Genomic DNA, 56,768 nt, shown 5'->3' with positions numbered 1-56,768 from the left:
ATTCCTGAACAGCCCAACCACTGAACTGGCGGAGACTTCATGAGCCCGGAATGGCAGGCCGTCTGGCTGACCCTGAAACTGGCAGGCATCACCACCGCACTGCTGCTGGTGATTGGCACGCCCATCGCCTGGTGGCTGGCCCGCACCGGGCACTGGCTGCGCCAGCCGGTTTCGGCCGTGGTTGCACTGCCACTGGTGCTGCCACCCACGGTGCTGGGTTTTTACCTGCTGATCGTTATGGGCCCGGATGGTGCCCTGGGTCGCCTGATGGAGAACCTCGGGCTGGGCCTCCTGCCTTTTACCTTCGAAGGCTTGGTGCTGGCGTCGGTTATCTATTCCCTGCCCTTTACCGTCCAGCCCCTGCAAACTGCTTTCCTGACCATCAACCAGAGCCTGCTGGAGACCGCCGCCACCTTGCGGGCTTCACCCCGGGATCGCTTTTTCTCGGTTGTGATTCCGCTGGCGCGACCGGGCTTTCTGACCGCCGCGGTGCTGACCTTTGCCCACACTGTGGGTGAATTCGGGGTGGTGCTGATGATTGGCGGCAACATTCCGGGAGAAACCAAAGTACTGTCGGTCGCCATCTTCGACCATGTGGAAGCCCTTGAGTACACCCAGGCCCACTGGCTGTCCGCCGGCATGGTGGCGTTTTCCTTTGTGGTGCTGGTCAGCCTGTACGCCCTGAATGGCCGCTACCAGCCGGGAGTGGTGAAATGACCGGTACCGTCAACGCCTGCCTCCGGTGCCAGCTGGGGGACTTCACACTGGATGTAGACCTGACCCTGCCCGGCTCCGGGATAACCGCGATCTTCGGCCACTCCGGGTGCGGCAAGACCACCCTGCTGCGCTGCATCGCCGGCCTGCAGCCTGCCGAGGGTCACCTGAGCGTGCTGGGCGAACCCTGGCAGGCCGGAAAACTCAGCCGGCCCGTGCACCACCGGCCCCTGGCCTATGTGTTCCAGGAAACCAACCTGTTTCCCCACCTGTCGGTGCGTAAAAACCTGCTGTACGGATACCGGCGGGTGCCCAAAGCCCACCGGAAAATTGAACCTGAACAGGTGCACCAGTGGCTCGGCCTGTCGCCCCTGCTGGAGCGGATGCCGGCCGGGTTATCCGGCGGGGAGCGCCAGCGGGTGGCCATCGGCCGGGCCCTGCTCACCAGCCCCCGACTGCTGCTGATGGACGAGCCCCTGACGGCCCTGGACCAGCAGAGCAAACAGGACATCCTGCCGTACCTGGAACGGCTGCGGGACAGCCTGGAGCTGCCGGTGCTCTACGTATCCCACTCCACCGCCGAGGTGGCCCGGCTGGCAGATCATATCGTGATGATGGATCAGGGCCGGGTGGTTGCCCAGGGCCCGCTGCAGGAAACCCTGGCCCGCACCGATCACCCGTTCCGGCTGGAAGAAAATGCAGGGGTTATTCTGGAAGGCAAGATTATCGAGGTGGATACCCGCTGGCACCTGTGCCGGCTGGCGTTCGATGGCGGCGAACTCTGGCTGCGCCACCATGATCACCTGAGTGAGGGAATGACCGTGCGGGTACAGATACTGGCCCGGGATATCAGCCTTGCCCTGCAGGAACATCCGGACCAGAGTACCCAGAACCTGTTGCCGGCATGTATCGACCAGATTGATACCGAGGTGACCCCCGGCACCAGCCTGGTACGCCTGGGAGCCGGGCCGACCGCTTTCCTGGCCCGCCTGACCACCCGCTCCCTGCACCAGCTGCAACTGGAGCAGGGCCAGCAGGTTTGGATGCAGATTAAATCCGTCGCCCTGATGGACTGACCTTAGCGGGTGCCGAACACCACCATGGTCTTGCCTTTCACCCGCACCAGGCCCTGATCTTCCAGGGTTTTCAGTACCCGGCCCACCATTTCCCGGGAACAGCCGACAATGCGGCCGATTTCCTGGCGGGTGATCTTGATCTGCATGCCGTCCGGGTGGGTCATGGCATCCGGCTCCTTGCACAGGTCCAGCAGGGTACGGGCCACCCGACCAGTTACGTCCAGGAAGGCCAGGTCACCCACTTTACGAGTGGTCTGGCGCAGGCGCGTTGCCATCTGCTCACCGATGAAATACAGCACCCGCGGATCCTGCTGGGCGATTTCCCGGAACTTGGTGTAGCTGATTTCCGCCACTTCACACTCGGTCTTGGCCTTGACCCAGGCACTGCGGGAATCCATGTTATCGAACAGACCCATTTCGCCGAAAAAGTCCCCGGCGTTCAGGTAGGCCATGATCATCTCCCGGCCATCGTCGTCTTCAATGATAACGGTCACCGAACCTTTGACGATGTAGAACAGGGAGTCACTTTTGTCGCCTGCATAAATGATGGTGCTTTTGGCGGGATAGCGCCGGCGATGGCATTGGGAAAGAAAATAATCGAGATGTTTGGTCTTCTGCTCAACCGGCTTGACGATAGTAGCCATAATGCGAGACGTGCCTCCTCAGAGTCTGGCAGTGCTTATCTTTTTATATCCCCGCTTTTCCCTGCAGGTTAGGGTTTTTACTGATGTGCCCGGCAACTTATAACAAGAAGGCCGGTTGCGGGCAACTGTGCTAGCATTCCCGGCCATACCCGAATAGCCGATGGAGACACCGATGAAAGCTACCGTTGACTGGACCGGCAATGCCAGCTTCAAAGCTACCAGTGGCACTGGCCACACCGTACAACTGGACGGACCACCCGACCACGGCGGCCAGGACCTGGGCCCCCGCCCCATGGAAATGCTGCTGATGGGCGTGGGCGGCTGTTCGTCGTTTGATGTCATGAGCATCCTGAAAAAGAGCCGCCAGGACGTCACCGCCTGCCACGCCGAGCTCGAGGCCGAGCGGGCCGATGCCGTGCCTTCCGTGTTCACCAGGATTCACCTGCACTTTGTGGTAACCGGCCACAACCTGAAAGAAAAGCAGGTAGAACGGGCAGTTAGCCTGTCGGCAGAAAAGTACTGTTCGGCATCGATTATGCTGGGTAAGGCAGGCGTGGAAATCAGCCACAGTTACGAGATCCACGAGGCGGAATAACCGGCTGGAAAAAGTCATTGCAACGACTATCCAATGACACATACGGTATGCATAATACGCAACTTTCTTAAAGGTCTGCGCAAAAGGTGATCAACTATTATGGAAACCAAACTCCAGCTACACGGTTTCAACAACCTGACCAAGTCCCTGAGCTTCAATATCTACGATATCTGTTACGCGCAGACCGAAGAACAGCGTGAAGCCTATATTGATTACATCGACGAGATGTACAACGCCGAGCGCCTGACCCAGATCCTTTCAGACGTGGTCAAGATCATCGGCGCCAATATCCTCAACATTGCCCGCCAGGACTACGAGCCCCATGGCGCGTCTGTCACCATGCTGATTGCCGAGCACGAAGTGACCGACAGTGAAGCCAATAACGAGGAATCGCCGGGCCCGCTGCCAGACACCATTGTTGCGCACCTGGACAAGAGCCACGTAACCGTTCACACCTACCCGGAAAGCCATCCCCACGACGGCGTAAGCACCTTCCGGGCGGATATCGACGTATCCACCTGCGGCCTGATTTCACCGCTGAAGGTACTGAACTACCTGATCCACAGCTTCGATTCCGATGTCGTGACCGTGGACTACCGGGTGCGGGGTTTCACCCGAGATGTAGACGGCACCAAGCACTACATCGACCACGACATCAACTCGATCCAGAACTACCTGACCGAAGACACCCAGAACGCCTATCAGATGATCGACGTGAACGTGTACCAGGAAAACCTGTTCCACACCAAGATGATGCTGAAGGACTTCAACCTGGATAACTATGTATTTGGCGTGAATGCCAGCGAACTGGACCCGGCCGAAGCCCAGTCCATCGAAGACCGCCTGCGCCGCGAAATGCTGGAGATTTTCTACTCCCGAAACGTGGAGTAATCCGGCCCTGCCGGTGGCCCGGACGGGCCGCCGGCCGCTCCTTCAGTTTTTTTGATCCCTCCCGCCAGAATTCTGCGTTTTCATCCTGCCCGTCGCCCCGGTTTAATGGAACCATTGCTAACCGAGAGGACGACACCATGACGCATCGCGCCCTGAAACAGATTATCCCCGCACTGGAGACCTCCGATGGTGCCGGGGTAAAAATCAAACGCTCCCTGGGCCAGCGCCAGAGCATCCGCATGGATCCCTTCCTGATGCTCGACGAGTTCGGCTCTGACCAGCCCCAGGATTACATTGCCGGCTTTCCTGCCCACCCACACCGGGGTTTCGAGACGGTCACCTACATGATCGAAGGCCACATGTTGCACGAAGACCACCTGGGTAACCGGGGCAACCTGCGCAACGGCGGCGTGCAGTGGATGACCGCCGGCCGGGGCATTGTGCACTCGGAAATGCCACAGCAGGAATCCGGCCTGATGCGCGGTTTCCAGCTGTGGCTGAACCTGCCGGCGGCGGAAAAAATGAAACCGGCCGGCTACCGGGATATCCAGCCCGAAGACATTCCGGCCTTCAGTCAGGGCGGCGCCACCGTCAAGCTGATTGCCGGCGAGATGACCCTCAGTGGTGGCCAGGTATCCGGTGCGGTCACTGGCGGCAGTACCGATGCTATCTACGCTGACATTCACCTGGAGCCCGGCAGCCAGCTGTCATTGCCGGTACCGGCCAGCCACAACGCCATGCTGTACCTGTACGAAGGCGATGCCGAACTGATCACGGGGGACGAGCGCACCCGGCTGCAGCCATCGGCAGCCAGTGTACTGGATGACGGTGACGAGCTGATGCTGGAGGGCGGCACACAGCCGGCCCGTTTGCTACTGATAGCCGGCAAACCGATCGGCGAGCCGATCGTGCAATACGGCCCGTTTGTGATGAATACGCGGGAAGAAATCGAACAGACCCTGAGGGATTACCAGAGCGGCCATCTGACCGCTTGAGCTTCAGGCGAAGGCCTTGCCGGCCATCAGCTTCTGCACCATGGGCCGGACGATCAGGTCCATGGCCAGGGGCATCTTGGTACCGGGAATCACCAGGGTGTCGTGGCGGGACAAAGTGCTGTGGGGAATCACCTGCAGCAGCCAGGCAAAGTCGACATCGGTGGCTTCCCGGAAGTGGATCACCACCATGCTCTCATCTTCGGTAGGCACATCCCGGGCAATAAACGGGTTGGAGGTATCCACCAGCGGGATGCGCTGGAAGTTGATGTGGGTATGGGAAAACTGCGGCACGATGTCGTGCACATAGTCGTCCATACGGTTGATGATGGTTTTGACCACCGCATCCGGGCTGTAACCCCGCCGGTTGGTATCCCGGTGAATCTTCTGGATCCATTCCAGGTTGACGATGGGCACCACGCCGATCAACAGATCCACATACTGGGCAATGTTGTAGTTTTCGCTGACCACCCCGCCATGCAAACCTTCGTAGAACAGTAAATCGGTATCCGCCGGCAATGACTGCCAGGGGGTGAAGGTTCCGGGCTTGAAACCGGCAGCAATCAGCTCCCGGTCTTCATCGTGGACATAGTGGCGATAACGGCCGTTGCCGGTATGGCTGTAGTCGTACAGCAAGGCTTCCAGGCGGTCGATGTGGTTGGCCGCCAGGGCAAAGTGGTTGCGCTCGCCGAACTGCCCCTTGGCGGCCAGCCGGGCCATCTGCTCGCGGGTATATCGGTGAAAGCTGTCGCCGCTGACCATGGCCGCGCTGATGTCTTCACTGGCAAACAACCGGCTGAAGATCTGGCCGGTTGTACTGGTGCCCGCTCCGGAGGACCCGGTAACGGCTATAACAGGATGGCGTTTGGACATAAACGGCAAAGCTCCCGGATCAGGTCAGGCTGTCGAGCAGCCGCGGCTTCTCGATCACAAAGCCCTGAGCATAGTCCACACCCAGCTGTCGCAACAGGTCCAGCACGTCCCGGGACTCCACCTGCGAGGCAATCACCTCCCGCTCCATGTAGTGGGCCATGTCGACCATGGACTTCACCATGGTCTGGTCAGTCTCGCTGGCCACCAGCTGGCTGGTGAAGGCGCTGTCGATCTTGATCAGATCCACCGGCAGCGAACGCATGAACTGGAACGAGCTGGGGCCACTACCGAAGTCACCCAGGCAGAACCGGCAACCCAGCTCCTTCATTTCCGCCATGAAGTCGGCCACCGCCTGCAGGTCATTGATGGCCGAAGCTTCTGTCAGTTCGAACCAGAGCCGTTCAATGGGCGCATCCTGCTTGCTGAGCTTTTCGTAGATAAATTCCAGCAGCGACTGGTCATTCAGGGAGTGACCGGACAGGTTGATACAGATACCACCCACCGCGCCGGGGTCCGGCGCCTCTTCCCGCAACCAGTCCAGCATGTGGCCCACCACCCAGCGGTCCACCACCTGCATCCGGTCATAGCGCTCGGCCATGCGGATGAAGTCCCGGCCAGTAATCAGCTGCCCGCTGTCGTCGTACATGCTGATCAGCACTTCGTACTGGGACGGCATCCTGGCTTTGCCATGCAGCGGGATAATCTTCTGGCAGCGCAGCAACATGCGCTCGTCGCCCGGGTCCCGCAGGTTCGCCAGCCGGGCAGCAATCTGTTCCTGGCGGTCCTGGTCGGCCTTGTCCGGCGCATACTCGGCAATGGTGCCCTCGCCTTTCTTGCGGGCGGCGGTCAGCGCCTGCTCGGAGGCCCGCAACCAGCGCTCGCCATTGACCAGCACCGGCAGGTCCGGCACCAGCCCCACGTTCGCCGACAACGCATACTGGTTGCCGCCGAATTCGAACACATCGGTTTCGATGGCGCTGATCAGCGCCTTGGCAATGCTGTTGCCCTTGTCCGCCGGCACCAGCATGGCAAATTCGTTACCCGCCAGGCACGCCACCGGCCGGCCACCCTCCGCCTGCCGGCACAGGATATCCGCCAGGCGTTTCAGCACTTCATCACCGGCCTGGTAGCCGGCCGTGTCGTTCAATAGCCGGAAACCCCGAAGATCCAGGTACAGCAAGGCCAGGTTTTCTTCCCGTCCCGCCAGTTGCTGGTCGAGCATACGCTCGAATTCCCGGCGGTTCAGCAGGCCGGTCAACTGGTCATGGCTGGATGCCCAGGACAACTGGTCGTACACATCCTTGACCATGCGGTCGATACTTTCATCCACCAGCGGCCGATCGTACTCGGCATCCGGCACAATCACGCCACGGCGCATCTGGCGAGCCAGGTCTTCCAGGCCCAGCTCCACCACTCTCATGCCCTGATGGTTCACAAAGACAAAGCGGCCGAAGCCCCGGGCAACCCACACCAGCCTGATATGCTGGGGCTGTTCCGGCTGGCTCAGGTCCTTCAGCCATTGCCCGCCCTGCAACTGCTGGGCGCGGGTAATCCAGCGCTGGAGGTTGCGCCGCTCCAGTTCGCTCAGGCCGTCCTGGCCCTGTGCTGACGCATCCTGCTCCGGCTCGGCCTCGGGCACATCCACCATTTCAGGCGGCTGCTCCGGCGACCGCACCAGGAACCGTTTGAGTTCTTCCCGAATCCGGGACGAGGGCATATGGTTACCGGAAATAGACGCCAGGCCATCCTGGATCAGCCGCAGCAGTTCCGGCAGGTTGATCTCCATCTGCGGGTCTTCACCGAAAGCCTGCAGGGAGTCGATCACCTCCAGGTAATCAGCCCACGCCTGGCTATCCGGGCCCTGGCGAATCCAGGTCAGCGACAGCAGGTCACGCCAGCCGCCTTCCAGCAGGGTCATCAATGCCCTGGGCACCCGGCAGCCGGCAATCTTGCGGTTGACCGCTTCAGTGACCGCCGCCCGGGACTCGGATACTTTCTGGGCACCCTCTGCCGCCGCCGTCACCCGTTCAACATTGCGGCGATAAATCTGGTTCTGGCGTTCGATCAGCCCGTCCAGCTCGGCAAGCGTTTGCTCGAACATCGCCGGGTCCTGCTCGAACTCGGTGGCAATACGGTGCACCAGCTCATCAACCCGGCGCTGCACCACCGGGTTGATCCGGCCGCCCCGGATACCCAGCTGGGCCAGCCGGTTCATCACTTCCCGAACCGGGCTGCCGTGGTCCTCGAAAAACGCAGGATCACGCATCACCACCTTCAGTACCGGCACTTCCAGCCGGCGCATGATGGCCTGGGCGTGTTCACTGAGTTTCGGGCTGGACAACACACTCTGGAAAAAGCGGTCAACCACATCGAGGGTTTCCTGCTGTTCCTCGTTCAGGCCGGCGTCTTCGCCATTTTCACGGACCTTGCCCAGCACCCGCTCTTTCAGGGATGCGGTATCGTCTTCGTCACCGACAACCTGTAGCTGCAGTTCCTGCAGATCACGGTACAGCTCACCCGGCGACAGCGGCCGGGCATCGGCGGGGAACATCCCGGTTGCCGGCTCCCCGGCGGCCGCCCGGCTGGCCTGGAGGGTACTCAACAGGTTGCGAACCGTGGCGAACGCCGTCCGGGCCGACTGGGAATAACCACGGAAGTCACCGGTTGGCCGGTTAGCGGGGTCGCTGTTCTGGTCCGCAGTATTTTGCTGATCGTCCACAGCCGGTTTCGGCTCCTCGGCCGGCTTCGGCTCCGGCGGCGTCTTGGTTGGCCGGGGATCGGGCTGTTCACTGAGGTAGCGGGACAGGTCGAGATCCGGCAACACACCATGGCGAATCAGTATGTTGTTCAGTTCCCGGTACATGGGCCCGAGTTCCTTCAGCACCGTCAGCTCGAAAACCTTCAGGCAAATTTTTTCCACATCCCGGGACAGGTTGAGCTGCCCCAGGGCGTTATGGAACGCCTCGCTGACCAGGGCCGGCCCCAGCGGATTATGGTGGCCGGTGCGGTTGGCCACCTGCAGGTGATCCAGGCGCAGCTTCAGCTGCAGCAAGTCACCGCGATAGCGGGTGTCGGCCCGGGTCACCATCACCCGTACCGCCAGCCATTCCTCGAATTCGTTCTTGTCGACTACCGACAGCGCCGCGCCGGGCGCGCCCTTGGGTTCAGGCTTCAGGGGTGACTGCAGGCTGGCCGCCATCTGGTGCCAGATGACCCGCTGGCGGCTGTGGATCTGCCCGGCCGCTTCCAGGTATTCGTTGGCCTGCCGGTCATGGGAAGCCTTCTTGGCAGCAGCCTGCAGTCCCTCACCCATCTGAACGATGCAGGCATCCATCAGGGGTTCGATGTAGTGGGTAATTGCCCGGGCGGCCTGGTGCAGGACAAACTGGACCCGGTCAGAAGGCGCCTTGAGGGAGGAGCGATCCTGTTCCCGGCTGGCGCCGCACAGCTTGAGCATGGCGTTGACCGCCTCGGGGTCCGACCGGGTAAAACTGACGCCCATGGCCCCTTCCGTACGGCGGGTGGGTGTCACATGCAGCTCGTAACGGCGGTTACCTTCCAACCCGCGAAAACGCACCACCAGCTCTTGCGGCGCATCACCCGAGAACGCCCGTTCGATCTTGCCGGAGGTTTCGGCAGAATAACGAATGTACATGCCCTCGGCACAGAAATCGGCAATCTGGCACGGCAACGGATTACCGGTCCCGATATCAAGCTGGGCTGCGAGTTTGATGGGCTGTCGGGTACTGCTGCGACGTTCTTTGGGTTCCATGGACATCCTGGCCGGTTACCGGTTCGACGGCGATGGCTGGCAATGCATTTGCTCAGTGACCGTGCGAGTGTTTCATCATAACATTCCATGTCATGAAACAGCTTATTCAGATCAATCTTCTTTTACTACTTCTGGCTGGTGTATCCGGGTGTTCGACTTTCGACTACTACAGCCAGGCCATCGGCGGCCACCTGTCGCTGATGATGCGGGGCGAGCCGGTAGAGCGCCTGCAAAAGCAGCCGGATACACCACCGGAATTGCGGCAGAAACTCGAGCTTGCCGAAGCTGCCCGCCGCTTCGCCCGCAACCGGCTCGACCTGCCCGTGGGCGATGCGTTTACCGGGTTCGTGGAACTGGACAGGCCCTGGGTGGTGGTCAACCTGGTGGCGGTGCCCGAGTTCTCCCTGGAACCCCACCGCTGGTGCTATCCGGTGCTCGGCTGCCAGGCTTACCGAGGCTACTTCAAACTCGAACAGGCACGCAAGGAAGAGGCCCGGTTCCGCCAGCAGGGCTACGACACCTTTATTGGCGGGGTGACGGCCTACTCAACACTGGGCTGGTTTGATGACCCGCTGCACACCGGCTTTACTCGCCTGTCGGATGACCGAATGGTAGCGCTGATGTTCCACGAACTGGCCCACCAGGTGGTCTACATGGCCGAAGATACCGCCTTCAACGAGAGCTTTGCGACCGCCGTGGAACTGGAAGGGCTGCGCCTGTGGCTGGAGCAGCAGAACAGTGCGGAAGATTTTGACCTGGCCTTGCTGCGGCAGGAACACCGAAACCAAACCCTGGCCCTGGTTGAGGCCACTACGGCAGAGCTGGAGCAGCTGTACAACCGGCAGGACAGGCTGACACCGGAACAACTGCGTGAACACAAGGCAGGACACCTGGAGCAACTGGCGCAAGCCTACGCCCGGCTGGCCGATGACTACCCGGAGCCCGGCCCTTTCGGGGCGCCGCCGGTGCAGCTGAACAACGCCAACCTGACGTTGTTCCGACAGTACAACCAGCATGTGCCGGCATTCCGGCAACTGTTACGGGAGCTGGACTACAACTTCGCGGCATTCTACCGGCAGGTGGAACAGCTGTCCGGCCAGCCGGAACCGAAACGCAGGGCCCGGCTGGCGGAGTTGTCACATCGGTTTGACGAACACCTTTGAGTTGCGCTGGGTGTTGTAGGCCGCCAGCTTGGGCCCCGGCAGGTTCTGCACAGCCGTCGGCTCGAAGCCCCGCTCCCGGAACCAGTGTTCGGTCTGGGTGGTGAGCACAAACAGTTTGCGGATGCCCTGGCTGCGGGCCAATTTTTCCACCATGGCCAGGATGTCGTCACCCCGGCCTGCCCGTCGATAGGACGGGTCAACGGCGAAGCATGAAAGCTCGCCTGCGCCTTCATCCGGGTAGTTATACAAAGCGGCGCAACCCACAATGGTGCCGTCCCGTTCTGCCACCACAAACCGGTCGATTTCGGTTTCCAGCATTTCCCGGGAGCGGCGCACCAGTACGCCCTGCTCTTCCAGTGGCTGGATCAGCTCTAGTATCCCGCCGATGTCTTCCACCCGGGCCTGGCGAATCTGCTCGTAGTTGTCACCGCTCACCAGGGTGCCGGAGCCGTCCCGGGTGAACAGTTCTTCCAGCAAGGCGCCGTCTTCGGCGTAGCTGATAATGTGGGCCCGGCGCACCCCTTTAACACAGGCATCACAGGCAGCTTTCAGCAGCGCGGCATCGTGGCCGGTCACGGTATTGTCGTTCAGCCGCTCGGAAGCCTGGCGCGCAGACAACTCACGGATCAGCGAGCCGTCCTCATCCAGCAGGCCTTCATCATCAATAAAGACAATCAGCTTTTCCGCCTGCAGCGCGGCCGCCACCTGGCTGCCAACATCCTCGTAGGACAGGTTGAAGGCGTCGCCGGTGGGTGAATAGCCCATGGGTGGCAGCAACACTATGTGGCCCAGTTCCAGCAACTGCTCGATACCCCGGCTGTCGACCCGGCGCACCCGGCCGGTGTAGCCGTAATCAATACCATCCAGCACCCCGACCGGCTTGGCAGTCAGATAATTGCCGCTGCTGACACGGATCCGGGCGTTGTGCATGGGCGAGTTCACCAGCCCCATGGACAACTGGCTTTCAACGTAGGCGCGCAAGCCGCCAATGGCTTCCATCACCAGCGGCAGGTGGTCGTCGGGAGTGACCCGAAGCCCGCGGGAGAAGGTGGATTCCAGGCCGGCATCATCCAGCCGCGACTGGATCTGCGGGCGACCACCAAAGGCCACCACCAGTCGCACACCCAGGCTGCTGAGCAGGGCGATGTCGTGGATGATATTAATAAAATTGCGGTGTTCTATGGCATCGCCGGGCATGGTCAGCACCACCGTGCGCCCGCGATGGGCGTTGATGTACGGCGATGAATGCCGGAACCCGTGCAGCCATTCGTTTGATTTCAAACCGGTCTCCCTGTTCATCCGATACAGAACTGCCTGATCAAGCCCCGAAGAATATCCACCGTGGGCTGTAATTGCGACAGTTCCAGGTACTCGTCTGGTTGGTGCGCCTGGTCAATGGAGCCGGGGCCCATCACCAGGGTTTCCAGGCCCAGCTTCTGCAGCCAGGGCGCTTCGGTGGCGAAGGCGACAGCATGGGCGGTGTGCCCGGTGAGCTTTTCGCAGGCCTGCACCAGTGCCGCATCGGCCGGCGTCTCGAACGGTGGCACACCATCGAACAACGGCTCGAAACTGAGGGCCAGCTGGCGCCGCTCCGCCAGCGGCTGGATGCGGTTCAGGATAGCCTGGCGCAGGTTATCCATGTCCATGCCCGGTAATGGCCGCAGGTCAAAGTGCAGCTCGCAGCGGGCACAGATACGGTTCGGGTTGTCGCCACCGTGGATACAGCCAAGGTTAAGGGTGGGCACCTGCACCTTGAAAGCCGGGTTTCGGTACTTCTCCTGCCACTGGCCGCGCAGGGCCAGCAGTTCGGTCATGGCCTCGTGCATACCCTCCAGGGCATTGCGGCCTAAATCCGGGTTCGAGGAATGGCCGGACTGCCCCTCGAAGGTCAACCGCTCCATCATGATGCCTTTGTGCATACGCACCGGGCGCAGGCTGGTGGGCTCGCCAATCACGGCATAGCGGGCCCTGGGCTTGCCCGCCTCGGCCAACGCCCGGGCCCCGTTCATGGAGCTTTCTTCGTCAGCGGTGGCAAGGATAATCAGGGGCTGCTTCAGGGGCTGGTCGATAAAGGCTTTCGCCGCCTCGATGGCGAGCGGGAAAAACCCTTTCATATCGCAGGTACCCAGGCCATACCAGCGATCGTCTTTTTCGGTCAGGGTGAAGGGATCGCTGTGCCAGCGTTTGTCGTCAAAGGGCACGGTATCTGTGTGGCCGGACAGCACCAGGCCGCCGGGGCCGCTGCCCAGGGTAGCCACCAGGTTATATTTTCCGGGCATGCCCGGCACATCCAGGATCTCGATGGCAAAGCCCAGCGCTTCCAGCCATTCCGCCAGGGTGCGAACCACCGCCTCGTTGCTGTGGTCCCAGTCCGGCGACGCACTGCTGATCGATGGCTGGGAAATCAATCGGGCCAGCATCTCCCGGATGCCCGGCACGCTGGCTTTACTGTCTGTGTGCACCATCCTCGCCTCCCGGCTTGTTGGCGTCAGTCTGCCCGGCCGCGCCGCCAGACTTCGAATTGGCTGATGGCGCGAATCAGTATCGGATAGGATACTTCGCCGCCGCCCACCGAACGGGTGATGTCCATTTCCCTTTCCCGGACAATGTCGAGCCGGCCTTCCACCTGGTTACCGTTCGACAGAGTTATACGAACCTGCCGGCCGATCCAGCCCGCAGCGTTTTCGGAATCTTCTTCATACCACCCCTGCTTGCCCGGCTCTTCCTGGACAGCCACCGGCTCCATGGCTTCAGCCGGCAGAGGCGGCTCAACCACTTCAATGGTGGTCAGGTAGACATCCGGAACCGTGGCGCCATTGTAGGTCACCGGCCAGGTGGCCTCCGGGTTGTCTTCGGTGCGAACCGGGATATCCGGTGTACCGGTGGTGGCCGCAACCGGGAATACCAGCTCGCCGCCTTCAGTCAGCCACTGACGATACAGTGCAACGAGTTGGTCACTGGCCTGGTATCCCCGGGCCCGAAGCCCGGCATCCAGTGCAGTTGCCGCCTTGCCTGCCCATTCGTTCACCGTGAGCCCTGTTTCCCGGCCACAGTAGGCTGACAAACGGCGCATCAGGCCACCATCCCGCAAGGTAACGCTGGCATTATCCTGTGCACCGGCCAGGGTCAGCTCCGAATCCAGCAGTTGTAAGCGAGCACCGGGCCAGTGCACTTCCAGGCTGCCGGTATCCACCGTATTCAGTTCCGCGTGCAGGCCTTCGCTGTCCTGAATCAGCAACAGGTCACCGCGGATGGCGTCGATACCCATGCGGGTCAGGTCGCCGCTGCCCAACTGCTGGCGCGGATCCGGCGCACAGGACAGCACAACCAGCGGTGCCGGTGCATCCTCGGCTTCAGCGCCGGCGGTTACCCAGTTGCGGAACATCACCGGTTCCAGAACCATGCTGGCCTGCTCTACCTTCAGCTGCCAGTCAGATGGCAGCGGCTCCGGGTACATCAGTGCCGTCAGCAGGCTCACCGGTGAGCCGGTGTCCAGCTCCACCAGGCCCAGCTCCAGTGGCTGGGTCAGCCGGAAGTCCTGCCAGCCCGCTTGTTTCAGCAGTAACCGGCCATCCAGTGCCGAGCTGATGTTGCCTCGCTGCAATACACCGATCTCCGAGAGTGCCGTGCGCGCCTCCGCCAGCCGCTGATCCGCCAGCCACCAGGCACCGGCCTTGAAGCCGACAAACACCACCAGGGCCAGGATGATCAGAAAGGACAGCAGGCGCTTCATGCCACGGTTACTCCCGGTTATCGGCTTCAGTTACGGGAAATCAGGGTACCGACACCTTCGTCGGTAAAGATTTCCAGCAGACAGGCATGGGCCACCCGGCCATCAATGATGTGGGAGGTACGCACGCCGTTTTCCACCGCACTCAGGGCGCAACGGATTTTCGGCAGCATGCCGCCGTGGATGGTGCCGTCTTCGATCAGGTCGTTGACCTGCTGCGCAGTCAGGCCGGTCAGCACCTTGTCGTCCTTGCTCTTCAGGCCGGAGACGTTGGTCAGCAGGATCAGCTTCTCCGCCTTCATGGCCTCGGCCACCTTGCCGGCCACCAGGTCTGCGTTGATGTTGTAGGAAGCACCGTCCGGGCCGACACCGATGGGCGCAATCACCGGAATCACGTTGCTGCGGGTGAGCATGTCGATCACATCCACATTCACGCTGGCCACTTCGCCGACATGGCCGATATCAATGATTTCCGGGCGTTCCAGCTCCGGAGAACGATCTACCACTTCCAGCTTGCGGGCACGGATCAGGTTGGCGTCTTTTCCGGTCAGCCCCACGGCGGTGCCGCCCTGGGCGTTGATCAGGGAAACGATTTCCTTGTTGACCTGGCCGCCGAGCACCATCTCTACCACGTCCATGGTCTCGGAGTCGGTCACCCGCATGCCGTTCACAAAGCGGGACTGGATGTTCAGCCGCTCCAGCAGTTCACCGATCTGGGGGCCACCACCGTGCACCACGATGGGATTGATACCAACCAGCTTCATCAACACCACGTCGCGGGCGAAGCTGCTCTTCAGGTCTTCGTTTTCCATGGCGTTGCCGCCGTATTTGATCACAACCGTCTTGCCGGTAAACCGTTGGATATAGGGCAGGCCCCGGCTGAGTACCGAGGCCACCTGCATTGCTGTTTCACGATCCAGCGCCATGGTGATGTGTTAATCCTTACTGTCAGAGAATGGTTTGAATCAGAATTCGGCCACCAGGTCCGGTGCCGCCTTCTGCAATTGTTCCCGGAACACGGACTTGATCCGCTCCAGGGCGTCTTCGTTTTCGGCCTCGAACCTCAGCACCAGCACCGGCGTGGTGTTGGATGCCCGGCACAGGCCCCAGCCATCGGTGTAGTCTACCCGCAGGCCGTCAATGGTACTGACGTTGCCGTCGCCGAAATCAGCCTGCTGCTCCAGGCGTTCGATAATGGCAAACTTGTCGCTCTCGGTAACCTGTACATTCAGCTCAGGGGTGCTGATGTCCTCCGGGAAGTCCTCGAACACCTCATCGCTGTGACGATCTTCAATCCCCAGGATTTCCAGCAAGCGGGCGGCGGTATACAGGCCGTCATCAAAGCCGTACCAGCGCTCGGCAAAGAAGATGTGCCCGCTCAGTTCGCCCGCCAGCAAGGCACCGGTTTCCTGCATCTTGGCTTTCATCAGGGAGTGGCCGCTCTTCCACATAATGGGCCGGCCACCGGCTTCGGAAATCACCCCAGCCAGGCGACGGCTGCATTTGACGTCATACAGCACATCGGCACCCGGATTGCGGGACACCACATCCCGGGCGAACAGCATCAGCAGGCGATCGGGCCAGATAATCTTGCCACTGTTGGTCACCACGCCAAGCCGGTCGCCATCGCCGTCAAAGGCCAGGCCGATATCCGCGCCGGTCTCCTGCACCTTCGCGATCAGGTCCTGCAGGTTCTCGGGCTTGCCCGGATCCGGATGGTGGTTGGGGAAGTCACCGTCAACGTCACAATGCAGCGGTGTCACTTCGCAACCCAGTTCTTCCAGCAACATGGGGCCAAGCTCGCCGGCAATTCCATTGCCGGCATCCACAACCACCTTGAGGGGTGCGGCCACGGCAATATCACCGATGATCCGGTCCAGGTAGGCCCGGCGCACGTCTTCCCGGGACAACTCACCCTGGCCGGCACTGAAGTCGGCATTCTGGATGCGGTCATACAGCTTCTGGATAGCATCGCCGGACAGGGTTTCGCCCCCCAGCATAATCTTCAGGCCGTTGTAGTTGGCCGGATTGTGGCTGCCGGTCACCATCACACCAGAGCCGGTTTCCAGGTGGTGGGCGGCAAAGTACAGCACCGGCGTGGGCACTGCGCCCACCTCGATCACGTTACAACCGGTGGAGAGCACACCCCGTGCCAGCGCATCGGCCAGGCCCGGGCTGGAATGCCGGCCGTCGTAACCGATACACAAAGACGTAACGCCCCGGTCGGTCGCCTCAGAGCCGATGGCCCGGCCAATAACCTCGACAACGTCCTCGGTCAGGTTATCGCCAACAATGCCGCGGATATCATAGGCCCGGAAAATTTCCGGCCGCACATCCACCTGCGAGGTCTCAGCCAGAACCGGTTCGTCCTCGTCAAACAGTTCGTCGTCGAACATCGGGGCATCGCCGAAGCCCAGGACGTCTTCATCGCCATCCATCATATCCACATCGGGAATGTCGTCCTGGAACATGGGAGCGGCGCTATCGGAGGCAAGTGCACTGGCCCGGGCGGGCTTGCCGTTGCCATTCTCGCCGGCCTTGTTTACCCGGCTGTCTACCGCCAGCGACAACCGGTGCAGCACTTCGCCGGCTGAGGCCACCGTATCCCAATGCAACGCCGGCAGGCGCAGCCGTTCACCGACAAAGGCCTTATGGGCCCACTGGATCAGCGCAGACATATCTTCACGGATACTGCGCTGGGCTGCCGCCAGCAGCATCCACACCAGCAGCGCTGCCAGCAGGGCCGGAATACCGATCAGCAGTGCCAGTGCCATGGGGCTGACCACCGGTTCCGGCGCCGAGGCTGCCTGGTACACCACGGACCAGTCCGGGTTGGTCAATGTACGGGTTTCTGAGGGCCCGTTTCCGTTACCGGCGCTGGCGACGGTGCCGGAACTGCCGGAAATGGTCTGGACCAAGGCCAGCTGACCGCCCAGCCGGCCATTGGAGACCGTCAGCATCGGTTGCAGAATGTCAGCATCAAAGACAGCCAGTACGGTTCCGACGACCGCATTGCTCACCGGATTCCGGACCGGCGCAGCAAACTGGATATACCAGACACCATCCCGGGGGAAGGCGTCTGGCTGAAGCGGCAAACCTTTTTCGGCCCGCCGGGCCAGCTCAGCACCGGCAAACCCCAGCAAGGAGCCGTTATCGCCAGCCCGCGGGATATCACCATGGAGGAAAACAAACACCGCGCTGGCACCGGGCAAGGCATTTTGGAGCTGACCGGCCAACACCTCGGCACTAATGTCTCCAGCCAGACCCCGGAGTACATGGGGCTGGTTGGCGATGGCCTGAACCTGTTCCTGCTGGGCGGTAAAATACCGGTTCAGGCGCTGCTGGGCGCTGTCGGCTTCCACCTGACGCGATGCTTCATGGCGCTTTTCCGCAGCCGGCATCACCGACAGGAAATACACGGCGAGCACAGCGACTACACCCGCCAGTAACACTGCCAGTGCTTGCTGCAACGCAACCGACCCCAGGCGACGCTCCCTTTTGGCCACCGGCTCCTGTGACTTGCTACTTTGCTCTACTGGGCTCTGTTCCGGCGTCTGGTCCTGGGCGGACTCTTTGCTCTTCTTTTTACCGAATTTCATAGTGCATCCCGCAGTTATTTTTGAGTCCCGATGCTGCCTTGCTCTGCGAAGTATAGCTGGCAGCCGTGCTGACGGCTCTCAGCCTTTAGGGTGTGGTCAGTGGCTCCCGGTAGAGCCAAATCCGCCGGCACCCCGTTCGCTGGCATGGAACTCCGACACCACTTCAAATTCCGCCTGAACCACCGGAACCAGCACCAGCTGGGCAATGCGCTCGCCCACTTCAATGGTGAACGGGGTCTGCCCCCGGTTCCAGCAGGACACCATCAGCTCGCCCTGGTAGTCCGAATCGATCAGCCCCACCAGGTTACCCAGCACAATACCGTGCTTGTGGCCCAGGCCACTGCGAGGCAGGATCATGGCCGCCAGCGCCGGGTCTTCGATATAAATCGACAGGCCGGTGGGGATCAGGTGGGTTTCCCCGGGCGCCACCGTCAGCGGCTGCTGGACACAGGCCCTGAGGTCGAGGCCGGCAGAACCGTCGGTTGCGTATGAGGGAAACGGGATCCCGGTTCCGATACGGTCGTCCAGAATCCGGACCTGTAAATTCTTCTTGGTCATGCGTTTTCAATCCTGTCACTGTGGCTGGCAATGAGCGTAACCAGTCGCTCTGCGATGGCCTGTTTGCTGTCCGGGCCGATGGACTCCTGCCCTTCCGGCCAGAAAACCGTAACGGCGTTCTGGTCGCTGTTAAAGCCCAGCCCCGGCGCAGAGACATCATTGGCCACAATCATGTTCAGTTTCTTGCGCTGCATTTTGTCGGTAGCGTAGCGGGCGACGTCTGTGGTTTCCGCCGCAAAGCCCACGGTAAAGGGCGCATCAGGCCTGGCCGCGATGGTGGCCAGGGTATCCGGATTGCGCACCAGCGCCAGGCTCATGGCTTCGCTGGTTTTCTTGATCTTGTCGCCGGCGCAGTTTTCCGGCCGGTAGTCCGCCACGGCGGCGGTGGCGATAAAAACATCGCAGCCTTCGGTGACCGCCCGTTCGGACGCCCGCAGCATATCCTCTGCCGTCACTACCGGGCGCACTTCCACGCCCTCCGGGGCCGGCAGGTTTACCGGGCCACTGACCAGCAACACCCGGGCACCGGCGGCAGCGGCGGCACGGGCAATGGCGTAGCCCATCTTGCCGGAGCTGTGATTGGAGATGTAGCGCACCGGGTCAATGGGCTCCCGGGTTGGCCCCGCAGTGATCACCAGCCGTCGACCGGCAAGCACTCCCGTAGCCGGGGGTTCCGGCGATGCCATAACCAGCCGAGCCAGGGCTTCCGGCTCCAGCATCCGGCCCGGGCCGGTATCGCCACAGGCCTGCTCACCCTGATCTGGCCCCCACAGGGTAATCTGTGGATCTTCTGTGAGCAGCTGCACGTTGCGTTGGGTGCGGAAATTTTTCCACATGGCCTGGTTCATCGCCGGCGCAACCGCGATCGGCGCCTCGGTAGCACAGCACACAGTGGTCAGCAGGTCGTCTGCCATGCCCTGAGCCAGCCGGGCCAGGAAATCGGCAGACGCTGGCGCGACCACCACCTGGTCGGCCCACTTAGCCAGTTCGATATGCCCCATGCCAGCTTCCGCCTCCGGGTCCAGCAGGGACGTACGAACCGGCTCGCCGCTGAGGGCCTGGAAGGTCAGTGGCGTTATGAACGCCTCGGCACCACGGGTCATCACAACCCGCACTTCCAGCCCGGCTTTTTTCAGCAACCGGACCAGTTCGGCACTCTTGTAGGCGGCAATGCCGCCGGTGATTCCCAGCAGAATTCGCTTGGCAGCCATGGGGGCTCCGTAATCCCGTAAAATGAAAGGGTTATAAGATAGCACGCCACGGGCCGGCAGGCAGCCTGCGCGGCCACCCCGTTCGTTTACCAAATGTTACCTTTTCAGGTAACCTTTGTAATTCTGAGAACCCGGTGCAGGACGCATCGCCCGTATCAAACCAAAGCAAGGAAGCCCGGATGACCGATTCCAGCTGGCCCACCGACGAGCGGCCCAGAGAACGCCTGCTCGCCCATGGCGCCCAATCCCTGTCTGACGCCGAATTACTGGCCATTTTTCTGCGCACCGGCACGACCGGCATGCCAGTGATGGCGCTGGCACGACACCTGATTGACGAATTCTCCGGCCTGCGGGGGCTGATGACCGCCTCCCGCCGGCAGTTTCTGCAAGTGAAAGGCCTGGGTACCGCCAAGTACGCCCAGGTGCAGGCCGCCATGGAAATGGCCCGGCGGGTCATGGACGAACCCCTGCGCCAGGGGGATCCGCTGCGCTCACCGGCAGACACCCGGCGCTTTCTCACCAGCCGGCTGGGCACCTATCCCCACGAAGTGTTCGCCGGACTGTTCCTGGACAACCGCCACCGGGTCATCCAGTACCGGGAGCTGTTCCGGGGCACCATCGACGGCGCAGCCGTGTATCCGAGGGAAGTGGTGCGCCAGGCCCTCGAAGACAACGCCGCAGCCGTCATTTTCGCCCACAACCATCCCAGTGGCGTGGCCGAGCCCAGCCAGGCCGACATTTCCCTGACCCGCAGATTGAAGGAAGCGCTGGGATTGGTGGATATCAGGGTTCTTGACCATATGGTTATCGGCCACGGTGAGGTAATATCGCTGGCTGAACGAGGGTTGATGTAACCGCTGCAGGGTCGCCACCGGAAAACTGGACAATTTCCCAACAATTTTTTGCGTTGGCTGGCCAGTTCTGGTATAAAAGCGTCCCTTTCTGGCGGCGTCTGGCGAGCAGCGTTCAGTTTAGAGGCGCGAACCGGTAGCAGTTATGGCTCCGGAGCAACCAGAGACGCATTAAATAACGAATTCGTATAGATAGACCATTGCTCAGGTCGGAGGCAAGTATGTCCAGAGTTTGTCAGGTTACCGGTAAGCGTCCGGTTACCGGTAACAATGTATCCCACGCGATGAACCACACTCGTCGTCGTTTTCTGCCGAATCTGCAGAACCACCGTTTCTGGGTTGAGTCCGAGAAGCGTTTCGTGAAGCTGCGCGTATCCACCAAGGGCATGCGCATCATCGACAAAAAAGGCATTGACGCTGTGCTGGCCGATCTTCGTGCCCGCGGCGAGAAAGTTTAAGGAGCCGCATCATGCGCGAGAAAATCAAGCTGGTTTCATCAGCAGGTACTGGTCACTTCTACACGACCAAAAAGAACAAGCGTAACACCCCGGAAAAAATCGAGATCAAAAAGTACGATCCGGTTGTCCGCAAGCACGTTGCGTATAAGGAAGCCAAGATCAAGTAATTGATCCTGCCTCCACGAAAAACCCGGCCATGGCCGGGTTTTTTTGTGCCTGAATCTGGACCAGGATCAGAAGGTTTGCAGGTATCCCTTGGGCAGGGCGACGTCCATGGCGATCGGCAGGTGGTCCGACACCGGATAGCTCACCACCTCCGAACGGCGGATCTCCAGCGACGGGCTCACCAGGATATGATCCAGCGCCTTTTCCGGCCGCCAGCTGGGAAAGCTGTGGGCGGTATCCGGCAACGGAATCAGGTCGGTTTCTTTCAGGGGGGTCCTGGTCAGCAGCTGTTCTGCATGGGCATTCATATCCCCCATCAGCACCACATGCCGGTAGTCGGCAATCAGCTCCCGGATATACCCCAGCTGGCGCTGCTGAGCCGACTTACTCAGGGACAGGTGCATCAGCACCAGCACCAGGGGATCATCCTCTGCCCCGTAACGGGCAATGATGGCTCCCCGGCCCGGAATCACTCCCGGCAACTTGTGCTCGGTCACGTCCAGCGGCCGGAACCGGCTCAGCAGGCCATTACTGTGCTGGGCAATCTGCCCCAGATTACGGTTCAGCTGCTGATACCAGTACGGAATGCCTGCCGCCTCGGCCAGGTATTGCACCTGGTTTATATAACCGCTGCGAAGACTGCCACCATCGCACTCCTGCAAGGCCACCACATCGTACTGGCTGAGCAGGGTTGCGATTCGATCAAGGTTCTCGATGCGCCGGCGGTTAGGCAGGAAGTGTTGCCAACTGCGGGTGAGGTAGTGGTGATATGACGAGGTATTGATGCCCACCTGGATATTAAAGGTGAGCAAACGGATATGGCGGTGGGCCTCAAACTCGGGCACATGCTCGCTGCCCGAGCAGGCACCCCGGGGGCTTTCTTGCGATTTCAGAATCCCGTTCAGCTGATTGCGGATCCGTTTATACATGCGCGCAAATCCCCGGACTGCTCCAGAAAACGGCCAGCTTCAGCACTGGCACGCGGCCACCGTATTACTCGGCTCCTGCCCGCTCCTGCTCGGCCAGGTATTCGACTACCTGAAGAACATTCTCGTGGCTGCCAGCCATGGAGGCACTGACCACATACTTGCCATTTACCAGCATAGTCGGTGTTCCGGTGATGCGTGCACCCCGGATCTTGGACTGCGCCTGTTGCACCCGGGCACGTACGCCGAAGCTGTTGTAGGTGTCGACAAATTCCTGGGCGTCCACCCCGTAGTCAGCCACGAAATCCGCCAGCGCCTCTGCAGAATTCAGCGGGCGACGCTCTCCGGCCAGCGCATTGAACAGGGCGTCGTGCACCTTGTCGAGTTCACCCATGGCTTCAAGGGCGTAGAAAGCGTAGGCATGGGGCTCCCAGCTTTGTCCCAGGGCCGCCGGCAGGCGAACGTAGTTTACATACTCCGGCGCCTTCTCTTCCCAGGCTTCCGCAAGGGGCTTGAAGTTGTAACAGTGGGGACAGCCATACCAGAACACCTCGGCCACCTCGACACCGCTGTCTGAGGCGGTACGAACCGGGTTATCCAGCGTGCGGTAATGTTTGCCCTCCTGCCAGGACTGGGCATTTGCCACGCCTGAAACAAGCAGGGCAGCTGCAAGAAATACAACAGAGCCAAAGCTTCTGATCATCGAAAATCTCCGAGCCATGATTTTGAGTTATCGGGAATTATGACCCAGCATACGGAAAAAGTTCCACCGCAGGCCACGGGCAAATCGTTACAGAAAGGTAAACAGCAAAAACCCCGCCGAAGCGGGGTTTCTGACGCAGCGTTACCAGGAACGATCAGTTCAGGCCGGAAACGTAGTTGGCAACTGCCTCGATTTCCGCGTCGGTCAGCTTGGAGGCCACATCCATCATGATGGCTGCGTTGGCACCGCCAGCGCGCTCACCGGAACGGTAGGCATTCAGCTGCTTGGCAACGTACTCGGCAGTCTGGCCACTCAGTGCCGGATAGCCCGCAGGCTCGTTACCGGTACCACGAGGGTTGTGACAACCGGAACAGGCCGGAACACCGGAAGCCATGTTGCCGCCACGGTACAGGGCCTGGCCCTGTTCCACCAGCTCCGGATCAGCCTGGCCAACCACCATGTCCTGCTCGTTGAAATAGGCTGCCAGGTCCTGGAGATCCTGGTCAGACATGGCGTCCAGCAGGCCTGTCATTTCAGGAATCGGACGGTCGCCGTTCTTGATATCTACCAGCTGCAGGTATGTGTAACGCTCGCCGATACCGGACAGCTTCGGATACACAGCCATTACTGGCTTGGCTCCGCCCTGTCCGTGGCAGCCGGCACATACCGCTGCATTCTGTTCACCCGCTGCCGGATCTCCTGCCCCGTGAGCCATTGCTGTCAGGCCAACTCCGAGAACAACTCCTGCGATCAGTCTTTTCATGCTCGCTCCGCTTCTCTCATCTTTGCATCTTGAAAGTATTCTTCGTTGTGCAACCGGCAAGCACTGACAAAACAGGCTCATAACCGGGGCTAAAGCGGTAACGCGAGGCGTCCCGCCCTGAATTGGTGTAGCATTATACATTAATCGCCGATAACTGAAATCCAAAGGAACGCCAACCGTCGTGGACTCTGACCTGACTCAAAAAAGCCTCTCATTCAACAGCGCCCGATTTCTGATCAGTGCGTCACGGCTGGATGAATGCCCACCGGATTTCGGCGCTGAAGTGGCCTTTGCCGGCCGTTCAAATGCCGGCAAATCCAGCGCCCTGAACGCCATCACCGCCAACGGCAAGCTGGCCCGCACCAGTAAAACGCCGGGGCGCACCCGGCTGATCAACTTTTTCACCCTGAATCGCGAAAACATGCGCCTGGTAGATCTGCCCGGCTACGGCTACGCCAAGGTTTCCCGCGACATGAAAGACGACTGGCAGAAACACCTGGGCCACTACCTGAACGAGCGTCGCTGCCTGCGCGGCCTGGTGTTGGTGATGGATATCCGCCACCCGCTGACCGACTTCGACCAGATGATGGTGGACTGGTGCGAACACAATAACCTGCCCCTGATGATCCTGGCCACCAAGGCCGACAAGCTGAAATTCGGGCAAGCCAAGACTGCCATGCTGGGCATCGCCGGCAAACTCAAGCCTTTTAGCTGCGTACAGCACCTGATCATGTTCTCGGCCACCTCGAAGCGGGGCGTCGACGAATGCCGCGAGGCCCTGACCGACTGGCTGGAAGCGCCTGAAGCGGAAGAGACAGAAGAATAAGCAGAAGAAAAAGAAAAAACCGGCCTGCAAAGGCGCAGGCCGGCGAAACGTCAGGGTTTGCGACGTGCTAAACCTGAGAACTCACTCAGGAGACGCAGAAAAGTCCGATTTCCCACGTCACTACCTGTGACACCGCACTCTTCCAAAAGTTCAAAGTCTGCTCAAAAAATAACCGGCAGCTACAATCAGGCCGGCGCCGCCTCCGGTAAAACCGGGCGATACTTCTCCCGCAACACCATCACCCGCTCACGGTATTCAGGCGTCAGGTACGGTATTTCCAGCGTCAGCACCTGGTAAATGCCCTGCTTCAGCTCGGTCAGAGTCAGGCTGGCCGACTCCTCGCTGGCGTGGGCCGTTTTCAGGAATGCCATCCAGTTAGTGATTACCAGCCAGACATTCAGTGACATGGCCGAACGCAGCTCTTCGGGCTGAGGCTCGATAATGCCCGCTTCCGCCAGCTTGCCGAAAATCCGGTTAATGGCGGCCAGGCAGCGGTTGGTAAATTCCCGGTAGTCCCGGCGCAGGCGCGGGTCGCTGTCGAGCAGGTATTCAAGGTCCCGGTGGAAGAAGCGGTAACTCCAGAGTCCGTCAAAGACCGACTCCAGGTAAAAGGTCAGGTCTTCCAGCGTAATGGCCCGGTCTTCGGGGATATCCAGGTAGTAATCCACCAGATTTTCATATTCCTGGAAGATCTCGTAAATGATGTCGGACTTGTTCCGGAAGTGGTAATACAGGTTGCCCGGAGAAATGGCCAGGTGCGCGGCAATATGGTTGGTGGTGATATTGCGCTCACCCCGCTCGTTGAACAGCTCCAGACTGGAAAGCAGAATTTTGTCTCTGGTTTTCATTCGCCCGCCGGTGTTTGTTGTTATCTGTCTCGCAGATGGCCCGATGGGCTATCCACCGCTTCTTGACTGCCTAGAGTATATACTCTAATAATAGCCGCAAGTGCAAATCCACCGGATTGCAGCCACCGATAACAACAAGCTGTACAGGCAGGCCTGACGGCAAGGGGAGAGAAAATGGGAGCCACCGTTGTTCAGCTCACCGAGAGCAAGAAACAGATCCAGCACACCCACCGGGTTTTCGAAGAGCAGAAAAAAGCCTTCCGCGCCAACCCGATGCCATCCCTAACCGAGCGCAAGGAAAACCTGAAACGCCTGAAGCGCGCCCTGCTGAGCAACCAGGACCGGCTCACCGATGCCATCGACCGGGACTTCAGCTGCCGCTCGAAGGATGAATCCCTGATTGCCGAAGTCATGCCGTCCATTCAGGGCATCAACTACACCCTGAAGAACCTGGGCGACTGGATGAAGCCCTCCAAACGCCATGTCTCGGTACTGTTCCAGCCGGCCAGCAACAAGGTGCACTACCAGCCCAAGGGCGTAGTGGGCGTGATCGTGCCCTGGAACTACCCCCTGTACCTGGCGGTAGGCCCGCTGGTGGCCTCGCTGGCTGCGGGCAACCGCACCATGATCAAAATGTCCGAGTACACGCCGCACACCTCGGCCCTGTTCAAGGAAATCATCGAATCCATGTTCCCGGAGGAAATGGTCTCGGTGATCACCGGCGAGGCCGACGTCGCCGCAGACTTTTCCCAGCGCCCGTTTGATCACCTCTTATTTACCGGCTCTACATCGGTAGGCAAGCTGGTGATGCGGGCCGCGGCCGAAAACCTGACTCCGGTGACCCTGGAACTGGGCGGCAAATCGCCCGCCATTGTGTCACCGGATGTCCCCATGGAAGACGCCGCCCAGCGTATTGCCTTCGGCAAGGCCTTCAACGCCGGCCAGACCTGCGTGGCACCGGACTACGTGCTGTGCCCGGCCGACCGGGTGCAGGCCTTCGTGGATGAATTCCGCGCCCGATTCGCCGAAATGTACCCCAGCCTGCGGGACAACGACGACTACACCGCCATCATCAACGAGCGCCAGTACGACCGCTTGCAGGGTTACCTTGAAGATGCCCGGGCCAAGGGCGCCGAACTGGTGGAAATCAACCCCGCCAACGAAGACATGAAGGAAGGCACCCGCAAGATCCCGCTGACCCTGGTACTGAAAACCACGCCGGACATGAAAGTGATGCAGGACGAGATCTTCGGCCCGATCCTGCCGGTGATCAGCTACAGCGGCCTGGACGAAGCCATCCACTACATCAACGAACGGCCGCGTCCGCTGGCCCTGTACTTCTTCGGCTACGACAAAATCCAGCAGCAGCACGTGGTGGACAACACCCACTCCGGTGGCATGTGCATCAACGATGCCCTGATGCACGTAGCGCAGGACGACCTGCCCTTCGGCGGTATCGGCGACTCCGGCATGGGCCACTACCACGGCCGCGAAGGCTTCCTGACCTTCTCGCACCACCGGGCCATCTTCACCAAGCAGAAGTTCAACAGCGGCAAATACGTGTATGCACCCCACGGCACCGCTGCCCATCGCATGGTCTACAAATTCTTTATCCGGTGAGCCCCATGAACCGACGCAGTTTCCTGAAAACCGGGGTAGGCGGCGCCGTCTTCCTCGGCACCGTCAGCCTTACCGCCGGCCTGTCCGGCTGCGCCACCGCTCCGGCCGGGCGGGTCAGTGCGGTCGACAGCCGCATGGACGCCAGCTACCGCTTCCGGTTTCTGAGCAAGGACGACATCGCGCTGTTCGAAGCCCTGCTGCCGGCCATGTTCGCCGGCGCCCTGCCGGAAGAACCAAACCAGCGCCAGTTTGCCGTTGCGGCCACCATCGAGCGCATCGACCAGGGCATCGTCCAGTTCGGCGCCCCCAACCAGAAAGAACTGCGCAAGCTGTTCGACCTGCTGAACTTTGCCCCCACCCGGGTCACCCTGGCCCGGGTCTGGTCCGACTGGCCATCCGTGACCACCGGCGAAGCCGACGCCTTCCTGAACCGCTGGCGCAACAGCCGGATCGGCCTGTTCAACAACGGCTACATCGCCCTCAGCAAGATCGCCAACGTCGCCTTCTACGGCCACCAGAACCAGTGGCACCTGACCGGATACCCCGGGCCACAGGAATGGATCGTGAACGTCTTACCCCAGTTCAAAAACACCTGAAAGACCCCGGATTACGGAGCGCAGTATGTCCATGAATGATCCCATTGCCCGGGGCCTGGCCGCCGGCTGGAAGGTTACCGACGCCAGCACCCTCACCAGCAACCAGACAGCAGAAGCCGATGTGGTCGTCATCGGCACCGGTGCCGGTGGCGGCACCACCGCGGAAATCCTGGCCCGGCAAGGGCTGGCCGTTATTCTGGTGGAAGAAGGCCGGCTGTATTACCAGAAAGACTTCAAGATGGACGAACTGACGTCCTACGCCAACCTCTACCAGGAAGGCATGAGCCGGACCACCGCCGACGGTGCCATCGCCATACTGCAGGGCCGCTGCGTAGGTGGCTCCACCACCGTCAACTGGACCAGCAGCTTCCGCACTCCAGACGAAACCCTCACCTACTGGAGCCGGCAGTTCGGCCTCGACAGCCTGGCACCCGACGCCATGGCGCCCTGGTTCCAGGGCCGGGAAGAGCGCCACACCATGGCGCCCTGGCAAACCGACCCCAACCTGAACAACGACATCCTGCGCCAGGGCTGCGAAAAACTCGGCTACACCTGGCAGGTGATTCCCAGAAACGTCAAAGGCTGCTGGAACTCCGGCTACTGCGGCGTAGGCTGCCCCACCAACGCCAAGCAAGGCGCCCTGCTGACCACCATCCCCGGTGCCCTCGACAACAACGCCCGCATGTACCACGGCCTGCGCGCCGAAAAACTGGTCATGAACCAGGACCGCATCGACCACCTGAAGGCCAGCGCCATGGGGCCAGACGGCGTAACCCCCTCCGGCGTCACCGTCACCCTCAAGGCCCGGCACTTTGTCGTCGCCGCCAGCGCCATCGGCTCACCCGGCCTGCTACTGCGCTCGCAACTGCCCGACCCGCACCAGCGCGTAGGCAAACGCTCCTTCATCCACCCGGTCAACGCCACCGTCGCCCGCATGCCGGCCAACGTAGACCCCTTCTACGGCGCACCCCAGTCCATCTACTCGGACCAGTTCAACTTCAGCCAGGGCGTAGACGGCCCCGTGGGCTACAAACTCGAAGTACCCCCCCTGCACCCGGCCATGGCCGCCGGCGTCGTCCCCGGCCACGGCCCGGACCAACTCGCCGACCTCAGCCAGCTGGCCAGAATGCAATCCGTCATCGCCCTGCTGCGCGACGGCTTCCACGAACAAAGCCCCGGCGGCACCGTCACCCTGCGCGACGACGGCAGCCCGGTACTCGACTACCCGGTAACCGACTACTTGTGGCAAGGCATCCGCCAGGCCTACCTGCACATGGCCGAAATCCAGTTCGCCGCCGGCGCCGAAGCCGTCCGCGCCATGCACCTGGATTCCACCTGGTACAAAACCTGGGCCGAAGCCAAGGCAGCGATCGCCGAACTCCCCATGAAACCTCACCGCGCCCGCCTGTTCACCGCCCACCAGATGGGCGGCTGCAGCATGGGCAGCAACCCGGAAGACTCCGTGGTCAACGGCTTCGGTGAACACCACCACGTTCCCAACCTCAGCATCCACGACGCTTCCATCTTCCCCACCAGCATCGGCGCGAACCCGCAGTTGTCGGTTTATGCATTGGCGGCGAGGAACAGCACCAGATTGGCCCAGAAACTGACAAGCTGACGAAGTTTCCGGGGAAGGCTGCACTTAGTTAGGGGCGCGGGCTGGGTGGCTCTGTCCGGGAATGTCGGAGGCCATGGATGGCCGGAGTCAAGCGCACAGGGATGTGCTTGTAGCGTTTCCCGGACAGAGCCACCCAGCCTGCGACCTGCACCCATTCATAAAACCGATCACCCAAAGCCCCGGACTACAGCACACCTATGGTTCCTGCTATGCTACCGCCCACAAACAAAAGGAGCTGCGCATGCCAAAAGTCATCTACCCGGGCACCTTCGACCCCATCACCAACGGCCACACCGACCTCATCGAACGGGCCGGCCGCATGTTTGACGAAATCGTCGTCGCCGTCGCCTACAACCCGAAAAAGCAGCCACTACTGAACCTCGAAGAACGCTGCGAACTGGTACGCAAAGCCACCGCCCACGTACCCAACGTAACCGTCACCGGCTTCAGCAACCTGCTGGCCGAATTTGTGCGGGAACAGAACGCCACCGTCATCCTGCGTGGCCTGCGCGCAGTATCCGACTTCGAATATGAATTCCAGCTCGCCGACATGAACCGCCGGCTGGCCCCGGAAATCGAAAGCGTGTTCCTGACCCCGGCCAACCACCTGTCCTACATTTCATCCACCCTGATCCGGGAAATCGCATCCCTGGGCGGAGACATCTCGGAATTTGTCGATCCGGCGGTGGCCGAGGCACTGAAGCAGAAATTCAGCCAGGCCTGAACCCGGCTGGCGAGAAGAAAGGCAAAAGCGGGAAAACAATAGCGGAACCGCTGCCAGCACAGGCAGCGGTCTGACATCAGAGCAGCGGTGGCAGCGGAATCTGCAGCCCGTTGATGTCCAGCACCAGATCTTCCATGCGGCCACCCATCACCAGCCGGTCACCCTCCTGAACCAGCAAACCCTGCTTGATCAGTGGCGCTACCTGCATGCGCACCGCAGCATAATCTTCGGCCAGTGCCATCGGCATGGAAAAATCCAGCTCGCCGGTCAGGCCCTGCATCACCATCAGCATGGCGTCCTTTTCAGCACCGGACAATTCCGGATGAGAGATATCCAGGCTACCCTGCACCGGCCCTTCCGGCGTTTCCAGGCTCAGCTCGCGGATACCGGCCGAAAAACCGGCAGCGGCCAGGTCACGGATCGACTCATTGAACCGCTGCATCACCGCCATCTGCTGCTCGAAGCTGGCACCACCGCCAGCCCCGGCCTTGACCGTCATCGCCTGCAGGTCTGTCATGGCCGAGCTGAAGGCATTCCAGCTGGCTACATCGAGGTTATCCACCGAAACCGCCATCCGCTGGGGGCCGAATGCGTCACTGCCGACGCTCACCGACGCCACATCCAGCTCCAGGGTTGAATCCAGCCGACGATCCTGGTCTTTCGCCTCGCTGGCACTGGTCATGGCCAGGCCATCCAGGACCACGGGCTCCGCACCCGGGCTTTGTACCGACAGGGACTCCACCGACAAGGTGCCGGTTCCGGTCCAGATATCACCACTCAACCAGGCCAGGCTTTGCTCCAGGTGGACATCGTCCACAGCAAGGTCCAGCTCCGGCCCGGACAGCGACAGTGCCGGCCACACCAGCATCAGATCAGCCTGCTCACCCAGACTGCCCACACTGATGCTGGCCAGGCCACCGCTGCTGCGCAGAGACTCACCCGATGCCGGGTTATCGATCGCCATTGCCGGCGCTTCCAGCACCAGGGTGGCCGAGCCCCAAACCCGGGTTTCCAGGGTCAGGCGGGGCTTTTCACCACGAAACCAGTTGGCGCCCTCCGGCTGCCAGCCGGCGTCCGGGCGGAAATCCATCAGGCTGCCGGTCACCCCGTGGGACACCTTCACGCGGAAGCCTATCCGGTAACTGTCGCCCCGGGCCGGGTCGGTAATGGTCAGGGTGCCAGCGGCTTCGGAGGCCAGCACACCACGCTGGTACTGTTGGGTTTCCAGGTGCACAAAAGGCTGGGCCGCGTTTACTTCCAGGGCAGCCCGGGACCACTGCTGCTCGGTGACATAGCCCACGCCCCAGGGCGCGAGGCCGGCACCGACCAGAATCACTCCGCCGGCAACCAACCACTTGTTGAATTTCAAAATCAGAGTCCTGTTTTAGGCATTTGTTGTTGTATCCGGGCTCAGACCGGCTTGCTGGTCAGGCGCTCCAACAGCACCAGCTGGGAGGCAAAGGGCTCTTCGCCCTCGGCCGGCTGGTTCTGGATATAGCTGCCATCGGGCTGCAGCACCCAGGCCTGGCAGTTATCCGCCAGGTAGGTATCCAGGTCTTCCCGCAACCGGGCCACCAGTGCCGGCTCTTCCACCGGGAATGCGGTTTCTACCCGGTGCAGCAGGTTGCGTTCCATGCCATCAGCACTGGAACAGTAAACTTCCGGACGGCCATTATTACCGAAGTAATACATCCGGGTATGCTCCAGGAACCGGCCAATCACCGAACGCACCCGGATGTTATCCGACAGCCCCGGAACTTCCGGCCGCAGGCAGCAGATGCCACGGATAATCAGGTCAACCTTCGCGCCGGCCTGGGAGGCCCGGTAAAGGGCCTTGATCATCTGCGGCTCGGTCAGGGCGTTGAACTTGAAGATAATCCGGCCCTTGTCGCCATAGCTGGCCTCGCGCTCGATCAGGCTGATCAGCCGGTTGTGCAGGGTAAACGGTGCATGGAACAGCTTCTTGATCTTCAGGGCCTTGCCCATACCGGTCAGCTGCTGGAACAGCTTGTTCACGTCGTCACCGATGGACTCGTCACAGGTCATGAAGCTGTAGTCGGTATACAGACGGGCGTTGCCGGCGTGGTAGTTACCGGTACCCAGGTGCACATAGCGGCGCAGGCGGCCTTCTTCCCGGCGCACAATCAGGATCATCTTGGCGTGGGTTTTGTAGCCCACCACGCCATACACCACGATCACCCCGGCTTCCTGCAACCGGCTGGCCAGCTCCAGGTTTTCCGCCTCGCTGAAGCGGGCCCGTAACTCGATCACCACGGTCACTTCCTTGCCGCGCCGGGCGGCATCGGCCAGCGCTTCGACAATTTCCGAATCGGCACCGGTCCGGTACAGGGTCTGCCTGATGGCCAGCACATTCGGATCTTTTGCGGCCTGGCGCAGCAGGTCTACCACCGGGCTGAAATTCTCGTAGGGATGCAACAACAGGATCGGCCGTTTGCGGATGGCATCGAACATGGATTCCTTGCTGCGGATCTGGCGCGGAATGGACGGCGAGAAGCTCGAGTAGGTCAGGTCGGGGCGGTCTACCAGGCCACCCACGGCCATCAGGCGGGTCAGGTTCACCGGGCCATGCACCTGGTACAGGTCACGCTCGGTCAGCCCGAATTCCCGCAACAGAAACTGCACCAGTTCTTCCGGGCAGTTATCGGCTACTTCCAGGCGCACACCGTCACCAAAGCGACGGCTGAGCAGCTCGCCGCGCAGGGCCGACGCCAGGTCTTCCAGGTCATCTTCCAGCTCAAGGTCAGCGTTACGGGTCAAACGGAACTGGTAACAGCCCTTTACTTCCATGCCCGGGAACAGCTCATCCGCGTGGGCGTGGATCATCGACGACAGGAACACCAGGTTCTCACCACCTTCGCAGACTTCATCCGGCAGGCGCACCAGACGGGGCAACGACCGGGGCGCCGGCAGGATGGCCATGCCGGTTTCCCGGCCAAAGGCGTCTTTGCCATCCAGTTCCACGATAAAGTTCAGACTCTTGTTCACCAGGCGCGGGAATGGGTGTGACGGATCCAGCCCGATGGGGCTGACCACCGGCAGAATCTCTTCTTCAAAGTAAGTACGCACCCACTCTGCCTGGGCCGGGGTCCATTCCCGGCGCCGCACAAAGTGGATATTTTCCTGCTCCAGCTCGGGAATCAGGACATTGTTCAGGATGTCGTACTGCTCGTGGATGTACTCGTGGGCTACCCGGCTGATCTCCGCCAGCACCTGGTCCGGCTGCATGCCGTCCACACCCACGGTTTCCCGGCCGTACTTCATTTGCTGACGCAGGCCCGCCACCCGGATCTCGAAGAACTCGTCCATGTTGCTGCTGAAAATGCAGCAGAAAATCAGCCGGTTGATCAGCGGGTGCGTGGTGTCCAGCGCCTGCTTCAGTACCCGGTAGTTGAACTGGAGCTGGCTCAGTTCCCGGTTGAAGTAGTTCTCGCTGGCGTCCAGGTTCACTTCCTCGCCTACCGGCGGAAGCTCAACCGGCGCAGGCACGCTCAGTTCGGCATCGATTGTCTGCTTGGCAGTTTCAGTAGTCATCGCTATCCATATCCGTTGTCTGGGCAGGCGGTCGCCTGCGTCACGCCCGCGCGCGGTCTCTCATCAGTCTCGCAGCGCGCACGGCAAAATAAGTCAGAATGCCATCGGCACCGGCCCGGCGCATGGCCATCAGGCTTTCCATCATCACCGCATCGCCATCCAGCCAGCCGTTCTGGGCCGCCGCCATGTGCATGGCGTACTCACCGCTGACCTGATAAACAAAGGTCGGCACCTGCAGTTCGGTTTTCACCCGGTGCACGATGTCCAGGTACGGCATGCCCGGCTTGATCATCACCATATCGGCGCCTTCCGCCAGGTCCATGGCCACCTCGTGAATGGCTTCATCGCTATTGGCCGGGTCCATCTGGTAAGTGGACTTGTTGCTCTTGCCCAGGTTGGCGGCGGAACCGACCGCATCCCGGAACGGGCCGTAATAGCTGGAAGCATACTTGGCAGAGTAGGCCAGAATGCGGGTATTCACATAACCGGCACCTTCCAGGGCTTCACGGATGGCGGCTACCCGGCCATCCATCATGTCGGAGGGCGCCACCACATCGGCGCCGGCGTCGGCGTGGGACAGGGCCTGGTTCACCAGGGCTTCTACGGTCACGTCGTTGAGCACGTAACCGTCGTTATCAATAATGCCGTCCTGGCCATGGGTGGTGAACGGGTCCAGCGCCACATCGGTAATCACACCCAGTTCCGGCTGGGCTTTCTTGAGCGCCCGCACCGCACGCTGGGCCAGGCCATCGGAATCCCAGGCGCCAGAGCCGGACAGATTCTTTTTCTCCGCCGGCACCACCGGGAACAGCGCCACCGCAGGAATGCCCAGCTCAACCAGCTCCGCCGCCTGCTCGACCAGCAGGTCAATACTCAGTCGCTCCACACCCGGCATGGACGGCACCGCCTCACGCTGGTTCTCGCCTTCGAGCACAAACACCGGGAAGATCAGGTTGTCGGCCGACAACTGGTTTTCCCGCACCAGGCGCCGGGAAAAATCACTGGCACGGTTGCGGCGCAGACGGGTAGCCGGATAGGCTCGATTGGAAAGCGGCTGGCGTGGCTTGGGCATGAAATACCTCCTGAACATGGATGGCCTTGGAAAGTCATGACATCATACACCCGGTGAGCCGCCTGTTGCAGGGCCGAGGCAAGTCTGCAGTACTCAGATGACAATTCAATGACAAAAACCAGGACGGCGCCAAACCGGCCGCCCTGGTAAAGAAGGGAAATCGGGGAAGGAACTCAGATGGAACGGTTGTTAAAGCCCACTTCCACCTTGCGAGGGGTATCAGCCCGGAAGCTGGTATCCACTGCCTGGATCTTGCCGCCACCCTGCAAAAAGGCTTCGATATCTGACTGCAGCTGGGCCCTCACCCGGGCACGGCCGGCAACAGAATGGTTATCCTCACTGTCGCTGCCCCAGTTACCGGACTGCTCCAGATTGCTTTCGTCGAATTCACTCATGCTCTTTTCTCCATCAACGAAAACAGATTTTCAGGTGCCCTGTACGCCCTCCCGGGCAGCACCCCGTCTCGACTGCCGGCCGCCTGCGGCCCCGTCTTGGCGTCTTTATAATCCGGTTTCGTTGACGGCGCTATTTCCTGACAACCACTTTTTTGTAAATTTTTGTAACACGGCGCATGCCATTGATTTTGAAGGGCCAATCCCAGTACATGCCAGGCCCTTCAAATTGACACAAAGAATGAATAATGATTCACTGCTTGTAGGGAGCCGGCATGGCTTATCGTGAAACCGAAAAAATGCGCCAACGCAAAGCCCAGGCGCGCCAGAAGATCATCGAAAGCACCTGGGAATGCGTTGCAGACGGCGGCTTCCAGAGCGCCCGAGTTACCCGAATTGCCGGCCTCGCCGGCGTGGCAACCGGCACGATTTACCGGCATTTCGAATCCCGGGAAGACCTGTTTGCGGAGATTTTCCGGCTGGCGACCCAGCGCGAAGTCGACAAGGTAGCCGAAGCCCTGGCCATAACAGGCAATGCGGTACAGCGGCTGGACCACGCCCTGCGCCATTTCGCCCAACGGGCCCTGAAAGGCCCGATGAAAGCCTGGGCGCTGATCGCCGAGCCGGTGGACCCGAAAGTAGAAGAAGAACGACTGGCGTACCGCAGGGCCTACGCCAACCTGTTTGAACAAGCCATCCGGGACGGCATCGCCGAAGGCACCATCCCTGATCAGAACACCCGCCTGGCCGCTACATGCCTGGTGGGCGCGATATCCGAAGCCCTGGTAGGCCCGTTGTCGCCAACCCAGACAAGCGAGCTACCGGACAACGACAACAATGACAATGAACTGGTCGACACCATCGTCTGTTTCTGCCTACGGGGGTTGACCGGCACCAGGAGCTGAACATGAACAACCCGCAGCGCAAAACCGAGTCCGCCACCGACAACCGTTACCTGTCGGCCACCCATGAGGTCATCAACCAGCCCCAGCCGCTGGAGAACTACAACCTCTACGAACAGGACACCGCGCTGCGGGAAGCCGTTCTGCGGGAAGGCGCAGGCTTCGCCAACGACGACCTCACCCGCTTCGGGGCCTGGACCGGCCTGGCCGACACCATCGAACTGGGCAACCAGGCCAACGCCAACAAACCCGGCTTCCGCACCCACGACCGCTACGGCCACCGGATTGACGAAGTCACCTTCCACCCGGCCTACCACGAACTCATGCGGGTAGCCCTGGAAAACGGCCTGCACAGCTCGCCCTGGACCAACCCCGGCAAAGGCGCCCACGTTGCCCGCGCCGCCAAGTACTACCTGCACTCACAGGTAGAAGCGGCCCACTGCTGCCCGGTGACCATGACCTTCGCAGCCATACCTTCGATCCAGAACCAGCCGGACCTGGCCAAACTCTGGGCCCCGAAAATCCTGGCCAACGAATACGACAGCCGAAATGTACCGGACAGCAAAAAAACCTCCGTCACCATCGGCATGGCCATGACCGAAAAACAGGGCGGCAGCGACGTCCGCGCCAACACCACCATGGCCTACCCGATAGGCCAGCAAGGCCCCGGCCAGCCCTACGAACTGGTCGGCCACAAATGGTTCGTCTCCGCCCCCATGTGCGACGCCTTCCTGGTCCTGGCCCAGACCACCAGCGGCCTGTCCTGCTTTTTGATGCCCCGCTGGCGCCCGGACGGCACCAAGAACCCCTGGCAGGTGCAGCAACTCAAAAACAAAATGGGCAACGTCGCCAACGCCTCCAGCGAAGTGGAAATCCGCGGCGCACTGGCCTGGATGGTCGGCGAAGAAGGCCGCGGCGTAAGAACCATCATCGAAATGGTCGCCATGACCCGCTTCGACTGCATGATCGGCAGCGCCGCCGGCATGCGCCAGGCCGTCGCCCAGGCCACGCACCACTGCCACAACCGCAGCGCCTTCGGCGCAACCCTCAGCGACCAGCCACTGATGCAAAACGTCCTGGCCGACCTGATCATCGAAAACGAAGCCGCCCTCGCCTACACCATGCGCGTCGCCCGGGCCATGGACAACCAGGACAACGAACACGAACGCCTGCTCGCCCGCCTGGCCACACCCGTCGGCAAATACTGGATCTGCAAACGCACCCCCAACCACGCCTACGAAGCCATGGAATGCATCGGCGGCAGCGGCGTCATGGAAGACTGCATCATGCCCCGCCTGTTCCGGGAATCCCCCGTCAACGCCATCTGGGAAGGCAGCGGCAACGTCCAGTGCCTCGACACCCTCCGCGCCCTGCAGAAAGAACCCGAAACCCTCGACGCCTTCTTCAAAGAAGCCGCCGAAGCCAAAGGCGCCGACCGCCGCTTCGACCAATACCTGGCCCAACTGCAACACAACTTCGCCGACATCAGCGACTTCCAGTACCGCGCCAGAAACCTGGTCGACCGCATGGCCCTGACCATGCAGGGTTCACTGCTGCTGCGCTTTGGCGACAAAGACGTCGCCGACGCCTTCTGCGCCTCCCGCCTGCAAAACAACGGCGGCATGAACTACGGCAACCTGCCCTCCGGCACCAACCCGGCAGCGATTATCAAACGGGGGACGCCTGTAGTAGGCTGAGACTACAGCCCCCAGGAGCGGTAAACGACATACACAACCGTAGTATTGCCAAAACAGCCAAGGGGACTCCCCGAACAATGCCCGAGAGCAGGCGGGGATTAGCTTTCCAAAAATGTGCGGAGCCATGGATGGCGGAGCAGAAGCGCCACATGGAAGTGCCGAAGGAGCGGTTTTTGGAAAGCTAATCCCTGCCTGCTCAGGCACCGAAGCTGGAACATCAGATGTCAGAAGCCCTGAGAAAACTACTTAAAGAAGGCAAAACCCCACAACAGCACCAGGACATCACCCCCCACGTAGGCGTCCTGACCCTGCACTTCCAGCTCTACGGCTGCGAAGACCTCAAAGCCAAACGCAAAGCCTTCACCGCCATGAAAGCCATCTGGGGCAAAGAACCCGACCTGGCCGTCGCCGAAACCGCCGACCACGAAGCCCTCGACTGCGCCACCTGGACCATCGCCGCCCTCGGCGCCAGCGCCCAGCAAATCACCCAGCGCCTCGACCAGGTCGAAAAAGACATACAGGAGCGCATAGACGCCCCCATCCTCGACATCCACCGGGAAATCCTCTGAGCCACAACTCGAAAGGCCCCGAAAACCCCGGGGCATAGCGTCAAACCCGCACAGGCCTTATACTACGGCCCCTCAAGGAGTAGATGACCTGCCTGCCGGCGGGCCACCAAATTCAATGTCGGGCCCAGCCCGGCCCCGTCCGCCGGGTTTCCGGAACCGACCCACGGACAACCACTGAGTGTGTGTGGTGCTATGACCGGAAAGAAAAAATCCGCCCAGGCCTCGGTCGAGGCAATGTATCGCGTGTTCACGGTGCCCGAAGCCCCGGAATCCACGCTCAGCCGTATCGACCAGAACATCTCCAGCAACCTGGCCGGGTTCCTGCAGGAACACATCGTTGCCGTTGAACGGGATCTCTCGGAAGTCGAAAAAGACTTCTCCGACTACGTGATCCCGGAAAAACCCGTGTTCGTCTCAGAACAGGCCCAGTTCCTGCTCGACAAACTGGTCGCCAACTCCGTACACACCGCCTCACCGGCCTTTATCGGCCACATGACCTCGGCACTGCCCTACTTCATGCTGCCGCTGTCAAAGATCATGATCGCCCTGAACCAGAACCTGGTCAAAACCGAAACCTCCAAGGCGTTCACCCCCATGGAGCGCCAGGTACTGGGCATGATCCACCGGCTGGTGTACCAGCAGGACGGCTCCTTCTACCGTAAATGGATGCACGACCCCCGGCACGCCCTGGGCGCCATGTGCTCCGGCGGCACTATCGCCAACCTGACCGCCCTGTGGGTTGCCCGCAACCGCGCCTTCCCCGCCGAAGGCAGCTTCCGTGGCCTGCACGAAGAAGGCCTGTTCCGGGCCCTGAAATACTACGGCTACGAAGGCGCCGCCATCGTCGTCTCCAAACGCGGCCACTACTCCTTGCGCAAAGCCGCTGACGTGCTGGGCCTGGGCCGCGATGCCCTGGTGCCGGTTGAAACCGACGAATACAACCGAATCCTGCCAGACGCCCTGCGCGACAAGTGCCTGGAACTGCAGAAACAGAAAATCAAGGTCATGGCCATCTGTGGCGTGGCCGGCACCACCGAAACCGGCAATGTCGACCCGCTGGACAGCATGGCCGACATAGCCCGTGAATTTGGCGCCCACTTCCACGTAGACGCCGCCTGGGGTGGCCCCACACTGTTCTCCCGCACCTACAAACACCTGCTGCGGGGCATAGAACAGGCCGACTCCGTCACCTTCGACGCCCATAAACAGCTGTACGTACCCATGGGCGCCGGCCTGGTCGTGTTCAAAGACCCCAGCCTGGCCAGCGCGGTAGAACACCACGCCCAGTACATCATCCGCAAAGGCTCAAGAGACCTCGGCAGCACCACCCTCGAAGGCTCCCGCCCGGGCATGGCCATGCTGATCCACTCCGGCCTGAAAATCCTGGCCCGGGAAGGCTACGAAATCCTGATCAACCAGGGCATCGAAAAAGCCAAAACCTTTGCCCACATGATCGACGAACAACCGGACTTCGAACTCGTCACCCGTCCGGAACTCAACATCCTGACCTACCGCTACTGCCCGGAACCGGTTCAACAGGCCCTGGCCATCGCAGACGAACTGCAGGCAGAGAAAATGAACACCTGCCTGAACCGCATCACCAAGTTCATCCAGAAAACCCAGCGGGAACGCGGCAAAGCATTCGTGTCCCGAACCCGACTGGAACCGGCCCGCTATTACCACTTCCCGTGCATCGTATTCCGGGTGGTGCTGGCTAACCCGTTAACAACGCCGGAGATCCTGGCAGACATCCTGAAAGAACAGCGGGAGTTGTCGAAGGAAGACGGCATTGCCGATGAGATCGCCATCCTGCACCAGATGGCAGAAGCGGTATTGAGCCCCCGGCCATCAAAGGCAAAGAACAGGCTTAAGTCAGCCCAGGGATAACACCGGCCAGAAACAACGAGGCCAATCCCTTAAGGTGACATTGAAAACTGGCGGCATGACGTATGCCCGGGGCGGGGTGTGCGAGGAGCTGTTCAAAAATTTGCGGAGCCAGGGATGGCGGAGCAGAAGCGCCACAGGGATGTGCCGAAGGAGCGGTTTTTGAACAGCTCCTCGCACACCCTGCCCTGCACCTGGCTAAGGTTTAATACAGGGCCTCTTCGTCATCCAGCACCTCGTGCAGGATCTCCAGGAACATCTTGTCCGCCTCACTCCAGGTCTCCGGAATACGGATCGTAGTGTTGGCGCTGATCTCGCGGGCAATCAACTCGTCAGCATTAGGCTCACCCTTGTACTTACGGGCAATCTCCATGGACTTTACGGCGATGGTCGGCTCGCTCATCACCTTCTTGATAAACACCCTTAACTCTTCAATCATTCTGGCCTGACGGCTCTCGGAAGATGAACTCATTCCTGACTCCCTGAAAAATAGCGTTGAAGCAAAACGGCCCGCACAGGGCCTGATGCTCATAGTATGGCCAAACCGCGGGGCGCTAACCAGCCCCGCCCGGCATTAAACCATCAAACCCCGCAGGGCGAAGAACAGGAACGCAGCCATCAGGGCGGACGCCGGCACGGTGATAATCCAGGCCGCGGCAATCTTCACCAGGTGGGAGCGCTTGACCATCTCTTCCTTGTAAATCTTCTTCAGGCGCTTGCGTTCAGACTTGGACAGCGGCACCTGCTCCTTTTTCTTCTTCGCTTGCTTGAGCAGCTTTTCCATTTCCTCCACAGAGGCGTTGCGGAAATCGTCCAGGAACGGCTTCAGGCGCTCCTGGTCCGCCGGGTCATGGTGCTCGATCATCTTGTGCAGCTGGCTGGCGTAGTTGGACTTCAGGTACTCCCGCAGGAAGCCCACACCGAACACGCCACCGATAGCAATATGGGTTGAACTGACCGGCAGCCCCAGCTGGGACGCCAGGATTACCGTCAGTGCCGCAGACAGGGCGATACAGAAGGCCCGGGTCTTGTCCAGCTCGGTAATCTCGCTGCCCACGGTCTTGATCAGGCGCGGGCCGAACAACATCAGGCCAACGGCCAGGCCAAGCGCACCCACCATCATGACCCACAGCGGAATGCTGGCAGAGGTCACCACGCCACCACCGGCGCGAATAGCATCGTTGATCGCAGCCAGCGGCCCGATGGCGTTGGCGACGTCGTTCGCACCGTGGGCAAAGCTGAGCAACGCGGCGGCAAAGATCAGCGGCCAGGTGAACAGCGTGTTCACGCCCTTGGAACTGTTTTCCATGGTCGCGGCACGACGGCTCACCAGGTTACGCATGATGAACCACACCACGGCAGCCACCACCAGGCCCATGATCGACGCCGACAGGAAGTCCACCTTGACGATTTTCTTCACGCCCTTGAGCATCAGGTAGGTTGTGAACGCCCAGGCCATGATCGATACCAGGACAGGCACAAAGGTGCGGGCCGACGACACCAGGTTTTGCCGGTACAGCACGGTTTTCTTGATGGCAAACAGGAACAGCGCCGCCAGGGCACCACCCAATACCGGAGAGATCACCCAGCTGGCCGCAATCTTGCCCATCACACCCCAGTCGGCGATGGCCCAGCCACCGGCCGCGATACCGGCACCCAGCACACCGCCTACAATGGAGTGGGTCGTGGAAACCGGCGCGCCCATCCAGGTGGCCAGGTTCAGCCAAAGTGCGCCGGCCAGCAAGGCTGCCGTCATCAGCCAGACAAAGGCGCGGGGATCTTCCAGGGTGGTAGGGTCAATAATGCCGCCCTTGATGGTAGAGACCACGTCGCCACCGGCAATCAGCGCGCCGGCTGCCTCGAACACCGCCGCCAGCAACACGGCTGCGCCCAGCGACAAGGCACCGGAACCCACCGCGGGGCCCACGTTGTTGGCAACATCATTGGCACCGATATTGATGGCCATATAACCGCCGATAACCGCTGCGGCCATCAGCAACATGCTGTTGGGTAATCCCTGACTGAATGAGCCGACAATCAACCAGACACAGAGCAGGAACAGAACACTGAAACCAACCCTGTACCGTTCCGTGGAGGGGCTGCTGAGAAGGTTATCCAGAAAGCTGCTGGAACGGGCCATAAACAATTGGGTCTCTTGAGAACGGAATGAGTTCAGGCAATTTTGCCGCGCGCAAACTATAAAATTATTATCATAAAATTGAAACCGAACTGTCATAGGGGCTAAAGATCACAAACCGGACGGACATCACTCCAAAGCCGCGGTTTTTTGGCGCATACTTGGCAAAAACCTGTCAAAAAGAACAACACAAGATGACGGCCAGCTACCGACCCAACCAGATCATATCTTCCGAGCACGAAGAACAGCAGATTTCACTCCTGTTGAACGGGTTATCGGCCATGGCCCTGCTGTTCCTCACCGGCATCGGCCTCAAGGCCTGGTTCGCCGACCATCACACCCATGCCATCGTGCTCTGGCTGTTCAATATACCAGTGCTGGCCAATATGCTCTGGTATTTCCGGACGGGTAACCGGCTGGCGCAGAAGGCGGGACTGCTGATTACCGTTGCCCTGCTGTTTGCCTACCTGATCGCCTCGGGTGGCGAAGGCAACACCGGCCCCCTGTGGTTCTACGTGTTCCCTCCGCTACTGTTTTTCCTCACCAGCCTGAAGGGCGGCACCGCCATCCTGCTTTTCTGCTATCTGCTGGCGATCATCGTATTCCAGTTTCCCAACCTGCCCGGGGTGGCAGCCGAATACTCCACTGACTTCAAAATACGCTTTTTTGCCACCCTCACCTTCGAATCCATTTTCTGCTTTGTACTGGAGGCCGGCCGTCTGCAGGCCCGCAACAAACTGCTGAAACTGGCCGAAAGCCATGAAAAAGCCGCGCGTACCGATGAGCTTACCGGCCTGGCCAACCGGCGGGATATGCACAACCGCCTTGCCGCCGAGTTTTCCCGCTACCAGCGCTCCGGGCACCACTTTTCCGTGGTGCTGATCGACCTGGACCTGTTCAAACGTGTCAACGACGATTTCGGCCACGATGCCGGCGATGCCGCCCTCCGGCACTTTGCCAGCCTGGTGCGCAAGGTGATCCGGCAAACGGATATCGCGGCGCGCTGGGGCGGTGAGGAATTCCTGATCCTGCTGCCGGACACCACCTTGCTGCAGGCCCTGACCCTGGCCGAACGGTTGCGTGCGGAAGTGGCGGCCACCGAGTTCCGCCACCAGCAGCAGATCCTGCCGGTGACCATCAGTGCCGGCGTCTGCTCGATTTCCAAGGCCGGATCTGTCAACGAACTTCTGAAGCTGGCCGACATCAACCTGTACAGCGCCAAGGAAGATGGCCGCAACCGCATCGCCCCCAGGGTGCGCAGCCAGGACAGCCAGCCTGCTGCGGAAAACCCGGCTTGAGCGCTGCCCATCGCAGCATTACCATCTCTGCCGGCAATGCAGATACCTGAACAGATATAAGGCAGTAACATGGCAGCAATTCGAATACTCACCGGCAGTGTTTACGGCGGCGCCCTGCTGACCGCCCGCAAGATCAAGGAAGAGCTTGAAGCCGAAGGGCACCAGGTGACCGTGCTGGAGACCCCGGCCCTGGAAGACATCACCGGCAATGACGACGCCCTGCTGGTCTGCACCTCTACTACCGGCCAGGGGGAAATCCCTGACAACCTGTTGCCGTTTTACCTGGCGCTGCGGGAACAACTGCCACAGCAGCCCGGTCGCCCTTTCGGCATTATCGTGCTGGGCGACAGCTCCTACGGTGACACCTTCTGCGGCGCCGGCGACCTGATGGAAGAAGCCCTGTACGAAACCGCGGCCCGCAAGGTGGGGGAAACCCTGCGCATAGACGCGCTGGAAACCCTGGAGCCGGAAGCCGAAGCCCTGCCCTGGGTCAAAGACTGGGTTAACGGAATCTGACTATTATTTACACAAGTTGCCAAAACTCTGTCTGGCTGCCCTTGAGCCACCCGCAGCGACAGGCCATACTCGACCCATAACGATAATAACGGTAACAGCAGATCCTGATGAAACTGGCCCGGCTTCTGGCAGCGTTGACAGCTTTGCTGACTTTGTCGCTTCACCTCCATGCGGCACCGGCTTCCTATATTCCGGAAATGGAGTATCTGCGCCTGGCCCCGGATGCCAGCGTCACCGCCAGCGAAGTCATGGCCTCGGATCAATGGCAGAGGCTGCCGGACCAGACCCCCAATTTTGGCTATATCCGGGACCAGATCTGGCTCCGGTTCCCGGTGACCGACGCAAGCAACAGCAACCTGCTGGAAATCAGCTATCCTCAGCTCGACGCTATCGGCTTCTATCTGTTTAAAGACAACCGGTTACTGCGGGAAGTAATAACCGGCGACCGCATGCCCTTTGCCGAGAGGCCGGTACAACACCCCCACTTCCTGTTCCCCCTGCAACTGGCGCCTGGCGGCAATTACCAGGTGTTGCTGCGGATACAGACAGAAGGCGCCATGCAGGCACCACTGCAGCTCTGGAACAATCGTAGCTATTTCGAAAAGGCCTCCGTTGAAAGCCAGCTCCACGCCGTTTATTACGGCATCCTGATTGCCGTTATCTGCTTCAACCTGTTTGTCTTTATCGCCCTGAAAGAAGCCGTTTACCTGTTCTATGTACTCTCCACCCTCGGCTACCTGTTGCTGGTGGGCGGCCTGAACGGTATTACCTACCAGCTACTGTGGCCGGAAAGTCCGACCATACAGAACCGGGCGATGGCGATGATTGTGCCCCTGGCCATGAGTTGCACCCTGATGTTCTCCAGGGCGTTTTTACGGCTTAAACAGGTCAGCCCGAAAATGGATCGCCTGGTACTGGCAGTGCTGGCCCTGAACCTGACCATGGCGGCGGCCAACCTGTTCATCGATTACAACACCGGTATGCGCCTGAGCGTTGCCCTGGTGATCCCAAGCTCGCTGCTGCTGACCTTTATCGGCCCCCTGCAGTGGCTCAGGGGCAACCCCCAGGCCATGTACTACACCCTGGCCTGGGCGGCACTGACCCTCGGCAGCGCGATCACGGCCGCCAACAAATACGGCTGGATTCCCAACAGCTTTATTACCTCCTACGGCATGGAACTGGGCTCGGCCCTGGAAGCCATGCTGCTCAGCCTGGCCCTGGCAATCCAGATCTACCGGGAACGGCAGGACCGCCTGCACTCGCGGGAAGCGGAACTGCACGCACTGGAAGCCCGCCGTAACGCGGAACTGCAGTTGATGGACCAGGCCCTGCACAACCCGCTGACCGGGCTACCCAACCGCAGCAGTTTCGAGCTGCGGGTGAGCGAACTGATCCGCCGCAACCCGAAGCAACGGCTGGGCATTGCAGTCATTCACCTGAACAACCTGTATGCCGTAACCAAGACGCTCGGGCACCGCAACACCGACCGGATACTGGAACTGGCATCACGGCAGTTCAACGATGTCACCCGTAAGGTGCCCGGCATTGTCGCCATAGAACAGAGCGAGGGCCGGGACTTCTACCTGGCCAGCCTGGACCCGCAAACCTTCGCGCTGATCAGTTACGCTGACCGCACAGAATCCGTACCCCGCCACGTACTCAGGGATATCGAAGTGATCCGCCAGCCCATTGACTTCCTGGGCATGCAGGTACCGCTCACCCCCCAGCTGGGGGTGGCCATCTACCCCGATCATGGCACGGACGTGAACACCCTGATCCGGCGAGCCGTCATTGCCGAAGGTTCGGAACGGGCCAGGGAACGGGGTGTGGCCTATTACAAGCCGTCGAAGGATTCCTACAGCGCCGAACGGCTGACCCTGGTGTCCGAGCTTCGGCAGGCACTGGAGCTGAACCAGCTGACCCTGTACCTGCAACCCAAGCAGTGCCTGAAAAGCGGAGACATTACCGGCTTCGAGGCCCTGATCCGCTGGCCGGACCGGGAGCGGCAAGTCCCGCCCCATGAAGTGATCGAACTGGCCGAGCAAACCGGCCTGATCAAACCGCTCACCCGCTGGGTGCTGCGGGAAGCCCTGGAAATACGGGAAAAGCTGGCGGTAAAGGGCGCTCCAACCCGTATCGCCGTCAACATTTCCCCCAACAACCTGCGGGAACCGGACTTCCCGGTGTTTGTGCAACGAATGATGCAGAGCTATCAGTGCCCCGCCGGAGAGCTGGCCTTCGAGGTAACGGAAACCTCCATGATGCAGGACCCGGCCAACTCCCTGAAAGCCCTGAAAGCCATCAATGCCGCAGGCATCCCCTTGTCCATTGATGACTTCGGCTCCGGCTATTCCTCGCTGTCTTACATCAAGCAGCTGCCCGCCAGCGAGATCAAGATCGACCGCTCACTGATCACCGAGCTGGCAGAGCGGGAGGAGGACCGGGTCATCGTGCGCACCACCATCGAGATGTGCCACAGCCTGGGCTACACCGTGGTGGCGGAGGGTGTGGAGAGTGAAAAAACCCTGAAGCTGCTGGAGAGCATGGGCTGCGACCTGGTTCAGGGTTATATCCTGGCCCGGCCGCAACCTTTTGACCGCATTATCGACTGGCTGGCAGATCAGCCCTGCCGTTCCCGGATCAACGCTTCCTGAGTGGTCGAAGCCACCAGCACGCCATCCCGGGTGAAGAAATTACCCCGATTGAAACCACGACCGCCGGAGGCACTGGGGCTGTCCTTGTCGTACAGCAGCCATTCGTCCATTCGGAAGTCCCGGTGAAACCAGATGGCATGGTCCAGGCTGGCTACCTGCATGTTCCGGTTCATGAACGTGCGGCCGTGGGGTGCCATGGAGGTGCCGAGGAACGAGAAATCCGACGCGTAGGTCAGCAGGCAGCGGTGCAAGACCGGATCATCCGGCAGTGGCCCCAGGGCCCGGAACCAGTTCTGGCAGTAGGGCGGCTGTTTCTCCGGTTTGAGCGGGTTGCCGGGGTTCACCGGGCGGATCTCGATGGGCCGGTCCCGGGTGAGCACGTCCCGAAGCTTCTCCGGCACCTGGTCCACCAGCAACTGCCCCAGTTCCTGTTCGGATTTCAGGGTTTCCGGCTCTGGCGCTTCCGGCATCGGGAACTGGTGGCTGAGCCCTTCCTCGGCCACCTGGAATGACATGGAACCGGTCAGGATCTCCTTGCCGTCCTGGCGGGCAATGACCCGGCGCACCGAAAACGTGCCGCCATCGCGAACCCGCTGAACCTCGTAATCAATCGGCATGCTGTGGTTGCCGGGGCGCAGGAAGTAGGCGTGCAATGAATGGCACAACCGGCCTTCAACGGTACGGCTGGCCGCCATCAACGCCTGCCCAAGTACCTGGCCGCCAAACACATGGGGAAAGCCGAGATCCTCACTGTCACCCTGAAAATGGTCATCTCCGATGGGCGACAAATCCAGCAAATCAATCAGCTTCCGGGTTATTTCCAGCATGCATGCTCCTGTTGTTTTGGTCAGGAGCCAGCGACCAGCTCCTTAGCTTACGAAAGAATTTCTACCTCAGGTGAAACAATTTCGCAACGCTCAGTCACTGTGGATGGGCGGCACTTCCCGCGACAACGCCTGTTTTTCCACGGCAAACCGGCCGGTCACTGCAAAGCCGAGCACCTCGCCTGCCGGCGACAGGAAGCGGGCTTTTACGTCTGACCCCTCCTGCTCGATGTCCCATTCGCCTTCGGCACCAGCCGGTGGCGGGCACACCGCGGTGGGACAACAAGGGGTTTTGATCATCACCGGCATGGCACCGTAGCTCACCTGGGTGCGTTCACCCGTAAGGGTTTTCGCCAGGGCGCGGGCACAGGCCATCAACGGCAATACATACAGCAGCACCTGGCCGTCTACCTCGGCGCAGTCACCCAGGGCATAGACATCCGGTGCAGACGTCTCCAGGGCCCGGTTAACCACAATGCCGCGACCGGCTTCAATGCCCGCAGCCCGGGCCAGCTCGGTGCGTGGCCGCAGACCGACCGCAGAAACCACCAGGTCTGCCGCCAGGGTGTCGCCGTTGGCCAGCGCAAGCTTTACGCCCTGCCCGTCGCGATCCACCCGCTGTACCACCGTGCCCAGGTGGAAGTTCACACCCAGGGCCTGCAACTCCTGCTGCACGGCGTTGGCGGCCGCCTCCGGCAGCAAACTGGGCATAACGGCGGCATCCGGGGCAATCACATCCACCTCATAACCGCCGTTGCGCAGGTCGTTGGCAAATTCACAGCCGATCAGCCCCGCACCCATGATGGCCACCCGCTTGCCACCTTCCAGGGCCTTGCGGAACGCCCGGTAATCCAGCAGGTCGTTGATCGAATAGACCCGGTCCAGGCCATCACCGTCCAGGCCCAGGCGGATCACATCCGCGCCCCAGGCCAGCACCAGTTTGCTGTAGGCCAGCCGCTCGTCGCCCAGCACCAACTCGCGGGCACCGGTATCAATACCGGTAACGGTGCTGTAGGTGCGAATGTCCACCGACAGCTGTTCGGCCATTGCCTCGGTGACGCCCTGGGCCAGCCCTTTGGCATCCTTACCCTTGGTAAAGCCGGTGGACAGCATCGGCTTGGAGTAATTCACGCCGTCGTCTGCGGTTACCATCACCACCGGAGTGGTTTTATCCAGCTTGCGCAGTTCCCGCACCAGCGAGTATCCGGACAATCCGGTGCCTACTATTACAATCGGTGCCTGGTCGGTCATAGTCCTGCTCCGTTAATCAGCCGATTTCGATCATCTCGAAGTCTTCCTTGCCCACGCCACAGTCCGGGCATACCCAGTCATCCGGCACATCTTCCCACTTTGTGCCCGGCTCGATGCCGTCTTCCGGCCAGCCTTCGGCTTCGTCGTAAATCAGGCCACACACTACACACTGCCACTTCTTCATACTTGCTCTCCGTTAAAATTCCGTGCGCCATAATACCCTCCACCCGGTCTGTGACCAATGCCACGCGAGACGCCGGTTGCCCGGGTTTTGTGCCAATAGGCATGATTACAGATAGTCCGTCCACCATCTGCCCCTCCCTTCAGGGCAACCGGTTCGGTATAATCGCCGGTTTTACGACAGGACCGACCGTTATGACCGATACCGTCGCCGAAATGAACCAGGTCATGGCTGAAGCCGACTGCCTGGTAGACGAACAACAGGTAAGTGCCGCCATCGACACCATGGCCTCGGCCATCACCGATCGCCTGAAAGACAGTAACCCGCTGTTGTTCTGCGTTATGAACGGTGGCCTGATCACAACCGGCCAGCTGTTGCCCCGCCTCAAATTCCCGGTGCAGGCGGAATACCTGCACGCCACCCGCTACCGCCAGGAAACCACCGGCGGCATCCTCGAGTGGAAACTCCAGCCGGAATCCGACATGAAAGACCGCACGGTGCTGATTGTCGACGACATCCTGGATGAAGGCACCACCCTGTGCGCCATCGCTGACTACTGCCTGGCCCACGGCGCCCGGGAAGTGCTGACCGCGGTACTGGTCGACAAGATTCACGAACGCAAGGCCCGTCCGGGCCTGAAAGCCGACTTCACAGGCCTCTACGTTGAAGACCGCTTCCTGTTCGGCTACGGCATGGACTACAAAGGTTACTGGCGTAACGCCCCCGGCATCTATGCTGTCAAAGGACTCTGACCGGGAAAACAGCCTGAAGATCCCGCCTACCCGCTGGTACCGGTTGCTGGCTGCGGCCGGGCTGCGCAACCCGGAGGTTCACGGCCCGGCCCGCTACTGGCTGCAGGTGGAAGGGTCTTTCACCCAGGCCCTGAAGCACCGGTGCCTCGAGAGCTTCCATGTGGAAGTCGCGCGCGAAGGCTACGCCACGCCGTTCCCGGAAGAGGTTCGCCGGCTCGGGCTGCAGCCCCGACAACAGGCCTGGATCCGCGAAGTCCGCCTGTGCGGCGATGGCCAGCCCTGGGTCCTGGCCCGCACGGTCATCCCCCACCAGTGTTTTGAAGGCAAGGGCAGGCAACTGCGCCACCTGGGCAACAAGCCCCTGGGTGCCTTTCTGTTCAGCAGCCCGGACTGGTCACGGGGGCCGCTGGAAACCGGCCTGTGCCTGCCCGATCATCCGCTTCAGCCCCGGCTGGCCCGGCGTTCCCTGTTCCACCACGGCAACAACGCCCTGATGGTGGGCGAATACCTGTTGCCGGTGCTGTACCGGTAAGCTTCGGTTTAACCCCCAAGCCCTGGCTGGCTATAATCCGGTGTTTGCCACGCACCTGACCCACGGAAGAGCGCACCATGTTGCAGAATGCCCTGCCAGACCCTGTCCAGGCACGCCTGGCCGACTACGCCCGCCTGCTTCGCATTGACCGGCCTATCGGCAGCCTGCTGCTGCTCTGGCCCACCTACTGGGCACTCTGGCTGGCCGGCGACGGCAGCCCGTCTATTGCCAACGTCATTATCTTCACCCTGGGCGTGTTCTTTATGCGGGCCGCCGGCTGCGCCATCAACGACTTTGCCGACCGGGACTGGGATCGCCACGTAAAACGCACCCAGGACCGCCCCCTGACCACCGGCCGCATCCAGTCCTGGGAAGCCGTTGTCCTGTTTCTGGGCCTGTGCCTGGTTTCCTTCCTGATGGTAGTGCTGTTCACCAACCGGCTGACCCTGTACCTGTCCTTCGGCGGCGCCCTGCTGGCGTTTATCTACCCGTTCATGAAGCGCTACACCCACCTGCCCCAGCTGTTTCTGGGGGCCGCGTTCTCCTGGGCCATCCCCATGGCCTGGGCCGCCCAGGCCAACGAGCTGAGCCAGCTTACCTGGCTGCTGTTCACCGCCAACGTGTTGTGGACCGTGGCCTACGATACGCTCTATGCCATGGTAGACCGGGATGACGACCTGAAAATCGGTATTAAATCCACCGCCATCCTGTTCGGCGAAGCCGACCGGGCGATCATCGGCATACTGCAGGCGCTGGTGGTGCTGATCCTGGTAATTGTAGGAGGCCAGGCAGAACTGGGCGCGTTCTGGTATCTGGGCGTGGCGGTAATGGCAGGCCTGTTTGCCTATCACCAGTACCTGGCCCGCGACCGTGCCCGGGAAGGTTGTTTCAAGGCCTTCCTGAACAACAACTGGGCCGGGTTTGCGGTATTTTCCGGGCTGGTGATCGACCAGCTTCTCTGAGTTGCCAGCAGGCACGGAACCGCCGCTAGCTCAATCGTGTCATATACTTGTAACAAAGACGCGTTGTAATGAGCCAGCAACATTACTGGGGAGCGCAAATCCTGCTCCCGGGGTTCTGACACAGGTTGAAGCACATGAATGGAAAAACTGTCCTGATCGTCGATGACGAGCCAGCCATCCGCGAAATGATCGCCGTGGCCCTCGAAATGGCTGATTACGACTACCTCGAGGCAGAGGATGCCCGCCAGGCCCACGCCCTGGTTGTTGACCGGCAGCCAGACCTGATCCTGCTGGACTGGATGCTCCCGGGCACCAGTGGTGTCGAGCTGGCACGGCGGCTGAAAAAGGAAGAGGCAACCGCCGACATCCCGATTATCATGCTGACCGCCAAGGTTGAGGAAGACAACAAGATCCAGGGCCTGGAAGTTGGTGCCGATGATTACATCACCAAGCCCTTCAGCCCGCGGGAACTGGTTGCCCGGCTGAAAGCGGTACTGCGCCGGACAACGCCGGCCGGTGTCGACAGCCCGATCGAAGTGGACGGGCTGACCCTGGACCCGGTCGGCCACCGGGTAACCACTCCGGAAGGTGCCCTGACCATGGGCCCCACCGAGTACCGGTTGCTGCAGTTTTTCATGACCCACCAGGAACGGGTCTATACCCGGTCGCAGTTGCTGGACCAGGTCTGGGGTGGCAATGTCTATGTTGAAGAGCGTACGGTAGACGTACATATCCGGCGCCTGCGCAAGGCCCTTGGCGACCGCTACGACCACCTGGTCCAGACCGTCCGGGGCACCGGCTACAGGTTCTCCACCAGGGTCGCATAACCGCTTCGGCCCCTGGCCTGATACCAGAACACAGAACAAGGCTGCGCCCGATGCAACACAAGTGGTCACGATATCTGCGCCTGATCCTGGCCATCCTGGCCAGCACCACGCTGGTTGGCCTGTATTTTGGTGAACCGGTATACGGCCTGCTGGTTGGCCTGGTGGGTTACCTCTGGTGGACCCTGATCCAGGCCCGCCGCCTGTACCAGTGGCTGGACAACCCGGACGCCAGCGAAGAAGCGCCCCAGAGTATCGGCATGTGGGGCAGCATCTTTGATGGCCTGAACAAGCTGCACCAGAGCCACCTGCGTACACAGGACCGCCTCCGGGCCCGCATCAACCGGGTTCAGGAATCCACCAATGCCATGCGCGACGGTGTGATCATGACCGACGCCCGGGGCACCATGGAATGGTGGAACGGCTCTGCCGAACACCTGCTGGGGTTCCGGCGCAGTACCGACCGGGGCCAGTACATCCACAACCTAATCCGAAACCCGGCCTTCAAGGCCTACTTCGACTCCCGGGACTACCGGGAACCGCTGGAACTGAACTCCCCGGCCAAGCCCCATCTCCACCTGCAAATCCAGATCAGCCTGTTCGGCGACGACGACCGCCTGATCGTGGCCAAGGACGTTACCCGGCTGTACCAGCTGGAACAGATGCGCCGGGACTTCGTGGGCAACGTTTCCCATGAAATGCGGACCCCGCTCACGGTAATCAGCGGCTACCTCGAAACCCTCGTTGACCATGCCGACGAACTGCCACCCAAGTGGCGCCGGGCCATCAACACCATGGCCGCCCAGTCATCCCGGATGGAAGCACTGATTACCGACCTGATCCTGCTGTCGCGTATTGAAACCGGTGAACACACGGTAGATGACACCCTTGCCGACATGGATGCCCTGCTGAACCAGATCTGTCACGACGCCCAGGCCCTGAGCGGCAGCAAACAGCACCGCATTACCGTCAATATTTCCGACCACCGGCTACTGCAGGGCGATGAAAGCCAGCTGCGCAGCGCCTTCTCCAACCTGGTGTTCAACGCAGTGAAGTACACGCCGGCGGAAGGCGAAGTGACCGTATCCTGGACGGCCAACCGCGACGGCGCCCATCTGTCCGTCAAAGACAGCGGTATCGGCATCGACCCGGTTCACATTCCCCGCCTGACCGAGCGCTTCTACCGCGCCGACCCAAGCCGGCATAAAGACACCGGTGGCACCGGTCTGGGACTGGCCATCGTCAAACACGTGCTGATCAACCACGATGGCAACCTGGAAATCCGCAGCAAACCCGGCGAAGGCAGCGAATTCATCTGCCACTTCCCCCGTGAGCGACTGGTAGAACGGGTACCGGAACTCCGGGATTAAAGAATTGTCACTCCCGGGCCGGTTCAGCGGTATTTCCGAACCGTAAAAACGCGCTAACATGGCATTCATACCCGCCCATTCATCTTGCGAGGTTTTACTGTGGCCAATCAGCCGATGCCGGGGCCAGTACGTCACGCCCTGACTGCCCTTTTCCTGCCAGCCCTGCTCTTTACCAGCCAGGCTTCGATGGCAGAACTACCCACCATGACCGACGCCGCCTTTGCAGAGTGCAAGGCAGGCCTGCAAGACAAAGCGGTCCAGGCCGGTGTCAGTGCCGACACCGCCAGCCGGGTGATGGCCGATGTCAGCTACCTGGAACGGGTAATCGAACTGGACCGCCGGCAACCGGAGTTCACCACCACCTTTGCCGACTACCTGAACCGCCGGGTTAACGAAAGCCGGATCAGCAAGGGCCGGGAAATGCTGGCCGAGCACAAGGACCTGCTGGCCCGGGTGACCCGGGAAACCGGTGTGCCTGCCCCCTACCTGGTGGCGTTCTGGGGCCTGGAAACCAACTACGGCAGCTACTTCGGCAAGATGCAGGTGCCCAGTGCCCTGACCACCCTGGCCTGTGACCCGCGCCGCACGACCTTCTTCACCGAACAGCTGATTGCCGCCCTGCGCATTATCGACGAGGGCGCCATTCCGGCGGAGCAGATGGAAGGCTCCTGGGCCGGCGCCATGGGGCACGTCCAGTTCATGCCCACGGTTTTCCTGAAACACGCCGTAGACGCCGATGGCGATGGCCGCCGGGACCTGTGGAACAGCCTGCCCGATGCCATGATGTCGGCCGGCAAGTTCCTGGAATCCATGGGCTGGGACGGCGACTACCGCTGGGGCCGGGAAGTGTTACTGCCCGAAAACTTTGACTTCAGCCAGGCCGATGGGCGCCGGCTGCCCCTGGCCGAGTGGCGGAAACTGGGCATTACCGATGCCTTCGGCAACGCCCTGGCCCGGGAGCCCATTGAAGCCGCACTGGTGGTGCCCAGCGGCCACCAGGGCCCGGCCTTCCTGGCTTACAGCAACTTCCGGGTCATCATGGGCTGGAACCGCTCGGAGTTCTACGCCATCGCCGTTGGCCACCTGGCCGACCGGGTGGCCGGTGCCGGCGGCCTGCAGAACCCGCCACCGGAAGACCAGCCTGCCTTGTCCCGGGACCAGATCATGCAGCTCCAGGAAACCCTGAGCGCGAAGGGCTACAGCAGTGGCGAGCCTGACGGCATTCTGGGTTCCAACACCCGCAAGGCCATCCGCCAGTACCAGAAAGCCGAAGGCCTGATTGCCGACGGCTTTCCGTCCGGGCAACTGCTGCAGGCGCTGGATATCCAGGCCGGTAGCTGAACCATGGACTCCATTACCCAGGCCACCCTTGGCGCCACCCTGGCCGGAGCCGTGGCCGGCAAAACCCTGGGGCGTTCGGCACTGCTGACCGGCGCCTTGCTGGGCACCCTGCCGGACCTCGACGTAGTCATCGACTATGGCACCGCGGTCGCCAACTTTACCCAGCACCGGGGTTTCAGCCATTCCCTGCTGATTCTTGCGCCCCTGTCGCTGCTGATCGCCTGGGGCCTGTGGCGCTGGAAGCCGGTTATCAGCTACCGGCGATGGCTGGCGCTGGTAGCGCTTATCCTGATCACCCACCCCCTGCTGGACGCGTTCACCACCTACGGCACCCAGTTGTTCTGGCCGTTCGGCACACCGGTGGCCATCAACAGCATTTTCATTATTGACCCGCTCTACACCCTGCCGCTGCTGGCCGGCTGCCTGGCGTTTCTGGTGCGCCCCCCGGCCCGCACGGCGCTGAGCCTGGCACTGGGGCTATCCACCCTGTATCTGGGCTGGACGCTGGTGGCACAGCAAATCATCACCGACAGGGTGCAACCGGCACTGGCCCGGGCCGGGCTGGAACAGCCGGCCCTGATGGTACAACCCATGCCGTTCAATACCCTGTTATGGCGAGCCACGGCCATCACCGACGACACCCGGGTGGAGATTGTTACCGGTTTTCTGGATCGCACGCCGGAACTGTCACTGGAGTACTTCTCCCGCAATCCGGTGCTCCGGGCCCGGGTAGCTGACCTGCCGGAAGCCCGGCGCCTTGAGTGGTTCACCCGGGGCTTCCTGCATTATGAGCAGGCCGGCCAACAGATTATCGCCACCGACATCCGCCTGGGCATTCCCGGCGCGCACCCGTTTACCTTTACCCTGGCGAACCTCTCGGATCAGGGCTTAGCCCCGATCCCCAGCGGCCGGCTGGACAGGCCGGCCATCAATCCGGACGCCCTGCCGCTGCTCTGGGCCCGGCTGACCGGAGAGCTGCCGGTGCTGTGCCTGGCCACACTGGCCCCGCCGGCTCAGGGACATACTTGCTGATGCGCCTGGACCAATACCTTGCCAACGGCACCGGGTTGTCCCGCAAAGACGCCAAGCGGGCCATCACCGGCAAGCGGGTTCAGGTGAACGGCCAGTTGTGCCGCAGCACCAGCGCCAACATCAACACCGGCGACAGCGTGCTGCTCGACGGCGAGCCGGTGACCCTGCCCGGCGAGCTGTACCTGATGTTGCACAAACCCGCCGGAGTGATCAGCGCCACCACCGACAGTAGCCAGCCCACCGCGCTGGACCTGCTGCCACCGGAGCTGGCGCGGCAGGTGCACATTGCCGGACGGCTCGACAAAGACACCACCGGACTCCTCCTGATCACCAGCGATGGCCAGTGGTCGCACCGGGTTACCTCGCCCCGGCGGGACTGCCCGAAAACCTATCGGGTACAGCTGGCCGAGCCATTAACGGCAGAAGCCCGACAGGCCCTGGAACAAGGCATTCAGCTCAACGGAGAAGACACGGCCACGCGACCGGCGCAGGTACTGGCCTGTTCTGAACAGGAGATAGAGCTGACCATCAGCGAAGGCCGTTACCACCAGGTCAAACGCATGCTGGCGGCGGTGGGAAACCATGTTACGGCACTGCACAGACAACGCATCGGCGCGATTGAACTGGATGCAGGGCTGGCACCGGGCCAGTTTCGGGAACTGACCCGGTCAGAAATCGATTCGGTTTAGCGAGCGCTACCGGGCTGCGTCATCGATACGTTCGAACTTCTGGGCTTCCAGGTTCTTGCGCACCGCTCCCGCCTCGAACACCTCGCCATTCATCGCAATGTAGACCCCCGGCGGCAGTAGCCGGGCCGCCGCCCACGCAAAGCCGATATTGAAGATGGCATCGGTACGACGCATCCGGGCCGGTTGCATGGCCCCGGTCAGCACAATGGTGCGATCGGGCAGGGTTTTCAGGACCTGGGCCGTCTGGGCCATGGTGTCGGTGCCATGGGTGATAATAATGCGGGAATGTTCGGTCTGCTTTACCGCCTCGAGAATGCCGTCGCGGTCGTCATCGGTCAGTTCCAGGCTGTCTTTGCGCATCAGCTCCCGGATGGCATAGCCCTCATGGATGTTCGACTCTGCCAGCAATTCCGGCAACAGG

General features: G+C 61.1%; 53 protein-coding genes (1 of these 53 running past the window's edge). 29 read left to right on the top strand and 24 right to left on the bottom strand.

Translation table 11 applies throughout. The features are described from left to right. Positions 1-39 precede the first annotated feature (39 nt). The gene (gene modB / locus B9Q17_RS09110) at positions 40-717 is read left to right on the top strand and encodes a molybdate ABC transporter permease subunit (protein ID WP_022988448.1); all 678 of its coding nucleotides are present in this window, start codon (positions 40-42) and stop codon (positions 715-717) included. Beyond that, on the top strand, positions 714-1,790 hold the full coding sequence (modC, locus tag B9Q17_RS09105) for a molybdenum ABC transporter ATP-binding protein (RefSeq protein WP_094624977.1): 1,077 nt from the start codon (positions 714-716) through the stop codon (positions 1,788-1,790). Before modB ends, modC begins: the two co-directional genes overlap by 4 nt. Before the next feature lie 2 nt (positions 1,791-1,792). On the opposite strand, the gene crp is transcribed toward modC, so the two are convergent. After that, the gene (gene crp, locus B9Q17_RS09100) at positions 1,793-2,434 is read right to left on the bottom strand and encodes a cAMP-activated global transcriptional regulator CRP (protein WP_022988450.1); all 642 of its coding nucleotides are present in this window, start codon (positions 2,432-2,434) and stop codon (positions 1,793-1,795) included. Positions 2,435-2,606: 172 nt separating this feature from the next. Here crp and B9Q17_RS09095 point away from each other — a divergent pair, with 172 nt between their 5' ends. The 3 genes from B9Q17_RS09095 to B9Q17_RS09085 all read left to right on the top strand — a co-directional run bounded on the left by B9Q17_RS09095 (position 2,607) and on the right by B9Q17_RS09085 (position 4,915). After that, positions 2,607-3,029 carry an OsmC family protein gene (locus B9Q17_RS09095; RefSeq protein WP_022988451.1) on the top strand — a complete coding sequence of 141 codons (423 nt, stop codon included), beginning with the start codon at positions 2,607-2,609 and terminating at the stop codon, positions 3,027-3,029. Between the two features lie 99 nt (positions 3,030-3,128). Next, complete coding sequence (gene speD / locus B9Q17_RS09090) at positions 3,129-3,920, top strand: adenosylmethionine decarboxylase (RefSeq protein ID WP_022988452.1); 792 nt, start codon at positions 3,129-3,131, stop codon at positions 3,918-3,920. 137 nt (positions 3,921-4,057) lie between these two features. Continuing rightward, entirely contained in the window at positions 4,058-4,915 is an 858-nt protein-coding gene (locus B9Q17_RS09085) for a pirin family protein (protein WP_094624975.1), read from the top strand. Between the two features lie 3 nt (positions 4,916-4,918). Here B9Q17_RS09085 and B9Q17_RS09080 read toward each other — a convergent pair whose 3' ends face one another. Together B9Q17_RS09080 and B9Q17_RS09075 are read right to left on the bottom strand one after the other, a co-directional pair. Next, complete coding sequence (locus B9Q17_RS09080; protein WP_094624973.1) at positions 4,919-5,785, bottom strand: phosphoribulokinase; 867 nt, start codon at positions 5,783-5,785, stop codon at positions 4,919-4,921. Between the two features lie 19 nt (positions 5,786-5,804). Then, positions 5,805-9,557, bottom strand: coding sequence for a DUF1631 family protein (locus B9Q17_RS09075; protein WP_094624972.1), 3,753 nt, complete (start codon positions 9,555-9,557; stop codon positions 5,805-5,807). Between the two features lie 92 nt (positions 9,558-9,649). On the opposite strand from B9Q17_RS09075, the gene B9Q17_RS09070 reads away from it, so the two are divergent. Continuing rightward, positions 9,650-10,720 carry an aminopeptidase gene (locus tag B9Q17_RS09070; RefSeq protein ID WP_094624970.1) on the top strand — a complete coding sequence of 357 codons (1,071 nt, stop codon included), beginning with the start codon at positions 9,650-9,652 and terminating at the stop codon, positions 10,718-10,720. Here the strand turns inward: B9Q17_RS09070 and argA are convergent. From argA to coaBC, 7 genes are all read right to left on the bottom strand, one after another. Next, positions 10,694-12,001 (bottom strand): amino-acid N-acetyltransferase, encoded by a 1,308-nt coding sequence (gene argA, locus B9Q17_RS09065; RefSeq protein ID WP_094624995.1) that lies wholly within the window; start codon positions 11,999-12,001, stop codon positions 10,694-10,696. The two genes, B9Q17_RS09070 and argA, sit on opposite strands and share 27 nt — an antisense overlap. A gap of 14 nt (positions 12,002-12,015) precedes the next feature. Further along, positions 12,016-13,185: an acetylornithine deacetylase gene (gene argE, locus B9Q17_RS09060; RefSeq protein WP_094624968.1), complete on the bottom strand. Its 1,170-nt coding sequence runs from the start codon at positions 13,183-13,185 to the stop codon at positions 12,016-12,018. Between the two features lie 23 nt (positions 13,186-13,208). Next, the gene (locus B9Q17_RS09055) at positions 13,209-14,453 is read right to left on the bottom strand and encodes an acetylornithine deacetylase (protein ID WP_094624966.1); all 1,245 of its coding nucleotides are present in this window, start codon (positions 14,451-14,453) and stop codon (positions 13,209-13,211) included. Between the two features lie 26 nt (positions 14,454-14,479). Then, positions 14,480-15,376, bottom strand: a complete 897-nt coding sequence (argB, locus tag B9Q17_RS09050) for an acetylglutamate kinase (protein ID WP_022988460.1) — start codon at positions 15,374-15,376, stop codon at positions 14,480-14,482. 39 nt (positions 15,377-15,415) lie between these two features. After that, on the bottom strand, positions 15,416-18,049 hold the full coding sequence (locus tag B9Q17_RS18490; protein WP_094624964.1) for a phosphomannomutase/phosphoglucomutase: 2,634 nt from the start codon (positions 18,047-18,049) through the stop codon (positions 15,416-15,418). A 96-nt stretch (positions 18,050-18,145) separates the two neighbouring features. Further along, positions 18,146-18,607 (bottom strand): dUTP diphosphatase, encoded by a 462-nt coding sequence (gene dut / locus B9Q17_RS09040; RefSeq protein WP_022988462.1) that lies wholly within the window; start codon positions 18,605-18,607, stop codon positions 18,146-18,148. After that, a complete protein-coding gene (gene coaBC, locus B9Q17_RS09035) occupies positions 18,604-19,818 on the bottom strand; it encodes a bifunctional phosphopantothenoylcysteine decarboxylase/phosphopantothenate--cysteine ligase CoaBC (RefSeq protein ID WP_094624963.1) in 1,215 nt (404 codons plus the stop codon). The genes dut and coaBC overlap by 4 nt, the downstream gene beginning before the upstream one ends. A gap of 179 nt (positions 19,819-19,997) precedes the next feature. Between coaBC and radC the strand changes: the two genes are divergently transcribed. The 3 genes from radC to rpmG all read left to right on the top strand — a co-directional run bounded on the left by radC (position 19,998) and on the right by rpmG (position 21,294). Next, positions 19,998-20,672, top strand: coding sequence for a RadC family protein (gene radC, locus B9Q17_RS09030; RefSeq protein ID WP_011786974.1), 675 nt, complete (start codon positions 19,998-20,000; stop codon positions 20,670-20,672). Positions 20,673-20,890: 218 nt separating this feature from the next. Beyond that, entirely contained in the window at positions 20,891-21,127 is a 237-nt protein-coding gene (rpmB, locus tag B9Q17_RS09025) for a 50S ribosomal protein L28 (RefSeq protein ID WP_011786975.1), read from the top strand. 11 nt (positions 21,128-21,138) lie between these two features. Then, a complete protein-coding gene (gene rpmG / locus B9Q17_RS09020) occupies positions 21,139-21,294 on the top strand; it encodes a 50S ribosomal protein L33 (RefSeq protein WP_008173465.1) in 156 nt (51 codons plus the stop codon). A gap of 66 nt (positions 21,295-21,360) precedes the next feature. Here the strand turns inward: rpmG and B9Q17_RS09015 are convergent, their stop codons facing one another. The 3 genes from B9Q17_RS09015 to B9Q17_RS09005 form a co-directional block, all read right to left on the bottom strand. Continuing rightward, the gene (locus tag B9Q17_RS09015) at positions 21,361-22,221 is read right to left on the bottom strand and encodes an endonuclease/exonuclease/phosphatase family protein (RefSeq protein ID WP_094624961.1); all 861 of its coding nucleotides are present in this window, start codon (positions 22,219-22,221) and stop codon (positions 21,361-21,363) included. Between the two features lie 64 nt (positions 22,222-22,285). Further along, entirely contained in the window at positions 22,286-22,921 is a 636-nt protein-coding gene (locus B9Q17_RS09010) for a thiol:disulfide interchange protein DsbA/DsbL (protein ID WP_094624959.1), read from the bottom strand. A gap of 154 nt (positions 22,922-23,075) precedes the next feature. After that, complete coding sequence (locus B9Q17_RS09005) at positions 23,076-23,684, bottom strand: c-type cytochrome (protein WP_036219153.1); 609 nt, start codon at positions 23,682-23,684, stop codon at positions 23,076-23,078. 181 nt (positions 23,685-23,865) lie between these two features. Here B9Q17_RS09005 and yihA point away from each other — a divergent pair, with 181 nt between their 5' ends. Next, entirely contained in the window at positions 23,866-24,510 is a 645-nt protein-coding gene (gene yihA, locus B9Q17_RS09000; protein WP_022988467.1) for a ribosome biogenesis GTP-binding protein YihA/YsxC, read from the top strand. 185 nt (positions 24,511-24,695) lie between these two features. Here the strand turns inward: yihA and B9Q17_RS08995 are convergent, their stop codons facing one another. Continuing rightward, the gene (locus tag B9Q17_RS08995) at positions 24,696-25,358 is read right to left on the bottom strand and encodes a TetR/AcrR family transcriptional regulator (protein WP_094624957.1); all 663 of its coding nucleotides are present in this window, start codon (positions 25,356-25,358) and stop codon (positions 24,696-24,698) included. A gap of 174 nt (positions 25,359-25,532) precedes the next feature. On the opposite strand from B9Q17_RS08995, the gene B9Q17_RS08990 reads away from it, so the two are divergent. The 4 genes from B9Q17_RS08990 (at position 25,533) to coaD (ending at position 29,916) form a co-directional block, all read left to right on the top strand. Further along, positions 25,533-26,978: a coniferyl aldehyde dehydrogenase gene (locus B9Q17_RS08990; protein WP_094624955.1), complete on the top strand. Its 1,446-nt coding sequence runs from the start codon at positions 25,533-25,535 to the stop codon at positions 26,976-26,978. Positions 26,979-26,983: 5 nt separating this feature from the next. Beyond that, positions 26,984-27,574: a hypothetical protein gene (locus B9Q17_RS08985; protein ID WP_094624954.1), complete on the top strand. Its 591-nt coding sequence runs from the start codon at positions 26,984-26,986 to the stop codon at positions 27,572-27,574. A gap of 25 nt (positions 27,575-27,599) precedes the next feature. Then, positions 27,600-29,192 carry a GMC family oxidoreductase N-terminal domain-containing protein gene (locus B9Q17_RS08980; RefSeq protein WP_094624952.1) on the top strand — a complete coding sequence of 531 codons (1,593 nt, stop codon included), beginning with the start codon at positions 27,600-27,602 and terminating at the stop codon, positions 29,190-29,192. A gap of 241 nt (positions 29,193-29,433) precedes the next feature. Continuing rightward, entirely contained in the window at positions 29,434-29,916 is a 483-nt protein-coding gene (gene coaD, locus B9Q17_RS08975) for a pantetheine-phosphate adenylyltransferase (protein WP_022988472.1), read from the top strand. A gap of 76 nt (positions 29,917-29,992) precedes the next feature. Here the strand turns inward: coaD and B9Q17_RS08970 are convergent, their stop codons facing one another. The 4 genes from B9Q17_RS08970 to B9Q17_RS08955 form a co-directional block, all read right to left on the bottom strand. Then, positions 29,993-31,285 carry a DUF945 family protein gene (locus B9Q17_RS08970; protein WP_094624951.1) on the bottom strand — a complete coding sequence of 431 codons (1,293 nt, stop codon included), beginning with the start codon at positions 31,283-31,285 and terminating at the stop codon, positions 29,993-29,995. A 41-nt stretch (positions 31,286-31,326) separates the two neighbouring features. Next, on the bottom strand, positions 31,327-33,468 hold the full coding sequence (ppk1, locus tag B9Q17_RS08965) for a polyphosphate kinase 1 (protein WP_058341973.1): 2,142 nt from the start codon (positions 33,466-33,468) through the stop codon (positions 31,327-31,329). A 40-nt stretch (positions 33,469-33,508) separates the two neighbouring features. Next, positions 33,509-34,540: a porphobilinogen synthase gene (gene hemB, locus B9Q17_RS08960; RefSeq protein ID WP_022988475.1), complete on the bottom strand. Its 1,032-nt coding sequence runs from the start codon at positions 34,538-34,540 to the stop codon at positions 33,509-33,511. A 173-nt stretch (positions 34,541-34,713) separates the two neighbouring features. Then, positions 34,714-34,935, bottom strand: a complete 222-nt coding sequence (locus B9Q17_RS08955; protein WP_094624950.1) for a hypothetical protein — start codon at positions 34,933-34,935, stop codon at positions 34,714-34,716. A 272-nt stretch (positions 34,936-35,207) separates the two neighbouring features. On the opposite strand from B9Q17_RS08955, the gene B9Q17_RS08950 reads away from it, so the two are divergent. The 4 genes from B9Q17_RS08950 to panP all read left to right on the top strand — a co-directional run bounded on the left by B9Q17_RS08950 (position 35,208) and on the right by panP (position 39,987). Then, on the top strand, positions 35,208-35,837 hold the full coding sequence (locus B9Q17_RS08950) for a TetR/AcrR family transcriptional regulator (protein WP_094624949.1): 630 nt from the start codon (positions 35,208-35,210) through the stop codon (positions 35,835-35,837). A 2-nt stretch (positions 35,838-35,839) separates the two neighbouring features. Next, positions 35,840-37,531, top strand: coding sequence for an isovaleryl-CoA dehydrogenase (locus B9Q17_RS08945; protein ID WP_094624948.1), 1,692 nt, complete (start codon positions 35,840-35,842; stop codon positions 37,529-37,531). Between the two features lie 221 nt (positions 37,532-37,752). Beyond that, on the top strand, positions 37,753-38,100 hold the full coding sequence (locus B9Q17_RS08940) for a DUF503 domain-containing protein (RefSeq protein WP_094624946.1): 348 nt from the start codon (positions 37,753-37,755) through the stop codon (positions 38,098-38,100). Positions 38,101-38,292: 192 nt separating this feature from the next. Beyond that, positions 38,293-39,987, top strand: a complete 1,695-nt coding sequence (panP, locus tag B9Q17_RS08935) for a pyridoxal-dependent aspartate 1-decarboxylase PanP (RefSeq protein WP_094624945.1) — start codon at positions 38,293-38,295, stop codon at positions 39,985-39,987. Positions 39,988-40,189: 202 nt separating this feature from the next. On the opposite strand, the gene B9Q17_RS08930 is transcribed toward panP, so the two are convergent. Both B9Q17_RS08930 and B9Q17_RS08925 read right to left on the bottom strand, forming a co-directional pair. Beyond that, on the bottom strand, positions 40,190-40,456 hold the full coding sequence (locus B9Q17_RS08930) for a hypothetical protein (protein WP_036219157.1): 267 nt from the start codon (positions 40,454-40,456) through the stop codon (positions 40,190-40,192). A gap of 102 nt (positions 40,457-40,558) precedes the next feature. Then, on the bottom strand, positions 40,559-42,124 hold the full coding sequence (locus tag B9Q17_RS08925) for an inorganic phosphate transporter (protein WP_058341979.1): 1,566 nt from the start codon (positions 42,122-42,124) through the stop codon (positions 40,559-40,561). 191 nt (positions 42,125-42,315) lie between these two features. On the opposite strand from B9Q17_RS08925, the gene B9Q17_RS08920 reads away from it, so the two are divergent. From B9Q17_RS08920 to B9Q17_RS08910, 3 genes are all read left to right on the top strand, one after another. Beyond that, complete coding sequence (locus tag B9Q17_RS08920; RefSeq protein ID WP_094624944.1) at positions 42,316-43,419, top strand: GGDEF domain-containing protein; 1,104 nt, start codon at positions 42,316-42,318, stop codon at positions 43,417-43,419. 69 nt (positions 43,420-43,488) lie between these two features. Further along, entirely contained in the window at positions 43,489-43,935 is a 447-nt protein-coding gene (locus B9Q17_RS08915) for a flavodoxin (protein WP_094624943.1), read from the top strand. Between the two features lie 107 nt (positions 43,936-44,042). Beyond that, complete coding sequence (locus B9Q17_RS08910; protein ID WP_094624941.1) at positions 44,043-46,589, top strand: EAL domain-containing protein; 2,547 nt, start codon at positions 44,043-44,045, stop codon at positions 46,587-46,589. Here B9Q17_RS08910 and tesB read toward each other — a convergent pair. The 3 genes from tesB to rubA form a co-directional block, all read right to left on the bottom strand. Then, entirely contained in the window at positions 46,556-47,416 is an 861-nt protein-coding gene (gene tesB / locus B9Q17_RS08905; RefSeq protein ID WP_094624940.1) for an acyl-CoA thioesterase II, read from the bottom strand. The genes B9Q17_RS08910 and tesB overlap by 34 nt on opposite strands. 90 nt (positions 47,417-47,506) lie before the next feature. After that, complete coding sequence (locus B9Q17_RS08900; RefSeq protein WP_094624939.1) at positions 47,507-48,664, bottom strand: NAD(P)/FAD-dependent oxidoreductase; 1,158 nt, start codon at positions 48,662-48,664, stop codon at positions 47,507-47,509. A gap of 16 nt (positions 48,665-48,680) precedes the next feature. Beyond that, on the bottom strand, positions 48,681-48,848 hold the full coding sequence (rubA, locus tag B9Q17_RS08895) for a rubredoxin RubA (protein WP_022988488.1): 168 nt from the start codon (positions 48,846-48,848) through the stop codon (positions 48,681-48,683). A gap of 191 nt (positions 48,849-49,039) precedes the next feature. Between rubA and B9Q17_RS08890 the strand changes: the two genes are divergently transcribed. The 8 genes from B9Q17_RS08890 to B9Q17_RS08855 all read left to right on the top strand — a co-directional run bounded on the left by B9Q17_RS08890 (position 49,040) and on the right by B9Q17_RS08855 (position 56,347). Next, the gene (locus B9Q17_RS08890; protein ID WP_094624938.1) at positions 49,040-49,597 is read left to right on the top strand and encodes a hypoxanthine-guanine phosphoribosyltransferase; all 558 of its coding nucleotides are present in this window, start codon (positions 49,040-49,042) and stop codon (positions 49,595-49,597) included. Then, positions 49,578-50,129 (top strand): chorismate--pyruvate lyase family protein, encoded by a 552-nt coding sequence (locus B9Q17_RS08885; RefSeq protein ID WP_094624937.1) that lies wholly within the window; start codon positions 49,578-49,580, stop codon positions 50,127-50,129. The genes B9Q17_RS08890 and B9Q17_RS08885 overlap by 20 nt, the downstream gene beginning before the upstream one ends. 77 nt (positions 50,130-50,206) lie before the next feature. Further along, complete coding sequence (gene ubiA, locus B9Q17_RS08880) at positions 50,207-51,091, top strand: 4-hydroxybenzoate octaprenyltransferase (protein WP_094624936.1); 885 nt, start codon at positions 50,207-50,209, stop codon at positions 51,089-51,091. Positions 51,092-51,225: 134 nt separating this feature from the next. After that, a complete protein-coding gene (gene phoB, locus B9Q17_RS08875) occupies positions 51,226-51,918 on the top strand; it encodes a phosphate regulon transcriptional regulator PhoB (RefSeq protein ID WP_094624934.1) in 693 nt (230 codons plus the stop codon). 50 nt (positions 51,919-51,968) lie between these two features. Further along, positions 51,969-53,285 carry a phosphate regulon sensor histidine kinase PhoR gene (gene phoR, locus B9Q17_RS08870; RefSeq protein ID WP_022988493.1) on the top strand — a complete coding sequence of 439 codons (1,317 nt, stop codon included), beginning with the start codon at positions 51,969-51,971 and terminating at the stop codon, positions 53,283-53,285. A 114-nt stretch (positions 53,286-53,399) separates the two neighbouring features. Then, a complete protein-coding gene (locus B9Q17_RS08865) occupies positions 53,400-54,626 on the top strand; it encodes a lytic murein transglycosylase (RefSeq protein WP_094624994.1) in 1,227 nt (408 codons plus the stop codon). Between the two features lie 3 nt (positions 54,627-54,629). Beyond that, a complete protein-coding gene (locus B9Q17_RS08860; RefSeq protein WP_094624933.1) occupies positions 54,630-55,658 on the top strand; it encodes a metal-dependent hydrolase in 1,029 nt (342 codons plus the stop codon). Further along, positions 55,658-56,347, top strand: a complete 690-nt coding sequence (locus tag B9Q17_RS08855; RefSeq protein ID WP_094624931.1) for a pseudouridine synthase — start codon at positions 55,658-55,660, stop codon at positions 56,345-56,347. The genes B9Q17_RS08860 and B9Q17_RS08855 overlap by 1 nt, the downstream gene beginning before the upstream one ends. A 6-nt stretch (positions 56,348-56,353) precedes the next feature. Here B9Q17_RS08855 and B9Q17_RS08850 read toward each other — a convergent pair whose 3' ends face one another. Next, positions 56,354-56,768: the 3' portion of an asparaginase domain-containing protein gene (locus B9Q17_RS08850; protein WP_022988497.1), read on the bottom strand. It continues 83 nt past the right edge of the window; only the last 415 of its 498 coding nucleotides appear in the window; the start codon falls outside the window, past its right edge; its stop codon occupies positions 56,354-56,356.

The sequence above is a fragment of the Marinobacter vinifirmus genome (assembly GCF_002258215.1).
Lineage (GTDB): Bacteria > Pseudomonadota > Gammaproteobacteria > Pseudomonadales > Oleiphilaceae > Marinobacter > Marinobacter vinifirmus.
The sequence above is the reverse complement of the archived record's forward strand: the minus strand, read 5'-3'. Positions and strand labels throughout refer to the sequence as shown.

Excerpts from the sequence above, each read along its gene's own strand:
- B9Q17_RS08885 (WP_094624937.1), top strand. The coding sequence starts at position 49,578 with ATGCTGTCAAAGGACTCTGACCGGGAAAACAGCCTGAAGATCCCGCCT.
- B9Q17_RS08860 (WP_094624933.1), top strand. The coding sequence starts at position 54,630 with ATGGACTCCATTACCCAGGCCACCCTTGGCGCCACCCTGGCCGGAGCC.
- rpmB (WP_011786975.1), top strand. The coding sequence starts at position 20,891 with ATGTCCAGAGTTTGTCAGGTTACCGGTAAGCGTCCGGTTACCGGTAAC.
- modC (WP_094624977.1), top strand. The coding sequence starts at position 714 with ATGACCGGTACCGTCAACGCCTGCCTCCGGTGCCAGCTGGGGGACTTC.
- tesB (WP_094624940.1), bottom strand. The coding sequence starts at position 47,416 with ATGCTGGAAATAACCCGGAAGCTGATTGATTTGCTGGATTTGTCGCCC.
- speD (WP_022988452.1), top strand. The coding sequence starts at position 3,129 with ATGGAAACCAAACTCCAGCTACACGGTTTCAACAACCTGACCAAGTCC.
- B9Q17_RS09010 (WP_094624959.1), bottom strand. The coding sequence starts at position 22,921 with ATGATCAGAAGCTTTGGCTCTGTTGTATTTCTTGCAGCTGCCCTGCTT.
- B9Q17_RS08900 (WP_094624939.1), bottom strand. The coding sequence starts at position 48,664 with ATGACCGACCAGGCACCGATTGTAATAGTAGGCACCGGATTGTCCGGA.
- argE (WP_094624968.1), bottom strand. The coding sequence starts at position 13,185 with ATGGTGCACACAGACAGTAAAGCCAGCGTGCCGGGCATCCGGGAGATG.
- B9Q17_RS18490 (WP_094624964.1), bottom strand. The coding sequence starts at position 18,049 with ATGAAATTCGGTAAAAAGAAGAGCAAAGAGTCCGCCCAGGACCAGACG.
- B9Q17_RS09055 (WP_094624966.1), bottom strand. The coding sequence starts at position 14,453 with ATGAAGCGCCTGCTGTCCTTTCTGATCATCCTGGCCCTGGTGGTGTTT.
- B9Q17_RS09070 (WP_094624970.1), top strand. The coding sequence starts at position 9,650 with ATGAAACAGCTTATTCAGATCAATCTTCTTTTACTACTTCTGGCTGGT.
- B9Q17_RS08920 (WP_094624944.1), top strand. The coding sequence starts at position 42,316 with ATGACGGCCAGCTACCGACCCAACCAGATCATATCTTCCGAGCACGAA.
- B9Q17_RS09075 (WP_094624972.1), bottom strand. The coding sequence starts at position 9,557 with ATGGAACCCAAAGAACGTCGCAGCAGTACCCGACAGCCCATCAAACTC.
- dut (WP_022988462.1), bottom strand. The coding sequence starts at position 18,607 with ATGACCAAGAAGAATTTACAGGTCCGGATTCTGGACGACCGTATCGGA.
- B9Q17_RS08930 (WP_036219157.1), bottom strand. The coding sequence starts at position 40,456 with ATGAGTTCATCTTCCGAGAGCCGTCAGGCCAGAATGATTGAAGAGTTA.
- ubiA (WP_094624936.1), top strand. The coding sequence starts at position 50,207 with ATGTTGCAGAATGCCCTGCCAGACCCTGTCCAGGCACGCCTGGCCGAC.
- B9Q17_RS08910 (WP_094624941.1), top strand. The coding sequence starts at position 44,043 with ATGAAACTGGCCCGGCTTCTGGCAGCGTTGACAGCTTTGCTGACTTTG.
- B9Q17_RS09015 (WP_094624961.1), bottom strand. The coding sequence starts at position 22,221 with ATGTATAAACGGATCCGCAATCAGCTGAACGGGATTCTGAAATCGCAA.
- coaBC (WP_094624963.1), bottom strand. The coding sequence starts at position 19,818 with ATGGCTGCCAAGCGAATTCTGCTGGGAATCACCGGCGGCATTGCCGCC.
- phoB (WP_094624934.1), top strand. The coding sequence starts at position 51,226 with ATGAATGGAAAAACTGTCCTGATCGTCGATGACGAGCCAGCCATCCGC.
- phoR (WP_022988493.1), top strand. The coding sequence starts at position 51,969 with ATGCAACACAAGTGGTCACGATATCTGCGCCTGATCCTGGCCATCCTG.
- B9Q17_RS08985 (WP_094624954.1), top strand. The coding sequence starts at position 26,984 with ATGAACCGACGCAGTTTCCTGAAAACCGGGGTAGGCGGCGCCGTCTTC.
- B9Q17_RS08995 (WP_094624957.1), bottom strand. The coding sequence starts at position 25,358 with ATGAAAACCAGAGACAAAATTCTGCTTTCCAGTCTGGAGCTGTTCAAC.
- B9Q17_RS09005 (WP_036219153.1), bottom strand. The coding sequence starts at position 23,684 with ATGAAAAGACTGATCGCAGGAGTTGTTCTCGGAGTTGGCCTGACAGCA.
- coaD (WP_022988472.1), top strand. The coding sequence starts at position 29,434 with ATGCCAAAAGTCATCTACCCGGGCACCTTCGACCCCATCACCAACGGC.
- radC (WP_011786974.1), top strand. The coding sequence starts at position 19,998 with ATGACCGATTCCAGCTGGCCCACCGACGAGCGGCCCAGAGAACGCCTG.
- rubA (WP_022988488.1), bottom strand. The coding sequence starts at position 48,848 with ATGAAGAAGTGGCAGTGTGTAGTGTGTGGCCTGATTTACGACGAAGCC.
- B9Q17_RS08990 (WP_094624955.1), top strand. The coding sequence starts at position 25,533 with ATGGGAGCCACCGTTGTTCAGCTCACCGAGAGCAAGAAACAGATCCAG.
- B9Q17_RS08915 (WP_094624943.1), top strand. The coding sequence starts at position 43,489 with ATGGCAGCAATTCGAATACTCACCGGCAGTGTTTACGGCGGCGCCCTG.
- B9Q17_RS08950 (WP_094624949.1), top strand. The coding sequence starts at position 35,208 with ATGGCTTATCGTGAAACCGAAAAAATGCGCCAACGCAAAGCCCAGGCG.
- B9Q17_RS08980 (WP_094624952.1), top strand. The coding sequence starts at position 27,600 with ATGTCCATGAATGATCCCATTGCCCGGGGCCTGGCCGCCGGCTGGAAG.
- argB (WP_022988460.1), bottom strand. The coding sequence starts at position 15,376 with ATGGCGCTGGATCGTGAAACAGCAATGCAGGTGGCCTCGGTACTCAGC.
- B9Q17_RS08890 (WP_094624938.1), top strand. The coding sequence starts at position 49,040 with ATGACCGATACCGTCGCCGAAATGAACCAGGTCATGGCTGAAGCCGAC.
- B9Q17_RS08855 (WP_094624931.1), top strand. The coding sequence starts at position 55,658 with ATGCGCCTGGACCAATACCTTGCCAACGGCACCGGGTTGTCCCGCAAA.
- ppk1 (WP_058341973.1), bottom strand. The coding sequence starts at position 33,468 with ATGACTACTGAAACTGCCAAGCAGACAATCGATGCCGAACTGAGCGTG.
- B9Q17_RS08940 (WP_094624946.1), top strand. The coding sequence starts at position 37,753 with ATGTCAGAAGCCCTGAGAAAACTACTTAAAGAAGGCAAAACCCCACAA.
- B9Q17_RS08925 (WP_058341979.1), bottom strand. The coding sequence starts at position 42,124 with ATGGCCCGTTCCAGCAGCTTTCTGGATAACCTTCTCAGCAGCCCCTCC.
- hemB (WP_022988475.1), bottom strand. The coding sequence starts at position 34,540 with ATGCCCAAGCCACGCCAGCCGCTTTCCAATCGAGCCTATCCGGCTACC.
- modB (WP_022988448.1), top strand. The coding sequence starts at position 40 with ATGAGCCCGGAATGGCAGGCCGTCTGGCTGACCCTGAAACTGGCAGGC.
- B9Q17_RS09085 (WP_094624975.1), top strand. The coding sequence starts at position 4,058 with ATGACGCATCGCGCCCTGAAACAGATTATCCCCGCACTGGAGACCTCC.
- B9Q17_RS09095 (WP_022988451.1), top strand. The coding sequence starts at position 2,607 with ATGAAAGCTACCGTTGACTGGACCGGCAATGCCAGCTTCAAAGCTACC.
- rpmG (WP_008173465.1), top strand. The coding sequence starts at position 21,139 with ATGCGCGAGAAAATCAAGCTGGTTTCATCAGCAGGTACTGGTCACTTC.
- B9Q17_RS08945 (WP_094624948.1), top strand. The coding sequence starts at position 35,840 with ATGAACAACCCGCAGCGCAAAACCGAGTCCGCCACCGACAACCGTTAC.
- B9Q17_RS09080 (WP_094624973.1), bottom strand. The coding sequence starts at position 5,785 with ATGTCCAAACGCCATCCTGTTATAGCCGTTACCGGGTCCTCCGGAGCG.
- panP (WP_094624945.1), top strand. The coding sequence starts at position 38,293 with ATGACCGGAAAGAAAAAATCCGCCCAGGCCTCGGTCGAGGCAATGTAT.
- B9Q17_RS08955 (WP_094624950.1), bottom strand. The coding sequence starts at position 34,935 with ATGAGTGAATTCGACGAAAGCAATCTGGAGCAGTCCGGTAACTGGGGC.
- crp (WP_022988450.1), bottom strand. The coding sequence starts at position 2,434 with ATGGCTACTATCGTCAAGCCGGTTGAGCAGAAGACCAAACATCTCGAT.
- B9Q17_RS08865 (WP_094624994.1), top strand. The coding sequence starts at position 53,400 with ATGCCGGGGCCAGTACGTCACGCCCTGACTGCCCTTTTCCTGCCAGCC.